Origin of the sequence: Pseudoalteromonas phenolica (assembly GCF_005876835.1) — a bacterium.
Taxonomy (GTDB): Bacteria; Pseudomonadota; Gammaproteobacteria; order Enterobacterales; family Alteromonadaceae; genus Pseudoalteromonas; species Pseudoalteromonas phenolica_B.
Genome location: NZ_PPSW01000026.1, coordinates 1 through 57,671 on the forward strand (window position 1 = coordinate 1; position 57,671 = coordinate 57,671).

At 42.5% G+C, this 57,671-nt stretch carries 49 protein-coding genes (1 of these 49 running past the window's edge); 24 read left to right on the forward strand and 25 right to left on the reverse strand.

Features of this window, described 5'->3' with window-relative positions; all coding sequences use genetic code 11:
* The first annotated feature begins 146 nt into the window (after nt 1–146).
* Nucleotides 147–710 carry a DJ-1/PfpI family protein gene (locus C1E24_RS15660; protein WP_138483051.1) on the forward strand — a complete coding sequence of 188 codons (564 nt, stop codon included), beginning with the start codon at nt 147–149 and terminating at the stop codon, nt 708–710.
* A gap of 19 nt (nt 711–729) precedes the next feature.
* Nucleotides 730–1,122, forward strand: coding sequence for a ribbon-helix-helix domain-containing protein (locus C1E24_RS15665; protein WP_138483052.1), 393 nt, complete (start codon nt 730–732; stop codon nt 1,120–1,122).
* Nucleotides 1,123–1,313: 191 nt separating this feature from the next.
* Here the strand turns inward: C1E24_RS15665 and argA are convergent, their stop codons facing one another.
* Nucleotides 1,314–2,654, reverse strand: a complete 1,341-nt coding sequence (gene argA / locus C1E24_RS15670; RefSeq protein ID WP_138483054.1) for an amino-acid N-acetyltransferase — start codon at nt 2,652–2,654, stop codon at nt 1,314–1,316.
* Nucleotides 2,655–3,133: 479 nt separating this feature from the next.
* Between argA and C1E24_RS15675 the strand changes: the two genes are divergently transcribed.
* The 4 genes from C1E24_RS15675 (at nt 3,134) to C1E24_RS15685 (ending at nt 4,689) form a co-directional block, all read left to right on the forward strand.
* A complete protein-coding gene (locus C1E24_RS15675) occupies nt 3,134–3,346 on the forward strand; it encodes a cold-shock protein (RefSeq protein ID WP_058031412.1) in 213 nt (70 codons plus the stop codon).
* A gap of 213 nt (nt 3,347–3,559) precedes the next feature.
* Nucleotides 3,560–3,763 (forward strand): hypothetical protein, encoded by a 204-nt coding sequence (locus C1E24_RS15680; protein WP_058031413.1) that lies wholly within the window; start codon nt 3,560–3,562, stop codon nt 3,761–3,763.
* A gap of 217 nt (nt 3,764–3,980) precedes the next feature.
* Nucleotides 3,981–4,148, forward strand: a complete 168-nt coding sequence (locus C1E24_RS20990) for a hypothetical protein (RefSeq protein WP_171040915.1) — start codon at nt 3,981–3,983, stop codon at nt 4,146–4,148.
* 109 nt (nt 4,149–4,257) lie between these two features.
* Entirely contained in the window at nt 4,258–4,689 is a 432-nt protein-coding gene (locus tag C1E24_RS15685; protein ID WP_138483056.1) for a hypothetical protein, read from the forward strand.
* A gap of 1,151 nt (nt 4,690–5,840) precedes the next feature.
* On the opposite strand, the gene glmS is transcribed toward C1E24_RS15685, so the two are convergent.
* The 8 genes from glmS to C1E24_RS15725 all read right to left on the reverse strand — a co-directional run bounded on the left by glmS (nt 5,841) and on the right by C1E24_RS15725 (nt 18,587).
* Nucleotides 5,841–7,661, reverse strand: a complete 1,821-nt coding sequence (glmS, locus tag C1E24_RS15690) for a glutamine--fructose-6-phosphate transaminase (isomerizing) (RefSeq protein ID WP_138483058.1) — start codon at nt 7,659–7,661, stop codon at nt 5,841–5,843.
* 186 nt (nt 7,662–7,847) lie between these two features.
* A complete protein-coding gene (locus C1E24_RS15695) occupies nt 7,848–8,615 on the reverse strand; it encodes a DeoR/GlpR family DNA-binding transcription regulator (protein ID WP_138483060.1) in 768 nt (255 codons plus the stop codon).
* A 275-nt stretch (nt 8,616–8,890) separates the two neighbouring features.
* Nucleotides 8,891–9,187 (reverse strand): DUF6482 family protein, encoded by a 297-nt coding sequence (locus C1E24_RS15700; protein WP_138483062.1) that lies wholly within the window; start codon nt 9,185–9,187, stop codon nt 8,891–8,893.
* Nucleotides 9,188–9,273: 86 nt separating this feature from the next.
* Nucleotides 9,274–11,676: an FtsX-like permease family protein gene (locus C1E24_RS15705; RefSeq protein WP_138483064.1), complete on the reverse strand. Its 2,403-nt coding sequence runs from the start codon at nt 11,674–11,676 to the stop codon at nt 9,274–9,276.
* Nucleotides 11,677–11,712: 36 nt separating this feature from the next.
* Nucleotides 11,713–14,136, reverse strand: a complete 2,424-nt coding sequence (locus tag C1E24_RS15710; protein ID WP_138483066.1) for an ABC transporter permease — start codon at nt 14,134–14,136, stop codon at nt 11,713–11,715.
* An 82-nt stretch (nt 14,137–14,218) separates the two neighbouring features.
* Nucleotides 14,219–16,615, reverse strand: a complete 2,397-nt coding sequence (locus C1E24_RS15715) for an ABC transporter permease (protein WP_138483068.1) — start codon at nt 16,613–16,615, stop codon at nt 14,219–14,221.
* Nucleotides 16,616–16,617: 2 nt separating this feature from the next.
* Nucleotides 16,618–17,325: an ABC transporter ATP-binding protein gene (locus tag C1E24_RS15720; protein WP_138483070.1), complete on the reverse strand. Its 708-nt coding sequence runs from the start codon at nt 17,323–17,325 to the stop codon at nt 16,618–16,620.
* Between the two features lie 11 nt (nt 17,326–17,336).
* The gene (locus C1E24_RS15725; protein WP_138483072.1) at nt 17,337–18,587 is read right to left on the reverse strand and encodes an efflux RND transporter periplasmic adaptor subunit; all 1,251 of its coding nucleotides are present in this window, start codon (nt 18,585–18,587) and stop codon (nt 17,337–17,339) included.
* A 278-nt stretch (nt 18,588–18,865) separates the two neighbouring features.
* Here C1E24_RS15725 and C1E24_RS15730 point away from each other — a divergent pair, with 278 nt between their 5' ends.
* Together C1E24_RS15730 and C1E24_RS15735 are read left to right on the forward strand one after the other, a co-directional pair.
* Nucleotides 18,866–20,296 carry a sigma-54-dependent transcriptional regulator gene (locus C1E24_RS15730; protein WP_138483074.1) on the forward strand — a complete coding sequence of 477 codons (1,431 nt, stop codon included), beginning with the start codon at nt 18,866–18,868 and terminating at the stop codon, nt 20,294–20,296.
* Nucleotides 20,297–20,311: 15 nt separating this feature from the next.
* Nucleotides 20,312–21,628, forward strand: a complete 1,317-nt coding sequence (locus C1E24_RS15735; RefSeq protein WP_138483075.1) for a sensor histidine kinase — start codon at nt 20,312–20,314, stop codon at nt 21,626–21,628.
* Between the two features lie 203 nt (nt 21,629–21,831).
* On the opposite strand, the gene C1E24_RS15740 is transcribed toward C1E24_RS15735, so the two are convergent.
* Together C1E24_RS15740 and C1E24_RS15745 are read right to left on the reverse strand one after the other, a co-directional pair.
* Entirely contained in the window at nt 21,832–22,470 is a 639-nt protein-coding gene (locus tag C1E24_RS15740) for a LuxR C-terminal-related transcriptional regulator (RefSeq protein ID WP_138483077.1), read from the reverse strand.
* 4 nt (nt 22,471–22,474) lie between these two features.
* A complete protein-coding gene (locus C1E24_RS15745; RefSeq protein WP_138483078.1) occupies nt 22,475–23,884 on the reverse strand; it encodes a histidine kinase in 1,410 nt (469 codons plus the stop codon).
* 161 nt (nt 23,885–24,045) lie between these two features.
* On the opposite strand from C1E24_RS15745, the gene C1E24_RS15750 reads away from it, so the two are divergent.
* Together C1E24_RS15750 and C1E24_RS15755 are read left to right on the forward strand one after the other, a co-directional pair.
* Complete coding sequence (locus tag C1E24_RS15750; RefSeq protein ID WP_138483080.1) at nt 24,046–24,969, forward strand: ABC transporter ATP-binding protein; 924 nt, start codon at nt 24,046–24,048, stop codon at nt 24,967–24,969.
* Nucleotides 24,962–25,714, forward strand: coding sequence for an ABC transporter permease (locus C1E24_RS15755; protein WP_138483082.1), 753 nt, complete (start codon nt 24,962–24,964; stop codon nt 25,712–25,714). The genes C1E24_RS15750 and C1E24_RS15755 overlap by 8 nt, the downstream gene beginning before the upstream one ends.
* Here the strand turns inward: C1E24_RS15755 and C1E24_RS15760 are convergent.
* Entirely contained in the window at nt 25,711–26,985 is a 1,275-nt protein-coding gene (locus C1E24_RS15760) for an acyltransferase family protein (RefSeq protein WP_138483084.1), read from the reverse strand. The genes C1E24_RS15755 and C1E24_RS15760 overlap by 4 nt on opposite strands.
* Before the next feature lie 500 nt (nt 26,986–27,485).
* Here C1E24_RS15760 and C1E24_RS15765 point away from each other — a divergent pair, with 500 nt between their 5' ends.
* The 7 genes from C1E24_RS15765 (at nt 27,486) to C1E24_RS15795 (ending at nt 34,677) form a co-directional block, all read left to right on the forward strand.
* The gene (locus C1E24_RS15765; RefSeq protein WP_138483086.1) at nt 27,486–28,097 is read left to right on the forward strand and encodes a hypothetical protein; all 612 of its coding nucleotides are present in this window, start codon (nt 27,486–27,488) and stop codon (nt 28,095–28,097) included.
* A 170-nt stretch (nt 28,098–28,267) separates the two neighbouring features.
* On the forward strand, nt 28,268–29,119 hold the full coding sequence (locus C1E24_RS15770) for a LytR/AlgR family response regulator transcription factor (RefSeq protein WP_138483088.1): 852 nt from the start codon (nt 28,268–28,270) through the stop codon (nt 29,117–29,119).
* A 93-nt stretch (nt 29,120–29,212) separates the two neighbouring features.
* A complete protein-coding gene (locus tag C1E24_RS15775) occupies nt 29,213–29,761 on the forward strand; it encodes a hypothetical protein (protein ID WP_138483090.1) in 549 nt (182 codons plus the stop codon).
* Nucleotides 29,762–30,075: 314 nt separating this feature from the next.
* Nucleotides 30,076–32,418, forward strand: coding sequence for a TonB-dependent receptor (locus C1E24_RS15780; RefSeq protein WP_138483092.1), 2,343 nt, complete (start codon nt 30,076–30,078; stop codon nt 32,416–32,418).
* Nucleotides 32,419–32,510: 92 nt separating this feature from the next.
* Complete coding sequence (locus tag C1E24_RS15785; protein ID WP_138483094.1) at nt 32,511–32,849, forward strand: hypothetical protein; 339 nt, start codon at nt 32,511–32,513, stop codon at nt 32,847–32,849.
* Nucleotides 32,849–33,118, forward strand: coding sequence for a hypothetical protein (locus tag C1E24_RS15790; RefSeq protein ID WP_058031429.1), 270 nt, complete (start codon nt 32,849–32,851; stop codon nt 33,116–33,118). The genes C1E24_RS15785 and C1E24_RS15790 overlap by 1 nt, the downstream gene beginning before the upstream one ends.
* Nucleotides 33,115–34,677, forward strand: coding sequence for a PepSY-associated TM helix domain-containing protein (locus tag C1E24_RS15795; RefSeq protein WP_138483096.1), 1,563 nt, complete (start codon nt 33,115–33,117; stop codon nt 34,675–34,677). Before C1E24_RS15790 ends, C1E24_RS15795 begins: the two co-directional genes overlap by 4 nt.
* Nucleotides 34,678–35,562: 885 nt before the next feature.
* Here C1E24_RS15795 and C1E24_RS15800 read toward each other — a convergent pair.
* Together C1E24_RS15800 and C1E24_RS15805 are read right to left on the reverse strand one after the other, a co-directional pair.
* Entirely contained in the window at nt 35,563–37,413 is a 1,851-nt protein-coding gene (locus C1E24_RS15800; protein ID WP_138483098.1) for a choice-of-anchor I family protein, read from the reverse strand.
* A 103-nt stretch (nt 37,414–37,516) separates the two neighbouring features.
* On the reverse strand, nt 37,517–38,404 hold the full coding sequence (locus tag C1E24_RS15805; RefSeq protein WP_138483100.1) for a LysR substrate-binding domain-containing protein: 888 nt from the start codon (nt 38,402–38,404) through the stop codon (nt 37,517–37,519).
* Nucleotides 38,405–38,604: 200 nt separating this feature from the next.
* Between C1E24_RS15805 and C1E24_RS15810 the strand changes: the two genes are divergently transcribed.
* The 5 genes from C1E24_RS15810 to C1E24_RS15830 all read left to right on the forward strand — a co-directional run bounded on the left by C1E24_RS15810 (nt 38,605) and on the right by C1E24_RS15830 (nt 43,605).
* On the forward strand, nt 38,605–39,735 hold the full coding sequence (locus C1E24_RS15810) for an S-(hydroxymethyl)glutathione dehydrogenase/class III alcohol dehydrogenase (RefSeq protein ID WP_138483102.1): 1,131 nt from the start codon (nt 38,605–38,607) through the stop codon (nt 39,733–39,735).
* Nucleotides 39,736–39,797: 62 nt separating this feature from the next.
* Nucleotides 39,798–40,640, forward strand: coding sequence for an S-formylglutathione hydrolase (fghA, locus tag C1E24_RS15815; RefSeq protein ID WP_138483104.1), 843 nt, complete (start codon nt 39,798–39,800; stop codon nt 40,638–40,640).
* 146 nt (nt 40,641–40,786) lie between these two features.
* The gene (locus C1E24_RS15820) at nt 40,787–42,067 is read left to right on the forward strand and encodes a LysM peptidoglycan-binding domain-containing protein (protein ID WP_138483106.1); all 1,281 of its coding nucleotides are present in this window, start codon (nt 40,787–40,789) and stop codon (nt 42,065–42,067) included.
* Between the two features lie 46 nt (nt 42,068–42,113).
* Entirely contained in the window at nt 42,114–42,905 is a 792-nt protein-coding gene (locus C1E24_RS15825; RefSeq protein WP_206078140.1) for a hypothetical protein, read from the forward strand.
* Between the two features lie 28 nt (nt 42,906–42,933).
* Entirely contained in the window at nt 42,934–43,605 is a 672-nt protein-coding gene (locus tag C1E24_RS15830; RefSeq protein WP_138483108.1) for a glycoside hydrolase family protein, read from the forward strand.
* 18 nt (nt 43,606–43,623) lie between these two features.
* Here C1E24_RS15830 and thpR read toward each other — a convergent pair whose 3' ends face one another.
* From thpR to C1E24_RS15880, 10 genes are all read right to left on the reverse strand, one after another.
* Nucleotides 43,624–44,169, reverse strand: a complete 546-nt coding sequence (gene thpR / locus C1E24_RS15835) for an RNA 2',3'-cyclic phosphodiesterase (RefSeq protein WP_138483110.1) — start codon at nt 44,167–44,169, stop codon at nt 43,624–43,626.
* Between the two features lie 65 nt (nt 44,170–44,234).
* Complete coding sequence (locus tag C1E24_RS15840; RefSeq protein WP_138483112.1) at nt 44,235–46,571, reverse strand: ABC transporter permease; 2,337 nt, start codon at nt 46,569–46,571, stop codon at nt 44,235–44,237.
* Nucleotides 46,558–47,241 (reverse strand): ABC transporter ATP-binding protein, encoded by a 684-nt coding sequence (locus C1E24_RS15845; protein ID WP_240722035.1) that lies wholly within the window; start codon nt 47,239–47,241, stop codon nt 46,558–46,560. Before C1E24_RS15845 ends, C1E24_RS15840 begins: the two co-directional genes overlap by 14 nt.
* A gap of 30 nt (nt 47,242–47,271) precedes the next feature.
* Nucleotides 47,272–48,507, reverse strand: a complete 1,236-nt coding sequence (locus C1E24_RS15850; protein ID WP_138483114.1) for an efflux RND transporter periplasmic adaptor subunit — start codon at nt 48,505–48,507, stop codon at nt 47,272–47,274.
* Nucleotides 48,508–48,593: 86 nt separating this feature from the next.
* Nucleotides 48,594–49,163, reverse strand: a complete 570-nt coding sequence (locus C1E24_RS15855) for a hypothetical protein (RefSeq protein ID WP_138483116.1) — start codon at nt 49,161–49,163, stop codon at nt 48,594–48,596.
* A gap of 25 nt (nt 49,164–49,188) precedes the next feature.
* The gene (locus C1E24_RS15860) at nt 49,189–49,740 is read right to left on the reverse strand and encodes a hypothetical protein (protein WP_138483119.1); all 552 of its coding nucleotides are present in this window, start codon (nt 49,738–49,740) and stop codon (nt 49,189–49,191) included.
* A gap of 61 nt (nt 49,741–49,801) precedes the next feature.
* Nucleotides 49,802–49,984 (reverse strand): hypothetical protein, encoded by a 183-nt coding sequence (locus tag C1E24_RS15865; protein ID WP_138483121.1) that lies wholly within the window; start codon nt 49,982–49,984, stop codon nt 49,802–49,804.
* A 259-nt stretch (nt 49,985–50,243) separates the two neighbouring features.
* Entirely contained in the window at nt 50,244–50,759 is a 516-nt protein-coding gene (locus tag C1E24_RS15870; protein ID WP_138483123.1) for a hypothetical protein, read from the reverse strand.
* Nucleotides 50,760–51,189: 430 nt separating this feature from the next.
* Nucleotides 51,190–54,372, reverse strand: coding sequence for a lantibiotic dehydratase (locus C1E24_RS15875; RefSeq protein ID WP_138483125.1), 3,183 nt, complete (start codon nt 54,370–54,372; stop codon nt 51,190–51,192).
* Nucleotides 54,373–54,378: 6 nt separating this feature from the next.
* Nucleotides 54,379–55,590, reverse strand: coding sequence for a lanthionine synthetase C family protein (locus tag C1E24_RS15880; RefSeq protein WP_138483128.1), 1,212 nt, complete (start codon nt 55,588–55,590; stop codon nt 54,379–54,381).
* Between the two features lie 740 nt (nt 55,591–56,330).
* On the opposite strand from C1E24_RS15880, the gene C1E24_RS15885 reads away from it, so the two are divergent.
* Nucleotides 56,331–56,552 carry a hypothetical protein gene (locus tag C1E24_RS15885; protein WP_138483129.1) on the forward strand — a complete coding sequence of 74 codons (222 nt, stop codon included), beginning with the start codon at nt 56,331–56,333 and terminating at the stop codon, nt 56,550–56,552.
* 32 nt (nt 56,553–56,584) lie between these two features.
* Nucleotides 56,585–56,803 (forward strand): hypothetical protein, encoded by a 219-nt coding sequence (locus C1E24_RS15890; RefSeq protein WP_138483131.1) that lies wholly within the window; start codon nt 56,585–56,587, stop codon nt 56,801–56,803.
* Nucleotides 56,804–57,166: 363 nt separating this feature from the next.
* Here C1E24_RS15890 and C1E24_RS15895 read toward each other — a convergent pair whose 3' ends face one another.
* Nucleotides 57,167–57,671, reverse strand: partial view of a peptidase domain-containing ABC transporter gene (locus C1E24_RS15895; protein ID WP_138483133.1) — the 3' portion only. It continues 1,640 nt past the right edge of the window; the window shows 505 of its 2,145 coding nt (coding positions 1,641–2,145); its start codon lies off the right edge, out of view; it ends in the stop codon at nt 57,167–57,169.

A 57,671-nucleotide genomic window follows, 5' to 3' on the forward strand; every position in this document is an offset into this window, starting at 1 on the left:
TGTTTAATTAAAGCAGTTCAACTTTTACTTCTGGTTAGTCATGTAGTAATTGGCTGTTACCTGCCGCTTTTCATTCTTTGCTTAAATAAGTTGAGCTTTTGAAAATAAGTATCCAATACTCAACAACAGGCAGAAGGCGAAGAACAATGAAAATCTTAATGATCACCGGTGACTTTGTAGAAGACTATGAGAACATGGTGCCGTTTCAAGCACTACAAGCTATGGGCTATCAGGTTGATGCCGTTTGCCCGAATAAGAAAGCAGGCGATGTGATTGCCACGGCTATTCATGATTTTGAAGGACATCAAACTTATACTGAGAAGCCAGGTCATAATTTTACGTTAAACGCTGATTTTGCAGCAGTGCGTGCCGACGATTACGATGGGCTTTACTTACCCGGAGGTCGCGCGCCTGAGTATTTGCGTTTAGATGAAAATGTGATCGGTCTTATCAAAGCATTCGCTGACAATAACAAGCCAATTGCATCTATCTGCCATGGCCCGCAATTGTTGTCGGCTGCTAATATCATTACTGGCAAACGTATTTCTGCTTACCCGGCTTGCAAGCCAGAGATTATACTTGCAGGCTCTGAATATGTGTCAGTTGAGATGGATCAGGCCATCACAGACGGTAACTTAGTCACAGCCCCAGCGTGGCCTGCACATCCTGAATTTTTAAAACAGTTTATCGCTCTATTAAACAAAGCATAATCAACGAGGAGCCATCACTATGTGCCAACTTTTTATTGGAGCCAATCAAGATTGTTGGAAGAACATCACACGTTCACTGCGTATTGATGGCGTCACCACTTCAATTCGTCTTGAGCATTTTTTCTGGCGCGTGTTAGAAGAAATCGCCTTTAGAGACGACTTAAGTGTTGGGCAGCTTATTACTCGTTTGTATCACGAATCACTCGACGCCGACCATGACATTGGCAACTTCACGTCATTTTTGCGAGTGTGTTGTGGCCGTTATTTATCACTGGCGGCAGATGGTGAAATAACCCGAGATGCGCTCAACCCACTGGCCGAGGTAAACGCAGAAAAGTTACTTGAACGCGAAAAAACAGCGGCAGATGAACGCAAAGCCCGCTTTGCTAAAAGTGATTCCAACCCGCATTAAAAAACATTGTTTACGTGCAAATATAAGACAGGCGCGACATAAAGTCGCGCCTACATTTAGCTATTGCCACATTGCAGCTATCAACTGAAATAAATACTGTAGGCGTGGGTTTACCCCACGCAATTTAGTTAAAGGTAAAAACAAGCACGGCATAAAGCCGCGCCTTCAAAGACTTCAAGAATCTAAGCCGATTACCTATTTTTCGGCAATCTTGTTAAATCTAATTTCAACACCCTAGAGCGTCTTTGGTAATTATAAAGCGAACGCTTTTTATCAGGTAAGTCTTCAACCCCAACACAATCAAAGCCTTGCTCTAAAAACCAATGAATACTGCGTGTTGTCAACGCAAACAAACTCTTATAGCCGATGCGTTTGGCCTTATTGATGACCGATCGAAGTAGAATACTACCTCGATCTGCATCGCGATACTGCGGATGAACGGCAAGGCTGGCAAATTCGCCCATATTCTCTTCGTCAAATGGGTAAAGTGCGGCACAGGCGATGATCACGCCATCGCGGTCTATCACGGTAAACTGCTCAATCTCTATTTCTAATTGTTCGCGAGAACGGCGAACCAAGTAACCTTGCTCTTCGAGTGGACGAATTAAATTGATAATGCCATTAATGTCGCCAATTGTTGCGCTACGTAATTGTTCAGAACTTTGCGGCGCGATTTGCGTACCAATGCCATCGAGAGAGAATAGTTCTTGGAGCAAAGCACCATCTTCTTCATAACTCATAAGGTGACAACGGTGCACGCCGCCACGACATGCATCAATAGCCGCTTGCAAAAATACCGAGGCACTCATACAGGCAGAACTTTGTTCACGATGACGCGCAAGTACTTGCTCCGCCTCATTTGGCATCAATTCAGCTAAAGCTTCGCCATTTTCGTCTAAGATCCCCGCCTCTTTACAGAACCCCAGCATCTTATCTGCATTAAGTTTAAGCGCGACTTGAGTGGCAATTTCTTCTGCTGTTAGATTAAAACTCTCACCAGTGACTGATGCGGTGATCGGACCAAGTAATACAATGCTGTTGTTGTTCAATTGATGGCGAATACCGTCGACGTCGATACGACGAACTTTGCCTGAGTGATGATAGTCGACACCATTATCAATACCCAAAGGCTGAGAGATCACAAAGTTACCACTGACAACGTTGAGATTAGAACCCGACATAGGGGTGCTGCTTAACGATTTAGACAAACGCGCGGTGATGTCGAGTTGCATGGCACCTGCAACTTGCTTGATGACTTTAAGCGACTCATTGTCGGTCACCCTTACACCATTATGAAACTGGGTAATTATGCCAGCATCACAAAGTGCATCATTAATTTGAGGTCGAGCACCAAATACCAACACAATCTTGATACCGAGACTCGTTAGTAACGCAATGTCATTAATAATACTGCGACAGCCAGGCTGATCAATCGCCTCACCACCGAGCATAATTACAAATGTTTTACCTCTATGCGCATTTACATAAGGCGTTGATTGACGAAAACCGTCTACGAGTTCAGTTGTACGCACTTGCTGCTTACCTTTGTTCAACCATAAATGGGGATTGGTTACAACTTTAAAGAATTATTATGCACAAATAAAGAATTAATATTCTTTATTTGTGCGTTTTTTAGATCTTGAGGGTACACAACTTTATTGAAATAAATATTAAGGAGGAAAAGAAATGAACCTGGCAACAGAGCAAAAATAAGGTTAAACAAATCCATCTATCAATGAACACGTCATACTCGCAATCAGCCTGTTAGAGATATAACTTTTAGTTATTGTTTTTAATGAACATATTAAAATAAAAAATAAATAGCTATCTATTAGTTTCTTTTACTGTATAGTTACTTTAGCTCAAACAGCGAGCTATTAATGAAATATATTTAGTTCAAATTCTTCTCAGTTTCTTTTCGACTCAGTTCGTCATATATACCCTGCGATTTTTTTCCTACATTACAGAATTAGTAGCTTTTCAAAGTATTCACTCGTAGATAGAGGCATATATGTCAAATAAGACAACTGGTAAAGTAAAATGGTTTAATGAATTAAAAGGTTTTGGTTTTATCGCACCTGATAATGGTAGCCAAGATGTTTTTGTTCATTTCAAATCAATCGAAATTGAAGGTTTTAAAACTCTGACTGAAGGTCAAAGTGTTGCTTTCAACATCGAAAAGGGCGCTAAAGGCCCTCAAGCAAATAGCGTTACACTCGCGTAAGCTTTATTTGCAGAGGTGCTTTTATAAAGGCACCTCACATTTTAAGTACTTAGCTTTAAAGCACTTCTAAATCACCCCTTGCAACGAACTGACTGCGATTACTTTTAAATCAAGCCATTGATATAAAAAGAATAAAATCATTTTCAGCAATACGATTAAAGACATCAAAACTAAGTAGTAAGTAAATAATCAGAACCACGGGTTACATGTACCATGCGTAAGACAAACCGAAGTAATAGTAAAAAAACGAAAAGAGTGAGTTTCGAAGATAAGCTGGCTCAGTTAGTTGGCGAATACCGCCAAGAGCAAGAGATACTTGAAGCACTTGAAGAAGGCTCAACTGAATATAACGCTCAGAAAAGTAAATGCGATAAGCTTAGCGCTAATGTTAAACGCTTTGTGGAAAGACAGAAGTAACGCCTCGTTTTCGCCTTTATTTTTATATTCCATTTTGATTTATATAATTAAATATAAACATGGGAAATTAAATTAAAGCGCATCATAAATACCCTGAAAAACCAGCTAGCTATATAACCTAGCATGCCTGTTAAGTAATAGTACTTTTAAATTAGTTAAATAAAGACTCAATACTATCTACTTTCAAAGAAAACCATTAATACCATTTAAGAAAAATATGACACATAGATTTAATGGCTCAAATATTGAAGCCACACCACCGATTTCATCGATCTCTGTAAACAAACAAAATGTTGTTTATAAAGATCATTCAAATTTCAGAAAAGTAAGCCTTAGCAATACATTAGAAACTAAGCAGTTTGTCACTTGGTTACTGGCAATGTAATTCGAATGAGAGAGCAATAACATGCTTGATCCGCTAAATAGCCTTAGTTGAATATATTCTCAAAATAAGCACACTAGTTCTGAGGATTGATCACTAGGTGTTGAAAATAATGGATTTTGCAGACATTAAGCGCACGCTTGAAGATGCAGACAAAGATACTATTTCAAAGATTTGCGCCCAGATTATCGAGTTAGACTATAAAGCTCTAAACGAGCTTGCGCAACATTTTGATGAGCTGCGACTCATGGTCGCAAAGCTCCCTATCGAAAAGCCTTACGGGCAAGACTACCGCTACAACGCCCATCTAGCCATGAACCTGCTTGCCAATATCGCCAATAATCGGTGTAAATGTTTAAGTTACAATGCTGGCAATCGCTTTAACCCAGAAACAGCCCAAGCAAGTGGCCTAGTTACCATACTAGAAGATAAGCTAGATAAAGCTAATTACACGCATTGGTATAAATATCAGTGCGTAAAATGTAACAGAGTGAAGTCAGTGACCATTCATTACGGCAGCCACGTACCTTCTTATACATATTAGCGAAAAAAGCACTGAATACGCCTTTAGCGTCTTGATTTCGAGGGTGTGTTTGTGTCGGGAAATAATAAAGTATCGTACCGACAGTCGCATAGGTGTCAAAAAAGGACGCTGATTGGATTTAAAAACCTAAATAACGTCACTGACCCCATTGATTCCGAAAGATTTAGGCAAAAAGCCTTTGGCATTGGGTTAAATTTCTGCGCCGCTTTAATTGTACATGGTCACAAAAATAATGGGGGTCGAGTCTTGCATTGTGCAAACCTAAACACAAAACCCACAGACAACTCCCCTCCCCCTTCTATCACGCCTGAAAATAAGTAATTGATGAGTAATGCGCTCGCATGGATGCGAGCCAAGCCATGATTTCGCCAAGGATGGCGAATACATGGCGTTTACGTTCACATCAATAGCGCTTTGAAGATTAAGCGTGATGGAGGGGCGCCGTGGGAGTCCAGAGGGCGGTCGGCGGCAGCCGCCCTTTGGTTGCCGTCGCCAACGCGACAAAGAGTTAAATTGAAGACAGCTGGTGAGCAAAACACAGATTCTGAAACAAGTTCAGAATGACGAAAAAGTTATAAGTCGCGATATAAAATCGCTGCTACCTAGGTGTTTTATACCCTTGTAGGTCGCCGTTTACGGCGACTATATGAATAGCCATAGTGCCAAAACACATAGATTCTGAAACAAGTTCAGAATGACGAACAAGGTTAAAAGTCGCGATATAAAATCGCTGCTACCGAGGTGTTTTATTCTCTTGTAGGTCGTGGCTTACCGCGACAATATGTATAGCCACAGTGTCAAAAAACACAGATTCTGAAACAAGTTCAGAATGACGAACAAGGTTAAAAGTCGCGATATAAATCGCGAAAATCAATGGGGTCTAAAAATCAATGGGGTCAGTGTCTTTGATTTTATAGGTATCATTTAACGACTGCTTCAGGCACAGAACCGACCGTTGTCTCTGACTCATTTTTGACCAAAAACAAGTTTACCCCACTCATAGCTAACCGTCTGATCTCTTATGAACTAATTCACTTAAATAAAAAAGCCTTACCATTTAATGACAAGGCTTTTTTATCAGTTGATTCAACTTAATTTAGTCGTTGCCAACTTTAGTTAGAATCTACATCACCCACACAATGAGTAAAAAATTACTCAACCGTTACCGATTTTGCAAGGTTACGAGGTTGGTCAACATCAGTACCCTTGATAACCGCTACGTAGTAAGAAAGTAACTGTAGTGGAATTGTGTATACCACTGGTGCAATCACGTCTTCTACGTGGTTTACGTTCATTACACGCATTGTGTCATCAGACTCAAACGCGGTGTCTTTATCTGCGAATACGTAGATGATACCGCCACGTGCGCGTACTTCTTCAACGTTCGACTTAAGCTTTTCAAGTAGTTCGTTGTTTGGTGCAACAACTATGATTGGCATGTCTGCGTCGATAAGTGCCAGAGGACCGTGTTTAAGCTCACCTGCTGCATAGGCTTCAGCGTGAATGTATGAAATTTCTTTTAGTTTTAACGCACCTTCCATCGCGATCGGGTATTGTGAACCACGACCTAAGAATAGTGAGTGATGCTTGTCTGCAAATTCTTCAGCTAAGTCTTCGATTCCTTCAGCCATGCTTAATGCTTCTTCAAGCTTGTTAGGTAGCGTCTTAATCGCGTTAACAATCACGCTCTGATCACGACCTTTCTCTTGCGCGATAGACGCAGTTAGCATTAATAAACCAACTAACTGAGTGGTGAAAGCTTTAGTTGAAGCTACACCAATTTCTGCGCCTGCTTTAGTCATGAATGCTAAGTCTGATTCACGTACTAGTGAAGAACCCGGCACGTTACAAATAGTCATTGAAGCCATGTAGCCTTGCTCTTTAGCAAGACGAAGTGCTGCTAATGTGTCAGCCGTTTCACCTGATTGCGAAATCGTCACAAGTAGGCTGTTTTCGTGTACAAAAGACTCGCGATAACGGAACTCAGAGGCAATCTCAACGTTACAACTAACACCAGCGAACTGCTCTAGCCAGTAGCGGGCAACCATGCCTGAGTGGTAAGACGTACCACATGCGATGATCTGAACATGTTTAACATCTTTGAAGATTTGCTGTGCGCTGTCGCCGAATGCATCGATTGCAACTCTGTCATTTTCTAAACGGCCTTCAAGCGTATTACGAACTGCCATTGGCTGCTCGTAAATTTCTTTTAGCATGTAGTGACGGTATTCACCTTTACCTGATGCGTCTTGGGTAATGTTTGATTCAACCACTTCACGCTCAACTGGGTTGCCATCTTTATCAAAGATCTCAACCGTTTCACGAGTGATACGCGCTACGTCGCCTTCTTCTAAGAAGATAAAGCTACGTGTTACAGGAAGAAGCGCTAGTTGGTCAGAAGCAATGAAGTTTTCGCCAAGGCCTAAACCAATTACCAGTGGGCTACCAGAGCGCGCAACAATGATTTCGTTGTCGTTTGCTTTGTCGAATACCACTGTACCGTATGCACCTTCAAGCAGTTTTACTGCTGCTTTTACAGAGTCTAATAGCGTTGAATGCTGCTGACGAAGTTGGTGAATAAGGTGCACCATCACTTCTGTGTCGGTTTCAGATAAAAACTCGTAACCGTCACCTTTAAGTGCGTCACGAAGCTGTGAATGGTTTTCGATAATGCCGTTGTGTACTAGCGCAATTTCATCATTTGAAATGTGTGGGTGCGCGTTTGCTTCAGTTACGCCACCGTGTGTTGCCCAGCGCGTGTGTGCAATACCCGTAGTGCCTTTAACACCCGCATCAGTTAATGCTGCATCTAAATTAGCAACTTTACCGACTGCTTTAACTGTATTTAATTCGCCATTTAAGCTCAGTGCTACACCCGCTGAGTCGTAGCCACGGTACTCAAGACGCTTTAAGCCTTCGATTAGGATTTTATTTACTGGACGTTCTGCTACCGCCCCAACAATGCCACACATAGATGCTCCATTTTTGCATGTTGTTTGCCCGTTTACCCTTGCTACCTGCATAGGTAGGTTGTGTATAAATTTAGTTGATGAACATAATTCGGCCACTGTTAAGTAGTTGAATTATTTTGCACGTCACCAACTAATCGGGCTGTTGTCATAATGATTTATAAATTCAGGTGTTGTGGTCTGAATTTATTAAGCCTCTGCACAGATCAGCTGTATGCCTTTTGCCTCAATCGCCTTGCGCGTGTCATCGGCAAGGAGGTTGTCGGTGATCAAGGTGGTTACTTGCTGCCATGGCAGTTCTAAATTTGGGATCTTGCGACCAATTTTGTCTGACTCCACCAGCACAATCACTTCTCGTGCCGATTCGGCCATCACTTGGCTCAAGCCCACTAATTCGTTGAAAGTAGTTGTACCTCTTTCAACATCGATGCCATCAGCACCGATGAATAACTGGTCAAAATCGTACGAACGTAAAACTTGTTCTGCCACCTGCCCTTGAAATGACTCAGAATGTGGGTCCCAGGTTCCTCCGGTCATCAAAAGTGTTGGCTCATTTTCTAAAGATAACAAACGATTAGCGATATTCATCGCATTAGTCATCACTACTAAACCGCGTTTTTTAGACAGCTCAGAGATCATCGCTGCTGTCGTGCGACCACTGTCGATAATGATGCGGTTATGATCCTTTATCAAAGCTGAAGCGGCTTTGGCGATTGCCATTTTGCGAAGCGTATCGCGTTTTTCGTCGCCTTTTGCCACGATTTCTTTGGGCAATGCAATCGCACCACCGTAACGACGCAACAATAAACCGCTCTTTTCAAGGGCGGTTAAATCCTTTCGGATCGTAACTTCTGAAGTTTCAAATTCTAAAGCAAGTGCTTCGACACTGACTTCACCGTGCTGATTCACACGAGCAAGAATGGTATGGCGACGTTGTTGAGTATTACGCTTAGTCATAATCCGTTATCTTTGCAGGTTGATAAGTTTCGTTTCGTAACTTTTTCGAAAGTTTAAACGAAACCTTTACTATTAGGCAAGTTTTAATTGAACGATTTTTATTCTAGTAATAAAAAATTCAATATGAAGTAAAAAGTGACGTGTTTAAGGAAGAAAAATGGCTTACTTGGGCATAAAACCAGCAAGCCATCGAGTAGGAAATAGGTACAAAAATATTATACTGTTAAGTTCCGTTATCGGATCCCAATTAATAGGCTCCAGTTAATGAGTTCCAGTTAATGGGCCAAATGCACCATCATCTTACAACGCTCATTTTTAGAATTACCTATCATCTCGTCATAGGCAGTTTCCATTTCAAAAATCGCACTTTCAGCACCAAGTTCTGCCAAAGTGACTTCGGCTTCGCGCATTGAGTTAAAAGTTTCAGTGCCACCCTTTCTGTCCTCTAGTAAGTAATAATTACCTTGCGTATCAACGCCACCCGCAAGGTAATGATTAGAGTCGGCATAGCTTAAGATAACAGCGACTAGGTTTTGCTCTTCAAACTGCATTTTCAATTCGGTTGCTTGCATAACTCACCTCTGACCAACAAGTGTTATTTAAGTGTAGTAATTAAACGAAGCAAACACCGACTTTGTTCACTTTTTATCCAGCCATGTTATTCATACCTTAAGATCTGAGCAGGTCGAATACTCGCAGCTTTAAATGTAAGGCCCGCCACAGTTAACCAAGTGATTAAACTAATAAGCAAAGAAGCAACCATATAAACCCAAATACTGTGCGTAACTCTTTGCTCAAAACTCGCTAGCCAATCACTCAATATCAAGAAGCAAATAGGCCAAGCGATCGCACATCCTAGCAGTACAAGCAATATAAACTCTTTGGCAAGCCCATTAATGATCACCAAACGGCTTGCCCCCAGTACCTTGCGTACAGCCACCTCTTTTTGACGCTGCTTAACAATAAACCCAGTTAAGCCAAACACGCCCATCAAAATAAGAACTAGTGAAATAACACCGCCGATAGCTACCACCTCAGATAGTTTTTGTTGCTCGCGATAAAGCGCTTGATAGTCATCTTCAAGTAAGGTGATGTCGACAGGTGCAATGTTCAAGCGCGCTTTAACGAAGTTTTGTAAATCGAGTTTTAGTTGGGCATCGTTCGGGTTTTCAACTTTAACCAGTAACGAATACGTGCCGCCTACACCCAAACCATTCACAAACACCACAGGGGCGCCTTGATGATTAACCGGCCCAACTTTTATGTCTTTAACCACACCCACTATGGTGCCTGTTGCATTCGAAAATGGTCCGGCAAAAAATGAAATTGGTTTGGCTATTGCTTCTTCCGGGCTGCTGAATCCTAGCGTATTGAGCACAGATTCAGGCACGATAATACTGCCTTGCTCTGTGTCTCGGTTGAACCTGCCTGATGCAAACTCGTCAGAAAAATCGCGACCAGCCAACAAGGTTAACCCCAAAGTTTCAACCACTTTACCATGTACCCCTGCAAGCGATAACGAAAGCGGTGTGTCTGGTGTTTGAGGGAGCTTAACGAAGAGACCAGCGTTGGTAGACTGTGTGATTGAGAAGTCCAAGGCCACACCGGCTGTCACACCTGGAATAGACTCAATGCTTGCCAATAGTGATGCGCTTTGCTCTCCATATAATGCTTTTTGCGGCATATTATTCATCACTAGTTGCTGCGACTTTTGATAATTCACAGGTAGAGAGTGTAAAAAATGCAGTTGCTTACTCAACATCATAGCGCTTATTAGTAAACCCACCGACAAGCCCATTTGCAGCAATAATAAAGCCTTTCTGATCCATACACCTTGTCGACCTTGTTTTAGCTCACCATTCAGAATGGCTTTAGTGTTAAATCCGGCCATGTACACGCTCGGGTATAACCCCGACAACACACCAATCCCTGTTGCCAGCGCAAATACCTGTCCCAACCAAATCGGCCACTCCAGTGCTGGCAATGGTCGGCCAATCAGCTGCATAAAGCTAGGCATAAATAGCTCAACCAACACACAGGCCACTAACATAGCGAACCATGCCAGTAAGATAGACTCACTCATAAATTGGGTAATCAGCTGAGTACGCGTCGCGCCCATGGCTTTGCGTACACCAATCTCTTTGGCACGATTAGAGGACTGCGCGACACTGAAGTTGACATAATTCACACATGAGATGATTAATAAAACCAACGCCATAACTGCACAGATCGTCACAGATGTGGCGTCTCCGCCTATTTTCATATCTTGGGCAAAATTAGGTCCTAAATGAATGTCTTTGATAGGTTGCAACCAATAATGAATGTTTTGCCATTGCCAAATTTGCGCATAGATTTCTGTTGCCGACTGCGCAACCAATTCCATATTGGTATTAGGTAATAGCGCAACATAGGTGTGCATTACATTACCGCGAATGCCCATATAGGGTTCAATGCTGGTTAATGAATGAAAATAGAAATGACTATTCACAGGAAGATCGGCAAACACCGCACTGACCGTAAGCAGTCGATTGTTCCTTTGTAGTTTTAAGGTACGGCCGATTATCTTATCTGGCGTAGCAAAAGCCCCAAACAAGCGCGTAGCTTCAGACCTTGATAACGCTATTTTTTCGGGTGTATTCAGGGTTGTTGTAAGATCGCCTGCCAGCACATCAATATTGACTAACTTGGCTAGATTTGGGGTGGCAGCGTAGTTTGCAGCGAGCTGAAATGCATTATTGCCAATCGCTACTTTATCGTCGCTGACCATTTGCGTTTTCAATAAATAAAAAACCGACTCTACCCCTGGAATATCGAGCAACTGCTGATGTGCCCTTGGGGTGGTAAGAATATATTCGTTGCCATTCTCTTGGGCATGCATCACCAGTCGATAGTGATTTTGCTGATCCGGCTGGCCTTGTTCAAAAGACAATTCATGCTGAATAAAAAGCCCAATCAACATTAGCATGGCCATACCTAGACTTAGCCCAACCAAACTCAACAAGGCGTGTTGTTTATGCTGTGCAAAACTTCTTAAAGCGGTCGAAACATATGACGCTAACATACTGTGCTCCTTTTTGACTGCTGTATATCTGAGTTGTTATTCATAACGTAAAATTTCTGATGGGCGCGCACTGGCAGCTTTAAATGCTAACGCTGCAACGGTGAGCCAAGTGAATACAGCCACAATGAGGCTTGCCAAGCCATACACCCAAATGGTTTGCTCAATGCGGTCGTTAAAGCCTTGCAGCCAGTTATCCATGAACCAATAAGCAAATGGTAAGGCGATTACTGCTGCTGCAAACACTATGATTAGAAACTCGCGAGCGAGTAGATTCACTAAACTGAAGCGTGTTGCCCCGAGCACTTTTCTTATTGCTAATTGTTTTTGCTGACGTTTTGCTGCAAATGCTGCGAGTCCAAATAAGCCTAGGCAACTCAAAAGTATGGCTAGCACAGAGAAGTTTCGGATCAGCACAAACAAGTCTTGCTCGATGCGATAAACTTTAGCCAAGTCTTGCTGCATCAAGCTAAATTGCGGATCGACGGTTAAGTTAAACTGTTTTAAAAGTTGGCGTAACTGATTAAGTAACTGTGGAAGGTTTGCTTGCTCGGTGCTTATCACCAATCGAACCGTGGATTGCGAACTGTATCCCGCTGAAAATGACACTGGCAGCCAATCATCTTTAGCCGACCCCACTTTGATGTCTTTTACTACACCGACAATGGTTGCACTGACGTTGCGATAAAGCCCCTGAACTTGCAGCCCCACTACTTCACTCACATTGTCATAGCCTGCGCGTTTGGCCATTTGTTCGGTCACCAAAATAGCCATTGCCTGAGGCGCTTCTTCATCTGACTGATCACCTGACGCTTTATTTACTTTATTTAAATAGTGCAGCCAATCACTCTGAAATTCTGGTAAAAAGTCTCGGCCAGCGAGTAGTGTTAGACCTAGAGTTTCGACGGCATGAAAACCAGTGCCGATAGTCGGTGGCAATTCGCTTTCTTCATAGCCGTTTGGCCAACGGAAATAAAAGCTTTCTAAAATGCTGTCGGTTAAGTCAGTATCGGTTGTTGTAACTTGAGTAACGCCTGGCAGCGCACGGATCTCATTGAGTATTGCATGTTCTGTTTCCATGAGTTGCTTGCTGCTTAAATCGTGTATCACGATGCGATCAGTCGCGTCATAGCCTACCGACAAGCTTTGTAAGAACGACAACTGCTGCAAACTCACTAGCGTACAAACAATCAAGGCCATTGCCATCGCAGACTGAAAGACCAATAAACCTTTTCGAACCAGCTGGCCTGCTTTTAATTGCCCGGCAAGCAATGAGTTTAACGGCGCGCGTGCGACACAATACGCAGGGTAAGCACCTGAAATAAATGCTAATAAAACGGTTATAGCTATGATCACTGCAAACTCTGAAGCTCCCCACACTAAGTCGAGCGGTCGATTTGCAAAGTTACTAAAGCTTGGCAAAAGCAGTTCAACCCAACACACCGCAAGTAAAGTGGCATACATCACCATCAATAAGGCTTCTAACAAGAATTGGGTTATGAGCTGTCGTTTGCTCGCCCCCAAAGTCTTACGCATGGCGATCTCTTTGCTGCGATACAACAATTGCGACACCGCTATATTAATGTAATTGGCTGCGGCAATGGCGAGTAATAAAACACTCAGCGATACACTCAAAGTGACTAAAAAAGCAGAACCACCCGCTTTTAATTCAAATGGCGAATGGGCTTTAAAGTAAACTTCTCGCATTGGCACTAAACGGTATTCAAGCTGACTGTTTTTGAGTTGGTATTTTTCAATGAGCCGATCAGCTAGCTGCTTTTCTATCGCTTTTAAATCAGCGTTGTGTAGAGTTTTGAGATAAATATAGCTAGAAATGTCGCTATGTTCTGTGAAATCGATGGGTACTAAAGCGTGAAACAAAAAGTGACTATTATCAGGTAAGTCTTCAAAAATGGCTTTAACGGTACAGCGTTTTGCCTCGATCAGAATCGTTTGCCCGAGTGCACCTTCTGCACTGCCAAATAGTCGCTCTGCTTCACTGCGACTCAAAGCAATCTGCTGAGGTGCCGAAAGAGCCGCTTCAAGGTCGCCTAAAATCACAGAGATATTTACAAAATCACGAATATTCTTGGCTGTACCGTACAGGTTGTTTAGCTTAAATGCCTGATCAGCAATTTTTATATGCTCAGATAACAAGTCACTATCAACCACATCGGCGAGTATAAAAAGATCGGCGACATCACTTCGTGTTGTTAAAGTTTGCGCGATGTTCACCATAGTCAGTGGAATTTCTTCTAACCCTGGTACATTCACATCAAGATGCAAACGATATACTTGCTGATGATCGGGCTGCATTTCATCAAACGACAACTCATATTCAGCAAATAATGCCACCAGTAGTGCGGCTGCCAAACCAATGCTTAACCCAAAGACATTCAATAACGAGTAAAACTTATGTTGCTTGAATACTCGAAATGCTGTTGTTACATGTGATATCAACATATCTCACCCATAGACCTTACTCTCACCCAAAAATGGCCTATCAGTTACACCGATAGACCATGCTTTTGGCTAGTAAACTTTATTATTCATATCGTAGAATTAACGAAGGACGCGTACTGGCGGCTTTGAAAGCGAGGCTCGCCACAGTAACCCAAGTGATACCTGCAACGACTATCGCTGCAATACCATATACCCAAACTGTTTGGTCGATGCGGTCGTTAAAGTTGGCTAACCAGTCGCCAACCAGTAAATAAGTTACTGGGTAGGCAATGGCGATACTCACACCCACTAAAACTAAGAACTCTTTCGCTAGAATATTCACAATACTGATACGTGATGCGCCTAATACTTTGCGAACCGCAACTTCTTTTTGACGACGGGCTGCTGCGAATGACGCCAAACCAAACGTACCTAAACAAGTTAAGAACACCGCAAGGGCTGTAAAAATAAGCACCACTTGAGAGATGCGCTCATCACCTCTTAATACCGCTTTGTAGCTGTCAGACAGTAATTCGATTTTAGGTTCGAACACATTGGCATGTTGAGCTAAAACTTCAGCAGCTTGCTGTCTAATACTCAATGCATTTTGTGGATTTACCGTTAACACCACTTCTGAGGTAGGATTTAAGTAATTGAAGCCAAGCAGGAACATGATGTCTGTATTGGCATTTTGTGCATTACCTATTTTTACATCAGCAACGACTCCAATCACGCGCATATCAACATTACGACCTACATCTTTGATTGATTTACCTAAAATATCGGCAACATTGGTAAAGCCAGCTTGCTTTGCCACCGTTTCAGTTACAATCGTGCCAACATATGTGATGCCATCAACTCTGTTCGCCCAATCACCAGCAAATTCACGACTAAAGTCACGCCCAGCAAGTAATTCTAGCCCTAGGCTTTTAACAACTTCAAAGCTAGTACCAACCACTGGTGTTATACCGCCAGACTCTTCGCCGTTTGGCCATGTTGGCCTAAGCGTATTATTGATTGAGCGGGTCAATTGCGTGTCGATAACGCCCAGATGTTGCACTCCTTCAATCGCAAGTAACTTATTGACGACCGCACTAGGCTGCTGAGTAAACACCTCTCCAACAGGCACTTCAGAAATAACTAGACGCTGTGCAGTTTGGTAGCCTAGTGGCAAGCTTTGTAAATGCGATAATTGCTGTAGTAATGTAGCAGAGCCAATAATCAACCCTATGGCTAAAGAGGCTTGAAAGGTAAGTAAGCTTTTACGAACCCAAATCGCAGTACTACCACGCTGTAAATCACCACTTAATACACGTTTGGCACTGAATGATGAAATGAAGAACGCAGGGTATAGGCCTGCCAACACGCCAACAGCAATCGCAACAATCACAATGCCCACACCAAAACTTGATGCATAGTTAAGTACCAATTCGCGATCAACTAAGTTGTTAAAGCTAGGTATAACTAACTCAACTAACACACAAGCCAACATCATAGACAGCACTGCAACCAACACAGACTCAGACAAGAACTGGCCCACTAGCTGAGTTTTGCTCGCACCCAATGCTTTACGAACACCTACTTCTTTTGCACGCTTCGTCGATTGCGCTACGGTCATATTGATAAAGTTAAAACTCGCGATCAAAACAAGTAAAATACTTAAGCCAACACAGATGGTTACCACTTGTTTAGTGCCACCTGTTTTCATCTCAAACGGTGATTTAGCAGTTAAATGCAGGTCGAGTATTGAGTGAAGCTCTATAAATATCCTACCTTTGAAATCACCGGTAAATGCCTGCTCAGTCAATTGCTTTTCTAGTGCTGGAATATCAGTGCCTGGCGTCAATTTTAAATAAACATAATGAGACGTTTGAAATAGGTTTTCAGAAATATGCTCTGCATACACTAAAGCTTGAAAACCAAAATGAGTATTATCTGGCAAGTCCGCAAAAACCGCTCTGACTGTATAACTGCCGTTTGCATGATTTAAAGTCTCACCAACGACATTCACAGTGCCGAAAATGCGAAGCGCTTCAGATTCGCTCAACGCTAAGCTGTTAGGGGTGCTCATAGCTTCTTTAATGTTTCCTGCAAGCACATCCATGGCAATAAAGTCTTCAATATTTGCGGTTGCAGCGTAGAGATTATTAAGCTTGAACCCCTCATTATTGTGCTTCACATCTACTTCAGCTTCACGAGTAAACTCGACCATTTTTAACGCAAATACATCTTCTACTTGGCTAAAATCTAATGCCTGTGTACCCCGTGTATAACTATAAATAGGGATAGTACCCAAACCCAGTTTTGAATAATCTTGGGCTACACGATAAACACGATCTGCATCAGGTTGCTGTTTATCAAAAGACAATTCATTTTTCGCAAACAATGCCACTAAAATTGCCGCTGCCAGGCCCACACTCAAGCCAATTACATTTAATAAAAAGTGTTGTTTTTGTTGCTTAAAGGCACGAAGTGCCGTGATTAGGTAATTAAATATCATAACTATGCAACCTCGCTTTCTAGTCCATGAGGAACATTATTGGCTTTATCTAACATGATTTGGCCATCCAACAGGCGCACTAAACGGTCAGCATACGCGCCTTCTTTTTCTGAGTGAGTTACCATGATCACCGTTGTGCCTTCGCGGTTTAGTTCGCGCAGCATGGCCATCACTTCTTCGCCGTTTTTAGAATCTAGGTTACCGGTAGGTTCATCGGCTAATACCAGTTTAGGATTGATCACTAAAGCACGGGCAACTGCCACACGTTGCTGCTGACCGCCTGATAGTTGCTGTGGTAGATGATCGGCACGGTGGTCGATAGCAACACGTTTTAAGATGGCTTCAACACGCTGTTTTCGCTCACTTTTAGAGATATTTTGGTATTGCAGTGGCAGTTCGACGTTTTCGAATACTGTAAGTTCGTCAATCAGGTTAAAGCTCTGAAATACAAAGCCAATTGAAGCTTTGCGTAATTGTGATAACTGCTTTTCGCTATAGCCCGCGATGTCGGTACCATCAAAATCAAAACTGCCTGAACTCGGTGAATCCAACATGCCTAAAATAGACAGTAAAGTTGATTTACCACAGCCAGAAGGGCCCATGATAGCGACAAATTCACCTTGTTCTACGTTTAGATTAATGTCGTTTAAAGCGGTTGTTTCAACGTCTTGAGTACGGAATACGCGATTTAATTTAGTTAATTTGATCATGGGTCTGGTCCTTAAAATTTTAATGTCTGTGCTTTATCAAAGTTGCTGTAGCCTGAGGTGATCACTCGCTCACCCACATTTAAGCCATCGAGCACTTCGTAATAATTTTGATTTTTCTTGCCTAAACGAATGGTACGACGCTCTGCTGTTGTGCCATCGCTTGATAGTACGTACACCCAATTACCGCCTGAACTGGTAAAGAACGCGCCGCGTTTTAGTAATAATGCGTTGTCTTTGTTGCCGCCTAGCATCAGCTCAACGTCGATACTTTGGCCGCGTTTAATATCTTGTTGGCCACTTGGTAGTGCTACTTCAACCTGAAACTGCGACTGGGTCACCCGGCTGTCTATTTTGCTCACTTTTGCCATCACGCTGCCGCTATCTAAGTGCACGTTAACGTCCATGCCCTTTTGAACTTGGTTTAAGTAGAATTCATCTAAGCGCACAACTAATTTGTATTCATTTGGAATATCGATTTGACCAAGGCGAGCGCCGCGATTTTTTGATGCACCCATTTCTACATCAAGCTCACTCAAGTAACCCGACACAGGCGCTTTTATTAATAAGTTATCTAAATTTGCGCGGGCAAACTGTAAGTTTTTCTGTAGCATTTCGGCGCTATCTTCTAGCTGCTCGACTTGCACCTTACGAATTGAGTTTTCTTGCTTTTGACGCTCTAAGGTCAGCTCTTTTCTCGCTTTGTAGTAAGCTAAATCTTCTGAAATTTCAGAAAGTCTATCTTGAGCTAATACCCCGCGCTCAACCAGTGGCTTAGATTGCTTATAACGACGTTCTAAATGGGTAAGTTGTAAATCGATTTCTAATAAATCACGACGCAAATTCAAACGACTGGTTTCCATGTTCATTTGTGTATTGCGTAAGAAGTTAAGCTGCTCAGTCACCTGCGCTTCGCGGCTCATTACGTCTAGCTGTAAGCTGGTGTTACTCAAACGCACCAAAGGCTGACCTTTAGTCACATAAGTACCCTGTTCAACTAAACGCTCTTCAACCTGTCCGCCCGCAATCGTGTCTAAGTAGATGGTAGTTTTTGGCACAACCTGACCTCGAAGGCTTAACGCATCGACAAACGCGCCCTGCTCAACCGCATTAATGGTGACACTGCTTAGAGATAAGTTTTGACTGCGACCCGATGACGAGTCTGTAAATGCAAACGCTGCAGCAGCAATGCTCAGCAGTGCACCCGCAGCAACCGCTTTCTTAAGATGTTTTTGTAATCCTGAACGTTCAATTTTCTTATCCATAGCACACCTCTAAATCGTTGAGAGTTTGGTCGATGTTCGTTTCGACAACTAAGTCCGAATATGGCAGAGATAAATCAAACACTATGCCAACTTTTAAACACTTAAAAATCAATCACTTAAAAAATTTGTGTTTTCATAAATAATTAGAGTGTCCGGAAACAGAACACATCGAAAACCGCAATGTGTCCATTTATGAACACATTAATAGACGCACTGTCACTAAATGAGGTAGGCTAAAAAGAATAAAAAGAAGCCAAAAATAGGCAAAGGCAAGGACCATGACGCAAACAGTCAAACAAGCTGGACACATTTTAATTGTCGACGACAATACTGATATTTTAATCGCGGCTAAACTGTTGCTAAAAAAGCACTATCAAAAAGTACACACCACAGATAACCCCTTTGATATTGAAGAGATCGTAAAAACGCAGCCTATTGATGTGATCTTACTCGATATGAACTTCAGTCAAGACGCAATAAGCGGTAAAGAAGGGTTTTACTGGTTAAAGAAAGTCGTTGAGCAAGATCCCAGCATTGCAGTGCTGCTGATGACTGCATATGGCGATATTCAATTAGCCGTTGATGCCATTAAAGCCGGCGCTGCTGATTTTGTTGCCAAACCTTGGCAAAACGACCAACTCTTAGGAGCAGTCGCAGCCGCCTATGCACACGCCCAGGACAAACAGAAAGTTGGGCAACTGACTCGCCAAACACAAGGGTTAAACCAAGCGCTTAACCAAGGTGCTAGTGGTAAAAACTTCGACTTTTTAGGTCAAAGTGCGGCCATGCAGCAAGTATTTAGCACCATAGAAAAAGCCGCGTTGACCGATGCCAATATTTTAATCACCGGCGAAAGTGGTACAGGTAAAGAGCTCGCCGCACATGCCATTCATCAAGCCAGCTTGCGTCGCGAAAATGCACTCATCAGCTTAGATATGGGGGCAATTGCTGACAACTTATTTGAAAGTGAGCTATTCGGCCATAAAAAAGGCGCGTTCACCGATGCCAAAGCAGACAAGGTAGGCCGCTTTGAGCTCGCCAACGAAGGCAGCCTATTTTTAGATGAGCTTGGCAACTTGCCACTGAGCCAGCAAACCACCTTATTAGCCGCGCTACAAAACCGCCAAGTCACCCCCGTTGGCGGCAATAAAGCCATAGATGTGAACATTCGCCTCATTTGTGCCACCAACGATAATTTACAACAAGCCGTCGACGAAGGGCGTTTTAGACAAGATTTACTTTACCGTATCAACACCATTGAGATCCGTTTACCACCGTTGCGTGAGCGCAGTGAAGACATTCCGTTGTTAGTGAATTATTACCTCGAGCACTTCTGCCACAAATACAAACGCACATTAAGTGTCAGTGACACCGATTTGCAAACCTTGAGTGCCTACGCTTGGCCGGGTAACGTGCGAGAGCTGGCGCATGCTATTGAGCGTGCTGTGATCTTAAGTGAGGGTGAGCTACTGGATATCAGCACTGTGGTTGGCCAAGTAACTACCAGCGCACAACCAAGCCAAGCTGAAAGTGCGCAAAGCGAGTGCGAGCAATTAATTAATGCAGACACCTTTAACCTTGAAGAACTTGAACACCGCACCGTTCGCGCGGCATTAAAGCACTATCAGGGTAATGTCTCGCAGGCAGCTAAAGCGCTAGGATTAACTCGTGGCGCAATGTATCGCCGCCTCGAAAAATACGACTTATAACCGGAGCTGAGTATTTTGAGTTACTTCACGAAGCACCCTACAACGGTATTTTTTGCCACCATCTTGTTACTTTGCGTGCTGATCACCACCACTACAAGCTTGTATATACAAGATGGATTTTCAGCAACTTTACTACTTTTAAGCTTATTTTCGTGTGCGACATTGTTTTCGCTAATCTCTCAATTTAATAAACAAAACAAGCACATGAACTTTGTTTTAAAGTCTTTAGCGAATGGCGATAGTTCTTTGGGGTTAAGTAAGCACCACCCTATGCATAGCCACCTTGAAGAGATCAAAGAAAACATTCAAAGTGCGCGCTTTAATGCCGAGCAACAGGCACACTTTTTACAGGCCTTATTAGTGCATATTGATTTGGCCGTCGTGGTGTGTGATGACACGGGCGACGTGATTGAATCAAACCCAGCTGTTGCCAAATTACTCGGTAAAGCAGTTCGCCACTGTGATGATTTGGCGCATATCGCACCTTTAGTCGAAAATTGTGACCGCAGCCTCAAAACCATTGCCAATTGGCAATATGGTGAGCAGCAAGACACCTTGTCTATACAAGTAAGTATCGCTCATATTCAAGGTAAGATCCGCAAAATTATTACCTTGCACTCGATTCGTGATGCCTTACAAAACAAAGAGCAACAAGCCTATAAGCGACTTACCAAAGTGCTCACTCACGAAGTTGCCAACTCCATCACGCCGCTCGCTTCTATTGCTCAAAGTTGTGAAAGCCTGTTACCCGAGACACTTACTTTTGATGATGAAGAAGACAAAGACGATTTGGCCATGGCGCTAAAAACACTGGCAAAACGCACCGAATATTTAGGTGACTTTATCGGTCGCTTTAGAGAAGTCAGTAATTTACCTGCTCCCACGCTTAATCCTGAGCAACTTGCTCCATTAGTTGAAGGCGTATTTCAGCTGCATCAACAAACTTGTATCGCAGCTAATATCGATTTACAGCTCGACGTATCGCACTCTCAACTGACTATGCTAGATAGCGCACAGGTTGAGCAAGTACTTATTAACTTAACCAAGAATGCCATTGAAGCGGTGCAGCAAAACAGCGGCGACACTTCAGCAAGCGTGCAATTAAAAACAGGCTGTAATGAAGCAAGCCAGCACTATGTTGAAGTCAGCGATAACGGCCCGGGCGTGGCAGAGCATGTGGTCGACATGATGTTCGTGCCGTTTTTTACCACCAAGCAAAAAGGCTCAGGCATAGGGTTAAGCCTTTCAAGGCAGATTATGTTGAACCATGGCGGAGATTTAATTTACATCCAACGCGAACAAGGTGCTTGTTTTAGATGCGTATTTGGATGATGTTCGTGTCTATACTTGAGGCTTCATAACCAAGCAAAAGGGTTCAGGGATTGGTTTGAGCTTGTCTCGGCAAATAATGTGCTCATACCTTAAGAAACATGGCGGCGACCTCATTTACATCCAACGGGAGCGAGACGCCTGTTTTAGGTGCGTATTTGGATGATGTTTGATTTATACCCTTGAATTTTATCTCTAAACCAAAATCAAATTATCAATCCATTTTGCCAAGCATGTACCGCGGCCTGAGTTCGGTCTCTGACGTTTAACTTTGACAAGATATTGCTGACATGTGTGCGCACTGTTTTGACTGAGATAAACAATTGTTCGGATATTTCGGCATTAGACAGACCTTGCGCAATAGCGCGTAATACCTCTGACTCGCGGTCGCTTAATTGCATTTCTTTATTTCGTTCAGCAGAAAGAATTCTTGTAGCAACCATAGGAGATAAAGTGCTAACGCCCTGTGAAGCTTTGCGTATCGCATCGACTAACGCGTCTGGTTGTATGTCTTTAAGTAGATAAGCGATAACTCCAGCATCTAATGCAGGAAATATTAATGTATCTTGGTGAAATGAGGTTAGGATCACCACCTGAATATGTGGATATTGTTGTTTAATCTGCTTCGCAGCTTGAACTCCCTCAACTTCTCCATCCAAAATCAGATCGAGTAATACAACATCTGGTTCATTGTCAGCAATAACCGCCATACCATCAGGTATAGTGCCAGCTTCTGCCACAACCGACATATCAGGCTGCATTTGTAAAAACTGGACGATACCACTACGTACTATTGCATGGTCGTCTATGGTAACGATTTTAATTTTCTTTTCTTTATCTTTCATATGATTACTCCTTGCTTGCTGAAGGTAGATATCCAGTAAGACAGGTTACCTTACGTTTGCTATCATCTTCACGCTGCTCTAAAGATAAACGCCCACCCAGAGAATGTAGCTTTTGTTTTATGATCTCTAAGCCTTGACCAAAGCAGGGGTTAAACTGCGCCGTGCCATTATCGAATAAACTAAAGCGGCTTTCACCGTCATTGAGCTCAAGACATAAGCGAATAGTGTCTGCGTCACTATGCTTAGAGATATTTTGTAGCCCCTCTTTAATACTCGCAAACAAGTAACTTGATATTTGTCCTCTTTGAGGCTTTTTTACCTCCAAGTTACGGCCAGTTTGTTGCTTCCAACACGCCAAATAAGTAGTTAATTCTGACATCTCAACGTATGCTTGCGCCGATGATTCGTGCTCAGTTTGTACCTGTAAAATCCGATTAACTTGTTCAAATGCTTGCTGATTATTACTCTGGGCTTGTTTTAAAAGTAGACTCAATTGTGTTTCTGAGTGTGCCAATGTTTGACAACTAGATAGGTTTAAGTTGTTTGCGAACAACAGTTGCTTAACGGTATCGTGCAGCTCTCCGGCAAATTCTATACGCTGCTTTTGTAATCTTGTTTCTTGCTCTTGCTTAATATGTACATCAAGCTGTTCAACAAGTCGGTTTAACTTATCAAAACTCTGCTCTAGCTCGTCAGCCCCATCTATTGTTAGGCGCTCAGTCAATCGCCCTTGCCCCCATTGTAATGTCACATGATTAAAGTGCTTTAAGCGCTTTTGAATACGGCTGCCTACGATCCACATAACAATGGCGCCACAGCATAAAATAAATCCTGCAACTATAAGTGCGAAAGGTAAAAAGCTAACCCATTGTGACAACAACGAAGAAGGGGTTGAGCCGACTGCAGACCAGTTATCGATCCACATTACCACAGCGCCTAGTTGCTTACCTTGATGGTCGGTTAAGGCACGGGTGAAAATGACAACATCATCAGCCATCATCTCAACGCCACTGTTATGATGCACTAACAAGGCATCCGTAAGGTCGTCTCTCACTTGCAGGGGCAATTGCGCGCCAATATCACCAACAAAAAGTGGGCCATGCTCAGTTTGCGCAATGACTTTAGCTTCTAAATCTACCACCACAACTTTACGAATATTAAGGGCACTTAAATAAGGTGAATCGTCAAAATGCAGCTCACTCAGCCCACCTGTTTGTTTCATTTCTAGAATAATTTTCGGAGCAATCTCTTGCTCATACAAAGCATAGATTTCAGATATTTTAGGCACATTAAAAATCAGTAACTGCACGGTCACTAAACTAAAACAGGCAAAAAAGCTGACCAACAATAGGCCTATTATTACTTTTGTTCTGATTGAGTAAGCCGTAAGGCACTGTTTTAAGTAATCAATCACTCGATACTATCCTTGTGAATAGATAAATTCGCCCAGCAAGTGTACAGATTTATTTATCAAAAGGGATCGGTCTAGAGACCTATTTAATTTCGGGCGCACCGCTGATGTATATGCCTGATGATATTGCTCTAATAGAGCCAAAGATGATGTTGGAGTAAACGATGGAACAGGCCGCAGTAAAAATAGTGAATGCACACAAAGCATTTTCTAACACACAAGTATTAAAAGCGCTCAATATGACCGTCCCAACAGGGAGTGTATATGCCTTGTTAGGAAACAATGGTGCCGGAAAATCCACCTTACTCAGTATGTTACTCGGTGCGCTTCAACCTGAACAAGGTGATATTCGTTTATTGGGTGAGCCTGTCAGCACGCGCTTAAAGTCGCGTTTAGGTTGCCTCATTGATGCGCCTGCTTTTTATCAAAACCTAACGATTAAAGAGTTCCTAAGTTATTGCGCAAAGATGAAAGGCTTACCAAAACAGTGCATTGATGAAGCACTGACTATTGTAAACTTACAAGCCAAACAACATACGCGCTTAAAACGCTGCTCTCTAGGCATGAAACAAAGAGCAGCACTTGCCAATGCCATTTTAGGTCAACCCGAACTGCTGATATTAGATGAACCAACCAACGGCCTCGACCCAAGCGGTATTGAAGAAATTAGAACCTTGATCCGCACACTACCTGAGCGCTTTAACACGACCGTGTTATTCTCTAGCCATGTGCTTGAAGAGGTTGAAAAAGTGGCAACACATGTTGGCATTCTTGCACAAGGTAACCTAGTGATCGAAGGAAGCTTACCTGACTTACTAGACGACCCTCTGGGCACATTAGAAGTGTCGATATCAGCTGAGCATACCGATAAAGCTCAAACACTTTTAAGTAGAGTCTTTAAAGTATCAACACCAGAAGCCGGCAAGATCACCATTCATCAAATAGACAAGTCGCTTTGTCCACAGGTGTATAAATCTCTACTGGCACAAAATATCGACTTTTACCAATTCCGTTACCACACGCAAAGCTTGTCAAAGCTATTTAATAACATACATCTATCAATGCATAAGGAGGCTGAATATGCTTAAACAAACGCTGAGTGTTTTGCTGTGTGAGTGTACTAAACTAAAAAGGCAGTGGCTGATACCTCTACTTTTTGCCTGCCCTTTGGCCGTGATAAGTTTGCAATTCTTAGTGACTTTTGAGCGTGGACTCGATGTTTTTGCTGAGTTTGGGTGGTTTGGATATATATCAGCTAATTCGACATTGTGGCTTGGATTGATGCTGCCTATGTTAATTGCTTTAGTCACCACTATTATTCATCAAATAGAACACAAAGATAATGGCTGGTTATTGATGAGCAGCTTTGCTATCTCACCTATTCAGCTATTCATTGCTAAATTTACCATTACCTCTTTGCTGATCGTTTTGGCTAACCTGCTGATGGTGTGCTTTATTTTTATCAGTGCGTGGTTGCTTATGCAGCTCGGTTTTCCGAAGTTTGAAAGCACCGACATAAGTTTTTTACAGTTTTTCATTAACGCGTCGATTACTAGTCTACCCCTTATTTTGATAGGTTTGATTATTTCAAAATTAATCAATAACTTTGCCGCTCCAATTGGCGCAGCCTTTATCATGGTTATTTTTGCTATGAGCCTTTCAAGATCTGAAAGTCATTGGTTGTATAGCCCTTGGACCTACCCTATGGTCAGCGTTCACGTAGCAGACCAAGCTGCTACAAACCTTGCGCTTACATTGAGCTTAGGAATAAGCGTTGCGCTCTTTACAATTGCTTGTACTTTATATTGTTGGCGACCTAAGCAACATGCCTAAAGAATTTGTATTGCGATAGGTATTACCACAATGATACCTATCCATTTTCTAAATTTGGCATGAAATAACAAAGGTTCTTTGTGTTTTAAAGTAGACTCTACCTTGCCTATTTTCATGCCAAATAGCGGTCTAAGCAAAGCAACATAACTCAACCCCCAACAAGCCAGCGCACATAGTCCAAACGTCATTACAATAATGAGTGTCGGCTCTAACCAAGGGCCTAACTGTAATGGACTAAAGTAATAAGCTAAACCAATGATCACACTTTGATGAAAAATATAAAATGGAAACACCCAACCATTGAGCTTATTTAAAATGGGGTGAGTGCGAGTTAAAAAACGCATAGCCAATGCCAGCATGGTCATCACGCCTAATAACCTTTGTGCGGTATAGAACATATCCATACTGGTGATCTGCCATTGCAAGTTTTGACTATCTAGCCAAATACTCTGATACCCCCAAACTACGCCAAGATAACCCAGAACAAATAACCCGAGTAAAATGTGCCAGTGCTGAGCCAACGATGCAAAAAACGCTCTGTGATGAACCAATAAAAAGCCATAGAGTAAAAAAATAAATCCCATAGGGTAGCGAAACGTGTCACTCGGCCATGAGAGTTTCAAAACGCAAAGCGGCACCAGTAATCCTAAATATACCCAAAACACAGGGAGATTTAAGAAACGTGCTATGCCCTTATGTAACCATCGGCTTTGTAGTACAGGTATCATCAATACCAGCAACAAGGTAAATTGCCATAACGAGCGCAAGTACCAAAGGTGATTCACATCGACATGAGGCCAAATCCCCGCTTGATATTGTGCAAATAGCGGGTGAGATAGGTCAAAAAACGCGATGTAAAACTCAATATAGCTAAGCGATAAACCGACCTCTTGCTGCATTTGCGCATACAATTGAATAGGTACGACAAACCACACCCCCACCAGCAGGGGCAATAAGATTTTCACGGTTCGACTCATTAAAAACTGAGGCAATGGCGACTTCTGTAATAGGCAACTCAATGCGGCACCTGAAATAAACCAAATCAGTCCCATACGCCAAGGTGAGAGAAGCAACATCAGATTTTCTATTTCTGTACTTAAGTAGGCACTTTTAAAATGAAAGCCCCAGTTTTGCGTATACAACATACCTGTGTGATAGAACACCAACAGACCAAACGCAAGTATTCTCAGCCAGTCTAACTCAACAAAACGTCCTGTCGGGCGGCTTACAAAATCAGCGGGTTGCCACCATTTAGCGATAGATTTGCACATACCTTTTCCGTCAATTTCTGAAACTTAGTTGCCTTATATACCCAAACCACCTCAAGATACGAGGTTCAGCGAGAATTGATTGGCTGTCAGACAAGGCATCGATTTGAAGATCTAGTGGTTCTAAATCGAAAATTGATAACGCAGTATGAAAGCCAATCAAACTCGCCCAAGGGAGCGTGCTTTCAGTCCTATTTCATCGTCAAAGAACTTGGAAAGGACGCGTCATTACGCTGCGTCCTTTTCCTTGAACTAGAACAGAAGGCAGCGCTCTGAATCATGCATCTTGAGGTAGTTTGGGTATAATTTCTGAGTAATTATCAAAATAAAATTAATATGTGCTTAAAAAACAGCGACTAGGGATAAGCGGTGGGATTGTGGGATAAACCTCTTGGGACTGGTTTAGTGAAGTAGCTCACATCTGTTTCTGACAGCTTTTATTTATAAGTTAGAGCTTGTCTTACAGACAGCTACGAGCTCAACCAAGCTTCGATAAATAGCGAATGATGACAGTTGATAACCCCCTCACCAGCATGCAAAATGCAAGACATGACCCAGTATATTCCTACTGTGAATTATGGCGTCATTTAATAGAAGTCGATGTGCGTTTTAAAAATACTATTTTGGCAAAATTAGGCAGCTTTATGCTTATTTTAAGGAATAAGCTATATAGGGAATTTATAAAAATGAATAAAACAATCTGGTTTTCATTAATAACACTCGTGTTTTCAATAATAGTAACGTTTGCCACTTTTATATATGGTAATACAAGTTATTTAGAGTCACTTAGCCTTTCACTCTCGTTATCAGCGCCATTAGTTTTCATATTTTTTTGTGTGTTTATAGTTTTCAGAAATACTATGAAAGACCAAAACTCGCTGATGAAAGCAATTACCATTCGTGCGTACTTTTTTACGGCTTTATTGCATATCATATGGAACAGCTTGATGTTCATGGATGTTTTAAGCAGAGGGAGTTTAGGGCCTGCTCAAGGCTATTCTGGATTAATACTTTGGCTTGGTAGTTTAAAGGCTGCTTCATTTGGAGTTTTTGTTGGAATTATTTTTCATTTCCTACCAAAGTTGATAAACAAGAATAAGAACTTAAACCGGTAATATCAAACCTGAGAACCACAGTGGTTATTCACAAGAGGCGAAATTTAGCACATACGCCACTATCAGATTTAATTGAACCCTGTTAATCGGACCTGAAAATGCAAGTTAAGGCTTATTCAGGTTAAGTTAATTGTTAAACTGGATTTACTTTTAAGGTTAGAGAATTAAATATGGCGCGCTCACCTCACTTTCTGCACTATTCAAATCAATATGGTGCGCTGTTATTAATGGCTTATATTTTTATCAATAACACCATTAATGCCACCTCTGACATTATGGAAGCGAAACGTGATGGCGTATTGCCTTTTCAGTTGTGGGAGCCATTTGTCTGGGAATATAGCAGCGCCTTAAGCACGCTAATGTTAATACCTGGTGTAATTTTTCTTCTTAAATACCAACCTTTTAATTTTCAAGCCATAACACGCTCTCTCGGCTTGTATTTTTTTGCTTCAGTCGTGTTTAGTGTGTTACATGTCGCCATTATGGTAGCACTTCGCAAACTCGTTTATTGGAGCCAAGCAGCTAGCTATGACTTTGGCTTGCTCTGGTATGAGTTTTTGTATGAATACCGCAAAGATGTATGGGGGTTTGTGTTTTTAATTGTGGTGATCAAAAGTTATCACTATCTTATCGGTCAATTAAAGGGCGAGGCCCATTTACTGCAAAAAACAGAAGAATCTGTACAACCGCAGTTTGAACGCCTTTTGGTTAGAAAGCTCGGCAAAGAATTTATTATCAAAGTCAGTGATATTGAGTGGTTAGAATCTGCGGGTAACTATGTCAATTTACACATTGATGGGCGTATTTACCCACTTCGAGCAACACTCACAAAGCTCAGTGAACAACTTGAACATCAGGGATTTTGTCGCATTCACCGTAGTCACGCGGTACGACTTGATGCCATTAGTTCCATCACCCCTATTCAAAGTGGCGACAGCGAAGTGACCCTCATTAGTGGTAAAAAGCTCAACCTTTCTAGACGCTACAAGGAACAGTTTAAAGGTCAATTAAGGCCTAATTAGCCGAAGACACTTACAAAGTATGAACACTTTCTTACAGTTAGCGCCCTTTACTCACCTTACAATTTCATCAGTTTTACTTGCAAGGACCCCCGCATGACGCGCTACATTGCTTCTCTTTTCTTACTCGGTTTAACCTCTTTACCCTGTTCTGCCAATGATGATTTCGATTTTTCGGTATTTGCCAAATCAGAATTCAATGCACTTGACGATCACATCATTTCAACTGGGTTTGAAGTGCTTGGCTATTTTAACCATACCCCTTTTGGTATTGGCTTTACCAGTGCGTTAGGCAATGCCAGCGTGACTACCGAGCAAGGCTATCGCGAGGACTTTCTCACATTAGATACTGGACTTAAATTTGGTTATTTCTCTACGGTTTATGCGTATGGTGAGTTGGGCTTTGATGCATTTGAGCTGATGTTTCACGACCAACGTGATACTGACCGTTATAGCAACCATTCAAGTATCACAGTTTACAACGCGCCAAATAATGAGATTGATGCATACTTAGGCGCGGGGATTGGTGTGCATATTGAACACTTTAAACTTGAAGCCTACACCCGATACCGACAAATTGATGGTAATGGCTGGGAAGCTGAAGATAACCATTTCACGGGTGTACAACTCTCCTTTAGCTTCTAAATAACTGTTTTAAGTGATTTAATTAATGCATATATCGGTATAGTTATGAATATATGCATTCTTTTTAGCGAAACCTATAATGACATTTAATCTAAGCAACCTCCAATACAAAGCAGCCAAAATGATTTTTTAAATAAACAAATCATAAACTTAAAAACAACTCTGCGCTGTTTTCTCCCAAATCCTGTCTCAATGCAACATAAAATATAGATTAAAATACCCACAACAAACACTGTAATGATAATGATTTGCAATTTTGATCATGTTAGTATTTGCAACCTATTTTTTGAGCAAATACTTTATACGGACGAATAATGAAACTCTCTGCGCTCTCATTTGCACTACGTGCGTCTCTTGCAATTCCTATGGCACTGTCTAGCCAACTTGTTTTTGCCGATGATCAAGGTGATGAAAAAGAAATCGAAACCATCATGGTCACAGGTCAAAAAATTGCACGTAGCCTGCAAGAAACTACCACGAGTGTTGCTGTACTGACTCCTGAGATGATCGAGCAACAACAGATCAACACTTTCACAGATGTGATGGTGAATACCGCCAATACCCATGGTGATAGCTATGGTTTCAGCATTCGAGGTATTGATGGCTTTAATGTATCAGGCGGTGGTAATAGCTACCTAGCAAGTGTGTATATTGATGGCGCGCCGCTACCACAGGGATTAGTTCGAAATGGTGGCTTCTCAACATGGGATGCACAGCAAGTTGAAATATTGCGTGGCCCACAGTCTACATTGCAAGGGCGCAACGCACTTGCTGGTGCAGTTATTTTAAATACTCAAATGCCAAGCCATGAAAACGAAGGTAAATACAAATTACTGATCGGTCAAAACGGCCAGCAAGAAGCCGGTATTGCCATTGGTGGTGGCCTGGTTGAAGATGAGTTGTCATTTAGATTCAGCGGTGAAGAAAAGCGCTACGATGGTAACGTCACGAACTTACATGACAATTCTGACTCAGATTTTAATGAAGAACATACCTACCGATTAAAATTTTTATACGAGCCGGCAGGGTTTGAAGACTTTTCGGCAATGCTTAGCTACATGAATGCAGAGCGCGTATACGGTGATGCAAACTTAGCCACCAATGCCGGTGAAGTTGACTTTGATAACCGTACAACAATTTATAACGACACTCGAGAGCGTAAAGCCGAAACTGAACTTGTTTCTTTAACTTTAAATTATGACATTAATAGCGAACTATCGTTCTCATCTTATACAACTTACTCAGATGTGCTTGAAGCGTTTGACTGGGACTCGGACTACCCACAAGGTCTAGGTAACACACCAATCCTCGACACAGGCAGTAGCACACTCTACGACAATACTGAAACAACACTAACTCAAGAGTTCAGGCTTACATTTGATTATGAAAACTTTAGCGGCGTAGCAGGTGCTTACTACTTTGATGGCGACCGCAAGGAGCTAAGCACAGGTTTAAATAACTACAACTTATCTCGTCTTGGCTTATCGAGTAGCGTGTTACAAGCAAGATATAAACTAAGCCCACAAATTGCCGACTTGGTCATTGCACAATATGCAGATTTTGACCCTGCCAGAACGCAAATTTACTCTCTTACTGAAACAGAAGTGACCAGTTATGCACTCTTCGCTGATGGTGTTTGGCATCTCAATGATCAGTGGGATATTTTAGCGGGCGTGCGTTTCGACCGTGAAGAGCAAAAGAATGGCAATGATGCGAAATACACCATTTTAAACCAAGATAAAATGCCAAACCCAGCTAATTATGTGAGTACGCCTTATGAAGGTATTGTGCCGCTTATCACAGGTATTAACGGTTTATTACTTGGTCTTGCAGCTGACGCTTCTAAGCCTGCTGCTCTATCAGATACCAGCTTCAATACTTTCTTACCAAAGATTGGCGTGAGTTATCATCTGAATGACGACATCACCTCAACCTTTACTTTCCAGAAAGGTTATCGTTCAGGCGGTGTAGGTATCAACCAAGCGAAATCTGTGACATTCGAGTATGAACCTGAATATACAGACAACTATGAATTAGCCGTTCGCTCTACGTGGTTAGAGGGCGCATTAACTGCAAATGCTAACTTCTTCTATACAGATTGGACTGATCAACAAGTTTCTGTACAACTCTCTTCAAACAATTTTGACCTTGAAACAGTCAATGCGGGTACCTCTGAAGTGAAAGGCTTCGAGTTTGAAGTGAATTACAACGTAACAGATTACCTAAAAGCCTATGCAGCGATTGGTTATGCGGGCACTGAGTTCACTGACTTTAAGATCACAACACCAGAAACCGAGTATGACTTAACTGGCCGCCAGTTCTCTGCACCAGAGCGTACACAAAGCGCAGGCTTAACTTATCAAGGACCTGAAGGCTTATTCGCGAACATCAATATTAACTATGCAAGCGATGCTCCGAATAGACCAAACCCATACCGTGATGGTTTGCAGCCTGGCGATGCATTCTTTGACTTACACAATGATGCGCGCACGTTAGTTAACGTTCAACTTGGTTACGAATGGGATAACTACGGCATTTACTTCATTGGTAAAAACATCACTGATGAAGAATATTACGTCGCACACCGTGCCCGTAATGCTCGCTTAGGTGCGCCAGCGGAATATGCAATTTCGTTCCGTGGCGTATTCGACTGGTAAGACAGTCAACATTTAACCCCTATAAAAAGATGTCGTAGCAATGCGACATCTTTTCGCGGTTTTAGGAAATATAACTCAGTAGCAAGGATTTAATGATGAGTTTTTTTTACCTCCTTCCTGCCTATTGGTTAAGTGGCATGTTGCTTTATGCCTCTAGCCCTCGGCAGCAATTTTTAAAGACACACCAATTTAAACCCCCTCGCTGGTTGGCATTAGTCATCATTGCCCTAATCAGTGTGATTACTCTGTCATTGTTGATTGGTGCGCATTTCAGCCCTGTGGTCGCCGGTATTTTTGCGCTGCTTGGTTTAATGCTGTTTATTCCCGCCCCCGTATTCTTACTTAACCATAAGCCTCAGTGGGCCATCGCTAGCATTATTGCTATCTGTTTGCTTAGTGCTGGATTGCAGCTGATTTCGGGAGGCCAATAATGTGGCATAAAACCTTTGCTGGGTTCTTATCTGGCGTCGTCGTGATGATTTTAGTGCCCAGTATTTTAAGCCTGTGGTTAGTCGCTCACATTAATGTGATCTTAGCCACTTCACTGGTACTGGCATTAGCAGCTTGGGCAGGGGTCATGACTTGGTGCTATGGCGCTGAAAGTGGCAAACAAGCTTGGCAACGAGCCGGCATGCTAGCTATTCCCACCATCATAATTTTTGTGATCACCTTCTTTACTGCAGCAGGACCAACAGGATGAAACAGTCTACGTTAAAGAATTTTACCCATGCACATGCATGGCTTGGTTTGATCATCTCAGGGGTTTTGATGATCGTCTTTGTCTGTGGCTCAATGTCGTTTTTCAGAGAAAACATTGTATTGTGGGATATGCAATATGATGCACCGAAAACAGACTTAGCCAGTCAAAAACAACACGTACCGGTGTCGACGATTGCCAAACAGATCAGCGACCAAGGGCATACCATGCCGGCAGATCATGGTGTGTTTATCGAACTGCCTACCCAAGCTCAGCCTTTTTATGTCAGTTATTTTGAGATCGAGACACCTGAAGGCGAACATGTTGATGTCAATCAGAGCTTTGACCCAGAAACAGGTCAACGTTACGAGTTAGATCAAGAAGACTTTTATCTTGGTAACATGCTGTATCGTATGCACATTAATTTGATGCTGCCCGGTGGTACCGAGTTGGTGGGTATTGTCTCGTTGATCTTCTTTGTCATGGTGTTTACCGGCACGCTGATCTTACTGAAGAAAATCATCAGTCATTATTACCAATACCGAATAGACCGCCGCAAAGACACCTACCTTGATGGCCACAGCATCATAGGTATTAGCACCTTACCTTATACGTTTTTATTTGCACTCACGGGGGTGATGTTCAACTTGAGTATTTTACTGCAAGCTGGGTTTGGCTTTGCGGTATTTAAGGGCAATATTCCCGCTTTAATGGCAACCGCAGACTTTTACGCGCCACCAAGAATTACAGAGCTCTCGGGTCAGCCAGCAGACTTAACTTTGCTAGATGATATGGTGGAAGATGCACAGCGCCGCTACCCAGAACAAAGCGTGTATTTTTTGAATATATTTGCGCCTAACGATCAAGCAGGCCAAGTTGAAGTCGCAATGACAGCGCACCATACTCTCGACCAACTCACGCGTCTGACATACTCGTTAGCAGATGGCCGTTTAATCAAAGAATATACGCCAAGCCAATCAGCCACCGCAGGCACATATAGTGTACTCAGTTCTCTGCACTTCGGTGAATATGGCGGCAATACGCTGAAGTTTATCTATTTTTTACTGGGTTTAGCATGCTGTTATATGATTTTAACAGGTAATCTAATCTGGCTAGAAAAGCGCGAAAGTAACCGTAAACAAAGTAAACGCGGCCTGCAATTTGTAAAAGCCATGACCTTAGCGCTATCAAGCGGTACCTTGATCGCCGTTGCTAGCACCTTCATTGCGGCACGCTTTGCACCAGAGTCATGGTCACAAGTCAGTCTTCTCCCACCTTTGTTTGGCGTGATGATCTTAGTCTGTTTAGTACATGGCTGGTTTAGTAAAAACGTTAGAGGCGGCATGATCCAGCAGCTTTATATTGCTGCGCTATTGGCGCTAATTTGCCCACTGTACGACTTGATCCAGATGCTGCTTGGCCACACGCCACCGAGTTATCTCATTGTGGATGTTTGGCTGGTGACCATAGCTCAAATGTTAGTCTCTGGATTTTGTTTATTGTTGGTGAAACATCACAGGCCAAGAGCAAAAGCGTTAAACCTAGCGCCTGCGGTCAGTTAATTAGCGAAAAGATTGTCGCGCTAAAGCACGACCTACAGGAGTTTAACCTGCACTTGTAGGTCGTCGTTTACGGCGACAAGCATCTTTGCTTACTCTTTGTCGCGCTAAAGCTCGACCTACAGGAGTTTAACCTGCACTTGTAGGTCGTCGTTTGCGGCGACAAGCATCTTTAATTACTCTTTGTCGCGCTAAAGCACGACCTACAGGAGTAAAACCTTCACCTGTGAGGCGTCGTTTACGACCATAAATATCTTTAATTATTCTATACCGCGCTAAAGCACGACCTATAGGAGCTAACTTGCACTTGTAGGTCGTCGTTTACGGCGACAAATATCTTTAATTACTCTATACCGCGCTGGAGCACGCCCTACAAGAGTTAAACTTTTACATGTAGGTCGTCGTTTGCGGCGACAAAATCTGCTACGCAGGTGTATTTTGCACTGAAAAAAAAGCGCACTTCTCACAAATGCGCTTTTTGGTATGGGTAAGTTGTGCAACTTTTCTAAATTGTCGCGCTAAAGCACGACCTACAAGAGCCAAACCTAGCCTGTAGGTCGTCGTTTACGGCGACAAATTTGGTTTCGTAAATACCTCAGTTTAAATCCATCTAAACTAGCTGATTAACATTCTTGCGAAGTATTACTTCCTTGTAGCTTGGTTTCATCGCGAATCTATCATCTTGGCTGTTGTCAAACTGATTCAATTCACCTTGCGTAAAGGGAATGTACTTACTTCGTTCGCAGTCATTAACCCTTTACACTAATACTGCGATGCTTTGCATCGGTTGTTCGTCACCCTTGCGCAAAATTACTCAATTTAAGCCCATCTAAACTTGCTCATTTCACCTTGCGCAAAAGTAACCTGCTCCGCAGGTGTATTTTGCACCTAGTCTTTTAATGCAACTTGCCAAACGGCGATTGAGCCTGAGATTTCATTACCAATAATAAGCAGAGGCTTGCCTGTAGCGCTTTGCTCAGCAGGTACAAATGACATGCCTTCTGGCGCTAGGTCACCGGTAATATCTGCGCCTTCAACCACACCGCGGTTAAAGAAGTAGTCAGCAAACTTGACGTCATAAGGGTTAGTGATGTCGTACACCATGATACCGCCCATACGCTCTAGGCCGATAAACGCAAACATACGCTCGCCAATTTGGCCCAGCGCCAATGCTTCTGGTTCAGCGCCTTTTGCATCAGAACGCGTGTCGCCTTCATTTTCATCTTCATCATTGTTAAACGCAGCGCCATGAACAGATGCTGTGATACGAGCAATTTCATCACCTGAATCAAAGACAACTAAACCATTGCTGTCCCAAATCGTGAAAGAACGTGCACCGTAAGTGTAAAGTGATTCGTATTGACCATCGTTATCAGTGTCACCTTTTGCTGTTGTCACTTTTAGGCGACCAATATCGTCATCATCGTTGTTTAAATAAGAGAAGTTACTGGCAAGCGTTAGATCTTCTACTCGAGATTCATCGATATACGCTAAACAACCATCTTTATCGTCAAAGTCTAAACCGCCTTTAGCGGTACAGTCAGCAGCATCTGTGGCATCAAAGAAGTATTCACGACCATCTCCTTCATTGGCAGACACGACAAAGTTTGCACCTTTCCAGCTAAAGCTTGCGATGGTATCTGGCTGGTACATACCGTACAGACCCGGGTACTTCTTAAAATTGATCTTGCCGTCTTTATCAGACGCATCCATAACTAAGTTTGACCAATTTTTAAAGCCTAAACCCATTAACTTGACGCTGTTGTCGCTTAAATCAACCACAGCTAAACCATTGTTTTCTTGAATAGATACATAAGCATAGCGGTTGTCTTTTGAAATGCTGACATACTCAGGTTCAAGGTCCATCGCCACCGTAGTATTAATTAGCTTGCCGTTGATTGTGCGACCCGTTGGGTTTGCGAACACCATCCCCATGGCTTCTAATTCAGCCTGTTTGCCGTTGTAATCTGTGAAGGTAATCTGTGTTGCGGCATCTGCCACTGTACCGTTGGTAACCGCAATCACACTGATGCTGCCCTCAGGATCAACACTGTAATCACCCTCAGGCTCACCTTCGTTAGCCACAACGACTTTGCTGCCATCTGGGCTGAACGTCACCATGTCTGGTAATGCACCCACTGTGACATTTTTGATAAATACCGGCGCATCACCTGAAATATCATAAAACGCGATTTGACCATTCTCGCCAGTGGTTTTTGCTGCCATCGCAACTGCTAACAATTGATTGTTTTCGTCGATTGTTATGCTATTCGCATCACCCGGAGTGTTGTCGTTTAACGTTAACGTGATCGCACTGCTCAGGTTCGTCGTCGTGATCACACCTTCGTTATTTTTCACCAAACCAGCGGCATCAAAGCTGTCTGCAGCAATGATATTGACCACAGCGCTATCACCTGAGCTGTTGATTGCGTAGATCCATTTTTTAGATGCTTGGTAAGCCACGATTTCGGCTGCACCCTCTGGACTTTGTGCGTTTAACACTGCACGACCAACCATTTGAATATCTAACAGACGGTTGGCATCTTTACCATCAACCCCATTGGTACCGTCTGTGCCATTTGAACCATCACTACCATTTGTGCCGTTTGAACCATTCGTACCAGCAACACCAGCTGGGCCCTGTTCACCTTGAGGACCTTGTTGACCATCGTCGCCGTCAAGGGCACAACCTGTGAGAGCAGTTAATAAAGAGAGCGCGATCAGAGAGCGTTTAAGCATGACTAAACCTATTATTGTTTATTGTGTAATATTTAATAGCGAACAATTAAACAGCAGGTTTATGACGTTTAAGTTTCTGCGATCTTAAGGATTGATTGCAGTTTTATTGCGCATTATTGTCGGAATCTAAATGTGCATTCAGATAATCCACCAGCAATCTGACTTTAGGTGATAAATGACGATTATGCGGATACAGCGCCCAAATTCCCTCTTCAGCTTCTAAATATTGCGGCAACACCTCAACCAAATTGCCTAGCTTTAGATCATCTGCAATGTAGTAGTCGGGTAACTTGATTATCCCCAAACCTTTAAGTGCCGCATCTCTAAGTGCAAAGCCACTATTACAATTGAGGCGACTTTTCATTTTTAATGTGCGCTCTTTACCCTCAACGAGAAAACGCCAGTACTCGCTGTTCCCTGTTAAACACTGGTGTTGTTTCAACTCGTCTAATGTATGAGGTGCGCCAAATTGACGTAAATAACCGGGAGAAGCGCAAACATATTGAATTCGGCTGGTTAAACGCTTTGCCATCATGGTTGAGTCATTCAGTTTGCCAAGACGGATGGCTAGATCAAACCCTTCTGCCACCAAGTCAAAGGTTTGGTTGCTTAAAAACATTTGCACTTCGACTTCCGGGTATTGGCGCATAAAGTCATGTACTAGCGGCATGATAAACTGCTCGCCATAGGCAACTGGGGCAGTCATTTTAATTAAACCCTGCGGCGTGTCTCGCAAATTACTGATTGCGCGCTCTGCCTCTTCAAGCCCCGTTAGCGCATGTTGGCAATGATGAAAAAACACTTGGCCCTCTTCGGTCAGGGCGACCTTGCGCGTTGAACGATAAAATAGCTTAGTACTGTGCTTTTCTTCTAAAGCGGTGACTTGGCGGCTGATGTGCGCAGTCGATACGCCTAATCGCTTCGCTGCTTGAGTAAAACTGCCCGATTGCGCCACCGCAACAAATTCATTAATGCCCTGCCAACTATTCATACCGCCCCATTATTACCACTGAGTAAAAGTAATTTACAAAAATAAGGGATTATCGAACAGGAGTAAACAAACTACACTTTCTCTCGTCAAAAATAATATGGCAAATACGCGTAAGGCACGTCGCTAAAACGGCTTTGAGTGCCTACGCTCTTATTTGCACAAAACACTTAAAACAATTCACTTAAAAAGCTGAGGACAACATGGCAGATCAATTTATTAAATCTAAGGCGGCCGTCGCATGGGGCCCAAATGAGCCACTCAAAATCGAAGAAGTCGATGTAATGCTGCCGCGTAAAGGCGAAGTATTGGTGCGCATCGTTGCGACGGGTGTATGTCATACCGATGCATTTACGTTATCAGGTGATGATCCAGAAGGTATTTTTCCGTCAATTTTAGGCCACGAAGGCGGTGGTATCGTTGAGCAAGTAGGTGAAGGTGTAACTGGCCTAGAAGTAGGTGACCATGTGATTCCACTTTACACCGCAGAATGTGGTGAGTGTAAGTTCTGTACATCTGGTAAAACCAATCTGTGCCAAGCGGTACGTGAAACGCAAGGTAAAGGCCTAATGCCAGATGGCACAACGCGCTTCTACAAAGACGGTCAGCCAATCTATCACTACATGGGTTGCTCAACGTTCTCTGAGTACACAGTATTACCTGAAATTTCTTTAGCCAAAGTAAACAAAGAAGCACCACTTGAAGAAGTGTGTTTATTAGGCTGTGGCGTGACAACCGGTATGGGTGCGGTACTGAATACAGCAAAAGTACAAAAAGGCGACACGGTAGCGATTTTTGGTCTTGGTGGCATTGGCCTTTCAGCGATCATTGGTGCAACCATGGCAGGTGCAAGTCGCATAATTGGTATTGATATCAATGAAAGTAAATTTGATTTAGCGAAAAAGTTAGGTGCAACCGACTGTATCAACCCGAAACATTTCGATAAGCCAATTCAAGAAGTGATCGTTGAAATGACTGACGGCGGCGTCGACTTCTCATTTGAGTGTATTGGTAATGTTGACGTGATGCGTTCAGCCCTAGAGTGTTGTCACAAGGGCTGGGGTGAGTCTGTGATCATCGGTGTAGCAGGCGCAGGCCAAGAGATCTCAACGCGTCCATTCCAACTGGTTACCGGCCGTGTATGGCGTGGTAGCGCATTTGGTGGCGTAAAAGGCCGTTCAGAGTTACCTGAAATCGTTGAGCGTTACATGGCGGGTGAGTTTGGCTTACAAGACTTTATTACTCATACAATGGGTCTTGAAGACATCAATGAAGCCTTTGATTTAATGCATGAAGGTAAGAGCATTCGCTCGGTGATCCATTACAACAAGTAAACAGTTCAACACCCCAAAAGAGCTTGTATAAACAAGCTCTTTATTCTTTATGGATATCAAAAATGAACTTAGAGAATATCAGTAATAACAAAAGCTTTGGTGGTTGGCATAAGCAATACACTCATCAATCTGAGGTGCTTAACTGCGCCATGCGCTTTGCCATTTATCTACCGCCGCAGGTGAACGAAGGCCATAACGTGCCTGTGCTTTACTGGCTTTCTGGCCTAACCTGCACAGACGAAAACTTTATGCAAAAAGCCGGTGCTCAACGTGTTGCCGCAGAATTGGGTATAGCGATAGTGGCACCTGATACCAGCCCACGTGGCGAAGGTGTTGCTAACGATGAGGGGTATGATTTAGGTCAAGGTGCAGGGTTTTACGTGAATGCAACGCAAGCCCCTTGGGCAGCGCATTTTCAAATGTACGATTATATTGTTGATGAGCTGCCAAACTTAATTGAAGCGAACTTTCCGGTTACCTCACAGCGAGCAATCAGCGGTCACTCTATGGGTGGACACGGTGCATTGATGATCGGCCTTAAAAACCAATCTCGTTTCAGTTCAATTTCAGCGTTTAGCCCTATCACTAACCCAACGCAGTGCCCGTGGGGTGAAAAAGCCTTTACTGCGTACTTAGGCGACAACAAGCAAGCTTGGGCTGAATACGACAGTGTTGAGCTTTTACAAGCAGGTAAACCGAGTTTACCAATCTTAGTTGACCAAGGTAGCGAAGATGGCTTTTTAGCGGAGCAATTAAAGCCTGAAAACTTAATTGCCGCAGCTAAGTCAGTCGATGCAGAGTGTGAGCTGAGAATGCAAGCAGGCTACGACCACAGCTATTACTTTATTGCCAGTTTCATAGAAGACCACCTGCGCTTTCACCACCAGCATTTAAACGCCAAGTAACTAAACGGCTTTTACAGAGTGCGCGACGTAAAGTCGCGCCTACCATGTCGCACCCTTCCCCGTAAAAATTTTCACTTAACCCCTGTAACTAACTTCTATACAATTGTTGTGATATTCAAAAATAACTCTAACTAAAAAGAATCTTCATGCGCATTGTATTTATCTCACTTTTTCTGCTTTTATCTGGCTGTGCCAGCCTAACTAACTCACCCACTGAAGTTGAAGAAACCATTGTTCATACACCTCCAGTAGAAGACAGCGCACTCGCAGACCCAAGTGAACCGGTGGCACCGGTATTCGTTGAAAATATTTTACCGAGAGAAGCTGAAGATGTTTGGCATCGTATTAGAATTCAATTGCAATTTGCGCCATCTAATCACGAACGTGTACAAAACCGTGTTGATTGGTATTTAAAACACCCGAACTACATGGAAACTATTACAAAGCGCGCCGAGCCATTTTTATACTACATCGTCAATGAAGTTGAGCGCAGAGGTCTACCTATTGAGTTGGCTTTGATGCCATTAATCGAAAGCGACTTTGATACCAGCGCTTATTCTCACAAACATGCTTCTGGCCTTTGGCAACTGACGCCGCTTATCGCCAAGCATTATGGTATAAAAATTGGCCCTTGGTATGACGGTCGCCAAGACGTGATTGATGCCACTAATGCCGCACTCGACTTTTTAACCTATTTGCACAAACGCTTCGATGGTAACTGGTACCATGCTATTGCCGCTTACAACACAGGTGAAGGCCGTGTTGCTCGTGCCATTCGCAATAATAAGAAGCAAGGCAAATCGACCGACTTCTTCCATTTAAAGCTCCCTAGGCAAACGCGTCACTATGTACCTAAGCTTTTAGCTGCCGCACAACTACTTCGTGAAGAGCAAATGGCTTTTCCAAAAATCGCCAACCAGCCAACCATAGATGTGATTGATATGCGTCATGGGGTAATTTTAGATGACAAAAAGAAGTGGGCTCAGCTTGAAGTATTAAACCCGGGTTATACCCGTTTCCCAGCGTTATTAGACGGCCCTAAACACTTAGTTTTAAGAAAAGGCGAAAGTAAGAACTGGCAAGATTATGTCGCGAACTTACCCGAAATGCCAAGTGAACAATGGCAAAAGTACACCATTCGCCGCGGTGACAGTTTAAGTGTTATCGCCCAGCGTCACTCTATTACGGTTTCGCAATTAAAAAGCTTTAATCAATTAAAATCGAGCCGTATTCGCGCAGGCGACACCTTAATGCTGCCAATTTTGGCAGATAAGCAAATAGAGTATAAAGTTAAGTCAGGTGACAGCCTATGGCGTATCGCCAGACACTTTGATGTTACGGTCAGTAAAATTAAGCAGTGGAATAGCTTATCGAAAGACGTTTTACGGATTGGCGATAAGTTAACGATTTTCTTAGCCGCACCTTAAATACGATTTAAATAAAACAATAAAAATAACACGTTAAGGCAAGGACATGAGCGAACAACCAAAACAAGAACAAACGCAGCAGGCCTCAGACTCAAATAAAGAGACACTCCATGCGCTCTCTGAGCAAGCCGTGCTAGATCATCACGATGATAAAAAGCATAAGCTCAGAGCAAAGCGCCCACCGAGAAAAGGCCTTACCCGCTCAAAGATAAACTCTATGCTCGCAGTGTGTGCCATTGTGATTTCTGCAGCCTCGTTTTATGCAACGTATCTACAAGCAAAAGCCTCGCAAGAGCAAGTCGCCGCAGCCAAACGTCAGCTTAAAGCCGAAACCCTACCTTGGCTTAAAATGGGCTACTCTAATTTCGATATTAACCAAGAAAAACAATATATTAATATCAATATTTCTAACTCTGGCACCGGCCCTGCCATGGTCCATTACATCGAGTACATTTATGACGATGAGAACCATTTTCACATTGAAGAGTTACTCGACACTTGCTGTTCGTTAAACGCATATAAAGAAGCCCTTGCTGAGATAGAGCAAGACCAGAGAGACATTAATTACCGCAACGCCTTCGGCTGGTTTGCGTCAAGCGATACCACCAATTTTTTACTTGCCGACGGTGAAGAGTTTAATGTTTTTATGATGCAAAAAACCAACTTTAACTCAGGTCTTTGGCAGCAAATTGATCAAAGCATATTTGATGTAAAAGTAAACGCTTGCTACTGCTCTATCTTAAAGCATTGCTATATTGTTGATGAAAAGTCTAATATTGAAGAGGTACAAAGTTGTGACCTTCCTGAGCAGGAAGAAACACAAGAATTGACCGAATAATCCGTATTTTTCGACAGTATGAGTAGTTATGCCGAGTAACGACACCCAGTTTATCCAGCAACTAAAACGCTTTGAGGGCGAAATCGCCCATCTCTATTTAGATAGCCGAGGCAATCCCACCATAGGGGTTGGATTCTTAATGGCTAACGCACAACAGTTTTGTGCGCTTAATTTAGTCCATAAACAATCAGGAAAGCCCGCCAATAATAGCGAAAAACAAGCCGAATATAAAAAGATAAGCAAACAAAAGCCAGGTTATAAGGCCTGTTGGTATGCGCAGTTTTGTGAACTGATGCTACCCAGCCATGAAACCGATAAACTCCTTCACAAACACCTCGCTCAGTTTAAACAAGAATTGAACAAGGTCTTTAGCAAACAAAGCGGTTTTAACTGCCAATTTGAACAAATGCCACTGAGTGCCCAATATGCTTTGCTCGATATGGCTTTTAATTTAGGCACTCCGCATTTAGCGAAAAACTGGCCAAAACTACACCAAGCCATCAAGCAACAAGACTGGCAGTGTGCCGCCCAAGAATGTAGCCGCAGACATATTCAAAGTGAACGTAATGCAGCAACAGAACAGCTTTTTAAACAGGCTAATAGTGATCTATCAAATACGCGTCACAATAATAAAAGTACAATCCAGCAAGCTTCATTAATTACAGGGCTATTTAAGAAAGTTAAAAAGAAGCTGTTTTAGTATTAATAGAGATTTCTACTATGACTCGCCTTCCCCATTAAGTAAAAACGTTTCAATAGGCTCATATACAAGACCGTACTCTTTACATTGGTAGGAATGGTAAAGATGAAACTGTTTCACAGTAAGCGAAAAAGGGGGAATAGTTTGCGCAACCTCAGGACAAGGTTTGTGACTGCGAAATAGCGTGATATGCGGGGCAAAACTAAATGGGTTGTGATAAATATCAAGCTCACTCCCTTTGTCTCTTAACGGCTCTGCCAGCATAGACAACGGCTTAGGTATTGAGTCGGGCTGCAAATAAAAGATGCCGTTATGCGGCCAATAGCCAGTTTCGCTAAACTTTAACGAGAATGGCGCAACCTGCAAACTGCGCGCAAACGCGACGAGTTGGTTTTGTTGATCGGGTTGCACATTGGGCAAAAACGCCAAAGTGAGATGCCAGTTTTGCACTTTGGTATGTGGCTTTTTACCTACAACTGAACTATCAAGCCAAGCCTTGATATGCTCTTTCGCCACATCATCTAGACCAATGCCAAAAAATAACCGCTTGCTCTCATTCAACATAAAAACTCTGCATTACATATTGAAGTGGCCTGAAGTTGCATAACTCAGGCCACAATTAGATTACCTTATAACTCCCGTAAAGATTGCTGGATTGGTTGGTTTAACAACTTTCTCAACGGTAATACCACTGCTACTGCAGATAATGCAAACGTCACTAACACCGCGCTTAAAGCGGCAAGTATGTCTAGTTGCAGGGTATTGAACGAGGATGAATTGAATAGTACAAACACAGTTAAGCTCGTGAATATGGCTACAGCTAATGCCAATAGGCTGTACTTCAATCGCGTCAGCAGCACAAACTGCTCAGAGGCACCGATTGCAAGCAACACACTAATAGTTTGCTTTTCAACGCGTAATTGCGCCTGTATTTGATACCACAAACCACTGAATACACCGCCCACAATCACAGCAGCAACCAATAACGCAAACCACAGTACATCTTGCGATTGCTGATCGAACACTTGGATCACCAGTTCAAGCGTCTGGGCGTCAGATACTTTCGCATTTGGCACTTGTGACTTCACCCATGCCGCTAACTGCGCATGCTGTTTTGACTGCGGTGACTGTAGCACAGTAAATACTGCCATCGTGTCTGAGTTAAGCTGCTCTAAAGGTAAATACAAAGTCGGTTGCACACTCTGAGATCGCCCCCAATGTGGTATGTCTTCAACAATGCCTGTAATGGTATAGGTTTGCTCTTGCAGGCCATATTGAATCTGAGTTCCGAGTAAAGACATCAGATCATCATGTTGGTTCAAGCGCTCAGCAAATGTGTGATTGATCACAACACCACTTTGCCACTGCTTAGACTCTAGCCCAGTTACTTTAGCATCGAGCACATTAAAAAATTCAGAGCTGGCATGCATAATCGCAATATTAATCTCTTGCCCGCTTTGTGGAGCTTTAAACTCATAACGATGAAGTTGAGCAAAAGAAGAGCTCAAAATCGCTTTTGCTTCAGCGCCCTTGTCTTGTGCCAATAATTGTCGCCAAGATATAGGGAAATTGCCCGTATCAACTTGAGTTTGAGTTGCAGACAAGCCAATACTGGTTTGCTGATACTGTTGCCACTGCTCTTTCACCACAAAAGTCAGTGTATAAATCGCCACTAAGGCTGCGCTTAGTTGCAACACTAAAATGCCCTGACTCAATAACTTCTGCCATAAAGAAGCACTGTGGTTGGTTTGTCGCGTAAACAAATCTTTCTTCAATAGGTTCAGCAATGGAATACCGGCACAGGCCAATAAGCTCAGTATCATCATCAAAATTGCACTCAGTAACACGGCGCCATTGAGCACCATGTCTTGCTGACTAAAATATTGTTGGTAACCGGCGGTGCTTTGCACCATGGCTTTTAAGAAAGCTAAACAAGGATAAATTAAAGCACAGACCACACAGGCCATGACGAACGCAAAGCGCATCGCAGAGCGAAAAAAGTCTCGGTTTTGAGCGCCTAACAACCTCAATGTTCGCAATTCATCTGCTATTAAAATCGCCCGACTGCTTGAAAGCGAGAATAGTGTAAAGATTAAAATGAGCCACAACGACACCACTAAACCAAGCAATAGCTGCCAAGTAAACACTAGGCGCTGGTAACCTTTAGGATCAAACTGAACACCAGATAAAATGGCCAGAGGCAGTGTTGATTTACCGAATGACATACCTTTCACAGACAAGTCTAGCTCTGCCAATTGTGCAGTCGCTTGTTTAGGTTCAAACTCCCCCGATGCCGATACCAAACCATAATACATTGGCGCCGCGAGTAAAAAGCGATCGAGCATCATGCCACCTGTGAATGGAGTTGAATACTGCAACATGTCTTCTGGCAACCAAGCATCGAGTAATTCAGCGCCAACTTGGTCGTATTTTTGGTCAAGTACTCCCAACACTGGCAGCCCTTGTGGTAAGCGCTTAAAGCTAAACACCTTACCAACCACTTCAGGGTCACTATTTAGGTTTTCTTGCCAAAATCGGTGTGTTAACCAAATACCCAAGACACTACTTTGCGCCATATCTAGCCTTATATTCTCTGCTGAATTTGCAGAGAACACCGCACTATTGACCGCATTAAAGGTTTGGTTATTAAGCGAAAAGCTATATTTTTTTATCACCAGCCAAGAGACATCCTCAACCATAGGAAATGATTTTAGTTTCTCTAGGGCCTGCCGACTCACCGGGCTTAAACTGCTATTCTCATGTAACCTTCCAACCGTATAAAGCGGTTTGTCGGTGTTTGTCCACTGTGGATTTTCGTAAAACAGCATGCCACCTAAACGCAGCGCAATGGCCAGCAAAGCTGCAGAGAAAGCAAAGCCAAATAAAATGAGTGCAAGCTTAAAATACTGACCGCGCCAACGTCGCCACTCACATAGCAACTCAAAGAGTGTATTATTCGCCGTCATAAGTCACTTGCCCATCTAGAATTCGGATCTTGCGCTGACAACGCAAGGCAACATTTTCATCATGGGTAACGATGACCAAGGTTGTCCCTTGTGCCGACAGTGACAGTAATAAGTTCATGACTTCTTCACCGGTTTTTTGATCTAGGTTACCCGTAGGTTCATCGGCAAGAATTAAAGCAGGCTCATTAATGAGTGCTCGCGCAATGGCAACGCGCTGCTGCTGACCTCCAGAGAGTTTGTCAGGCGTGCTATTGCTTTTATCAGCTAATCCTACCTGCGCTAATACACTTTGTGCTCGAGCGATATATTCAGCAGGTTTAATGTCAGCGTTAAACCGCATCGGTTGTATGACATTCTCGAGCACTGTCATGCTAGCGATCAGGTTAAAGTTTTGAAAGATCCAACCTATATGACGATTTCGCAGCTGGCTTTTTTGTTTTTTGGTTAATGACGTGACGTTCTCTGTACGCAGTAAATATTCACCTTTGCATGGCTCATCCAGTAACCCGATGATTGAAAGTAAGGTGGATTTACCACTGCCTGACGGGCCCAAAATCGCAATCGATTCACCATCGTCAATGGTCAAGTCGATGTCTTTTAAAACCGCGTCATTATTTGCTGCTTGAGCAAACGATTTGTTAACCCTGTTTAGAGCAATAAGAGTATTCACGCTTTAATCCTTAGCTTTATTGTCTGATTATTATAATTTTATTGCTGAACGAGACTGAGGTAATGCCTTTAACACCTGCTCGCCTATTTCAACGCCCGCCAGTACTTCAATAAACTCACTACCTTGCATGCCAATTTTGACCTGCTTTTCTTGCACTTCGTCACCATCAAAGACATATAAGACTTGGCGCTCTGCGCCCGCCTTTAAATACAGAGGTTTGGCAACGCGAAGTGTATTGTCTTTACTGGCTAACATGACCTCGGCTGAGACCGACAAGTTATTTACCGCAGAAGAGGGAATGTGTTCTGTAAAGGTAGCTTCAAACTTAATTTGGTTGGCTTCAACATTAGGGTGCACACGCACCACTTGTGCGGCATACGTTTTGCCCTTGATGCCAATATTCACTGCCATTCCCGCCGATAAGATATCAATGGCACTTGCTGGTGCTAATAACTGAGCGAACAAGCTATTTTGACTCGATAATTTAGCCAATACTGTGCCCTTAGAGACCGCCTGACCTATTTCTATGTCTGCTAATAGCTCAGTTAAAATGCCCGACTGCGTTGTTGTTACTTGCAAATTGTTAACGTCATCTTGGGTCATCGCCAGTTGCTGCTTTTCGCTTTCAAGCTCAAGCGCCAAGGCTTGTTTTTCGTACTCTAAGGTGTTTTGAAAGGCCGCTTCACTGCGCTTGGTTAAGTCGAGCTGCAATCGCAATTGCTCTAACCGCGTTTTTGCACGTAAGAAGTCCAGCTCACTCAATAGTTTGGTTTTATGCAGCTTCCTTAAGGTCTCTATCTCTTGTTCTGCAAACTTTAATTCGCTGGCAGCCATCGCGACGTCGTTTTGCAATTGCGTGGCTTCTCGCTGCAATTTCGCCAGCGCTGAGACATGCTTTGCTTGCGCCTTTTGCCAGTTAAGCTTCGCGATTTGTAGCTGTCGTAATAATTGTGGGTTTGAAAGAGTAATAATAGCCGTATTGGCATTAACCTCTGCGCCTGGTAATACATTCAGTTCACTGACATGTCCATCAACTTGAGCCACTAAACTATTTGATGCTCTTGGCGTAAGACGGCCAAATACCGCTAAGGTCTGTATTACTGAGCCGCGTTCAACAGCTGCAAGCTGCAGCTCACTGGGTTGCTCTGCAAATAATTGTCGAGCAATAAACCACACAACCAAGGCAGTCAGAGCAACACCACTCATAACAAATATAAGCCGCTGTAAATGTCGACTGTTTGAGTCTTTTTCAGGGATTGTCAGCATCTAATATCCTTATGCTAGTTCAATTACCACAACCTATTAAACACTATATCATTATGATGAATATAATTTTTTAGCAGCATACCCTACTAAAATTGCTGGTTTTTAAAGCCGATTAAAGGAATTTCTATACGATACCAAGGTACCGTCTTGAGCCCTTTTAATATTGTCGCAGCCTTTTGCCTGTGCGCCTGTGCTTTTTCTAAATGCTTTCTAAAGCTAGGGTTATCAGAGAATTCATAATTTCCATTCTTTTTAACAGGAATATCGAAGTAGATAAAAACATATTTATGCTTCTTTTTATCGGGAAGCGCGATATTAAAAGTACCTTCAATTTCCGAATGGCTGGCAGGAAATTGACTATTTTTATCTATTAAAACTGGCTCAATCTCTTCGTAAATTGAAATCGCATTATCATGACTTAAAACTTCTTCAGACTCTAGATCGTACAAATATCCACATCTGTAATATGCTTTCTGACCTTTTTTTAAAAAATATTGCTCGAATGTGTCCCATCGTTTAGTCGTGCCCAATCGCCATTGCTCAATTTTATTTTGTTCATCAGTAAATCTGACCAGATCTTGAGGATGAACATGGTTTGCGAATGCAGAAAATGCCGATGCTAGGAGCAATAAGCAGCTCCATAGAGGAGTTTTCATATGATTTCCTTATTAAAATACACGACTAAAATGTTTGAGGCTTGTAGCCAATGAGCGGTATTTGAATTAAGTAACCCGTCACATCATGCTGTTGCTTTACAAGCTTTGCGGCGAGCTTACGCATTTCAATACTTTTCTTTAATTGCTTTGCAAACACCTCGTTACCAGCAAACAGGTATTCGTTGTTATTACCTGTATCTATAGGCGTATCAAAGAAAAATAAGGCATATCGCTTAGCATCTCTGATATCAACATTGGTAAAACTAACAACCTCAGCCAAAGTCAATTTAACATCCATATACTGTACATTCAGAATGGGTTGCAAAGCGGGCTTTAGTGACTTCGCGTCTTCATAAGACAGCCATTGCTGCTTTTCAAGATCGTATAAATAAGCTGTTCGGAAGTAAGCATCTGAGCCATACTTAAGAAAGAAATTTTGAAATGTATCAAATCGTTTTGTGGTACCGAGTTGCCACTGTTCAGTTTTATTATCTTCGTCGGTGAAAGTGCTGGCATATGAATAGAAATTGCCAAACATCAAAAAAACAATCAATAGCAATGCTTTAACTTTTAACATACTTTTAAATACTCCTTTAAAATAGCCAGCATTCGCTGGCTAGGTAATCCTGTTATATGATTTAACAAGATATGGTGCAGCGATTATCCTCATCACAGATTTTGATGCCTGATGGTGTTTCAACTGCACAAGTCCACTTACCATTGTTATCACCGCAAACACTATCACCACAAGCTGCATATACACCGTAGCTTGCACCACTTAAGACTAATGCCACTAACGTGGCCTTTATTGTTTTTGTCATTTTTAAATCTCCGTATAAATTAACAATTTTCCCTATATAGGGAAAGGTCAAAATAACAGCAGCGCAAAAAAGACAACCAAAAATAAACATTAAATTTACAAAACAACGTTTAAACTTTGTCTGTAAGTTTCGATGAGCAAGGGGTGAAACTATATGAGGTAGCAACGTGTTAAATTGCACTTAATCAGGTATTACCGGAGAGGTTAATGTGGCTAACAATATAGTGAACCACATAGAAAGAAAGGTGTTCTAGAGTGTGCTATTTGAACTTTACTTGTTTATTACTGCGCTGATAGCTACGTGACTCTGGCGCAGTCCATTCACCATTTTTTAAATATTGTGTCGAGACTTTAAACTCTCCATCAACAAACTGACTGGTGGATTTCACTTTGGTAATGTCATCTTTGTTTCCTGTGACGTCTTCATAGGCCACAAAGGCACCATTGGGTAATACCTCCATAGTACCTTGAGTATAAAAGCCTGCGGTTGTAAAATAGTAAAATACGAGGCTTTGTTTGGTTTTATCCCAAAATATCAATGACTCACCACCATACATACCGTCATTGATTGAATGCAGGGTGCGAATAGCCGTGCCATTCAGTGCGCGTTCCCACTTACTGACATCTTGCATGGCAGGTTGACCTTTTGGCACAGCAAAGTCTGCCTGCCAAGTGCCTAGGTAAGGTTCAAATACCTGTAATTCTTTTGCCAGTGAGCCTGCAACCGTGGGGAAGCTGAGTAACAGAGAAATGATTAATATAAATGCTTTTTTCATGTTGTTATGTCTTTCTAAGCAGTTTGGAATAGTAATGTTAGTCAGCATTTGATGAATAGACAATAAGCAAGAAATGGAAGCTGTTCGGTTAAGGTGGAGATAAAGACAGACCCGACATAAAGTCAGTGCTACCGATGTTTAGAATAACTCAAAAAGCTAGGCTAAGACTAAGTGAGAAAGTTGAATAAACCCGACTTAAAATCGGTGCTACCGAGGTTTAGAATAACTCAAAAAGCTAGGCTAAGACTAAGTGAGAAAGTTGAATAAACCCGACTTAAAGTCGGTAATACCGAGATTTATAAACTCACTTAATAGCGAGACTAAAACTGAGTGAAATAGTTTGAGAAAACCCGACCTAAAGTCGGTGCTACCAAAGCCAAAAAAGCACTGTAGAAACAGTGCTTTTTTAACGTTGAATTGCGATAGCCTGTTAGTGGCTTTGGCCTTTGTCTGCCGAGAAGTATTTACGGCGCATCAAGTCATGGATCACCAACTCTTGCTCACGACCATAGGCTTTAAACATACGGTTGTTATGCATGTGTAGCAAAGAGCTCAGTAATGAGTCTCGACTACAGTTGAGCTTGTCTTCTTCTAGCATCTCATTGAGCTGCGCAACCACAGGGTGTGCTTGCTGTTGCCATAAGTTAAGCAGTTGAGCAATCGCGTTTTGGGCTTCATCGTCAGGTAACTGAGTTAAATCAGCCAGCTTCTCGAAGTCGCCTTCTAACTGAGTTTGATAATCGCGGTAACGATTACCTAGCTGCTTACGCAAATGACTGGTTTCGTTAAATTCATTACCAAAACCGGCTCTCAAACCACTGATTAAGTTAAACTTGCCTTCATCATTGTAATTGAACAAGTTAAGCAGTTTATCGGTGCACTGCAGCGCCACACGCCAGCGAATGTCTTCACCATACTCGTCAATTAAGCCACAAGTACGAGCAATTAATTCACTGTCTAGCATGAATAATGACTCTATCAGTGCCATAGATTCTGGACCACCGTAGCGCTCTACTTCGCGCTCGTAAGTCATTAGCTCGACCTTGTGTAGCTCGCCCGACTCAACCATAGGGTCGAGTAGCTGATTAAGCTTAGGTAGCAACTGACCACATAACTTGCTTGGCTCGCCATAGAAACGCAGACGTAAATGCCAGTCGGGATCGCCATAGCGAATAAAGAACCATTTTTCAAAATCGCCTTGCTGCTCAGCAATAAATGGCAATAACTTTTCAGTTAATAGCTGCTCGACGATTGAATTACCTGAGTAAATCTTCAAGCTTAACCATTCTGAGCCTGCACTAAAGCGACGTTTAATCGGCTTGGCTGTAATATTTGCAAGTGGATCGTCTGAGAAATGATGGTGTATTGGGGCATTACCATTGAATAGTGGGATCACCATTTCGTTGTTATAGTGCTGACCTTGAGTGTCGACAACACGCGAAGCATATTGCGCTGTTAGCACTTCTTTTAACTCAACGCGAGGCTGTCCCTTGGTTTCTGATAATAATACCGCCAGCATGTCTGGATGACGCAGTTCTAGCTGAAGTACGTTATCGGCCATGGCATAACACACTTGTGGATCAAGCTGGTACTTGGTTAACAATGCCTCAAGCTTTTCAGATGAAAATTTGCCATTTTTGCTGATGGCTTCGAGCTCTTTACGTTCAATACGCCACGTTTTTTCATTTAAGATCAAGTTATCAAGCATCACTCTTGGCACAAAAGCGTCATTGGCGGTGCTACTTGGCATGCCGAAATTCGGTGCGTGACCTTCTTGGTGTTGCAGCATGCATAAAAACTTATAAGCACTTAAACTGCGTGCTGAATAGTTATGTGCACATGATAAACGAGGGATGATTTGTTTATTTAAACGCTTGCTCCACAGTTTAACCTTTTGCCCTTCAACCCAGACAAATAAGTCACTGAGTGGAATTTGATACTCACTGTCTAAGCTACTGTCGGCCATAAAGACGATTTCGTACTCACGTAGATGTGGGCGAGCAATCACGTTGCCTGGACGACCTTCTGGCATATGCGCAATTTCGGCAAAAATCACATTGTCTGAGTGCGCTTGCTCTTTTTGCAACTCATCAATCACAGACTGCTTGAGACCATCGTTTAGGTGACAAAAGCGGCCCAATAAATTGGCTGATGATGGGCCAGCACACCCGCCCAGCTTGAACACAGGATTTGATCTGTCGTCTTGATACGCACTGAGCATCACAGAAAAAGAGGCAGGAAAATTTTTGCTAATGGGTTCTTTGCTGTTTACTTTGCTTCTTAGCTCTTTGCTCTTTAGAACTATGGTGTCTTTGCTGCGATTCGCCGGTAAGCTCAGGGCTTCTTCAATGATCTGATTCAGCAAAGTCGGTCTTGGGGCTTCACCCGCGCCTTGATTACCCTTAACTAGGTTTAAACCTGCCACCAGCGGGGCTTCATATCCAGTTTCATTTGAAACGCCAATACCTGACTCGTCATCTAAGATCACATCAAGCGGTACAAACTGCCCTTCAAAACGCGCATTAAACTTAGTGATAAAGTTACTCAATGGGTTAGATTTATCGGTATCACCTAATTCAGCCAATAACTCGAGTTGCTTTTGCACCCGTTGCACTTCTTGAGCGCTTAATTGACACTGTTCAAAGGCGCGATAAACGTCGGTTTGAAAAAGCTTATTTTCTTGCGCTTTAACTGGCATGTTCTGAAAGTGTTCAAGCAATTGCTTATAAGGTTTAATTTCACCACTTTTCTCGTTATCGAGCTTTTCAATCATGGCCAGAGCGGTTGCAAGTTGATCTGCGGTTGCCAGCTCTTCCATATTTTGTAATGACTTTAAAAGAGCATAATCAGGTGAGTCGCCCGTCAGCGGCAGTGGGATATCGGCCTGTAGTATCTTTTCGTCAATCAGATCTTGAATGTATGCTTCAACGTCTTCTTTTTCGGCTTCGCCATACTGTGCGCAAAAAGCATCGACCAGACCATTAAAGCTTAAACCGCCTTTGGCTAGTTTAAGTACACACTGAAAATATTCATCACTGTCTACCGCGCTTAAACGATATTGCATGCTGTCTTCAGAGAGATAATTCTCAATATAACGACATTGATCAGCAACAAAGTAATGAGAAGGGTTTGGGCGGTACATCAAGTTGTCGGCACGTTGTGCTTCTTTCACGAAATGCTCTTTTAATGCCGACAAATAAAACATATCAAGGCGTGTTTTACGGCTATCTTGAGTATGTGATGCACTCATAAACTCAGTAGTATCACTCACTTCACCCTTATAGATCCCTGAGAATAAACCAAAAGGCGTCGGCCTTGCGCACATACGCAACATATATTTAAGTAGTGCTTGCGCAACCTTTTTACCTTGTTTTGATTCTGGCTTTGTTCGCCATTGCTCAATACGTTCAAGTAAAGAAGGGCTAGCAAGATAAATGGCTTCTTCAACCCCCTCAATTGCTAACCACTTTTCTAAGATAGCATTAGTGTCGGCTGACTCTGAGCTAAATTCTGCTAAGTGCTCTAGTGATAAACGCGGCGTACGCATTACAAAAAATGGTGCATGCTTAATCGGTTGATTTACTTGTTTTTGATTATTGTTGTTCGACATCATCACTCCTTATGCCATCAACAAGCATTCAGCCCAGTCTAGGTCATCGTTTAAAACTGAGATAAAGCCAACGCCAACCCCTGCATAGCCCATTAAAAAACCAAAATTCTCATAGTGCTGAGTGGTTTCACCGTTGTAGGCGTAAAATGCTTCAAGGCCCTTTTCTTGGTATTGTTCAAGGCTGTAGTTGAGCCAGTATTTTGCGGCTTGCTCAAGCTCAGGGTGGGGCATAAGTTGATTTAAAAGTTGATAAATACTGACAAGACCAACGAAACCATGACATAAGCCAGCATCGTTTATAAAGCCACTTTCGGCATCACGCTTTGCCGCTTTTAATGCCATTCGACGCGCTTCATCGACATAACTCGGTCTATCTAGTGCGTGACCTGCACGGGCAAGGGTTAATGCGATTGTTAAATCGCCATAACACCAGCCGAGTCTCGATTTGTGCTCGCCACCAGAACATGAACCATAGCAGTGTTCTTCTTCATGATTTGGGTTTTGCTGGGTAAGCAACCAGTCACAAGACTGCGTGACTAACTGAGCGGTCTTATCTTTAATGGCATCTATATTTAATGCAGGAATAAGCGCTGCGATGATCCCTGGCACACCATGGGCTAGTCCTAAATTGAATTCAGGCTTCTTACGATCATCTTTTTCGAAGCGGTAAACCGAATACTCAGGTTGAGACCAGCTTATTAGTTTGTCATCAACTTGTTGTGCCACACTGGCAAAGTTATCGACTATTACACCATATAATGCGGCTTGTTCTGATTGCTTGCTACGCCTTGCGGTATAAGGGGCATAACCCGCTAGGCCAAGTACAGACTCTATCTCACCTGGCCATGGTTGAAAGTTCAGTGCGTCATAAAAGATTTGATCCATATCGCTGAGCAACTCGGAATCGTAATCTTCCATGTCAGCTTGGTTTAAATACTCTAATACCCAAGCTTGACCAGCAAGGCCATTACTGAGCTCAAACCCTTGCTGCTCTAGCTCTTCTTGTAACTTTTCTAGTTTTTCTGAGAATAGCGTTTCATCAACAAAACTTGGGTCGATACGATAAGCATTATATAAAAATAATAAATGGCCAGCTAAACCACTTAACAAACCATTGGTTTCTACATTGTGAAGATCTTGGCTCACTTTTTCGGCCAAGCTTTGAATTATTTCGCGCACCTGAGCTGCTTGCTCTGCTGACGCAATCGCTTGTGTTGGCATATCTATCCTTAGGTGAAGACACCATTTTAATTATTATTCCTGCAACAACTGACCGATACCTTACTGAAGCGTCACCAAAACCTCAACAACTTTAGAATTGTTAATAAAAGTTAAACAACTTGATCGTTTAATTTATATGAACTATTTTAATTTTGCACTTACCGAAAGTGCTAATTTTTATAAGGAAAATAAGAAGAAAATTAAATCACTATCTTCAGATAAGAAAAGCACTCCAGCAGCAATGACACCAGAGATCGCTGGTGGCTTTGATTATCAATTTTCTGATATTGATTGTGGTCGACTGACGCTTATCCCACGCTATACGTGTGGTATTGGCTATACGTGTCCACACGTATTCTAATAAAGAGCTTTATAATTTATAAAAAACTTTCAATTAGTTATATAAATAAAAGGCGAACAAGGGCCATGTTTTTCTTTAAATATCGCCCTTCATTTACCTCTAAAGTTTTAATAATGAATTTTTAAGTCTATAAAAGAAACGTACTCCCCTACCTTATGCTTATCCATATACTTGTAACTTTTTTCATAATAAGCATTTATTCAGACATTCTATTAATTACACTTTTTGCAATAAGGCAAATAACAAAAAGAATACCAAAATCAAACTAGCAGCAAAGTGATTTTGTTAAATTAAGTTTAATAGCTTGAAAACTTATTTAATATGAATTAATTTGAATTTGCACCTTTTCTAGGTGCTAATTTTAAACAAGGATTTGATTATGAAATTAAAGTTAAACAAAAAGAAAATAAAAACCTTGTCTGCTGATAACAGCAACATCCCTGCAGACATGACACCTCAGGTTGCGGGCGGTACGCAAATTAACAGTAGTTATGTTACTTATCGCGATTGTCCTCCTCCACGCACTATCTCAGGCGGTGCAGTATCTTTATGCCAAGCACACACATGTGGCATGGGCTACACTTGCCAAGATGTTTACTAAGCAAACACAACTAATCTAGAAGGAAACTAACAATGAAACTTAAGCTAAACAAAAAGAAAATGAAGACGTTATCTGCAGATAGCAGCAATATTCCTGCAGAAATGACTCCACAAGTTGCTGGTGGTACGCAAATTAACAGTAGTTATGTTACTTACCGCTGCCCACCAATTGATGGCCCAAGTGCTGATGGCATGACACATTGTGTGGCTAACACATGCGGTCGTGGCCACACGTGTGGTGAGATTTATTAATCTAAGTTTAGATTAATACGCATAAACGCCTCTTTTGAGGCGTTTTTTGGTTTTAGAGCTAGCATTTGTAGCTATCGTTCTCATCACTATCGGCTAATACCAATCTGCAATAACATTTAATCATTTCGAGGGGTTAAACCTAATGATAGCTGCGTTAAAGGTTTCTCACTTAAAATAACTAAGTAACGAAATATTTGCCTTGCCAACATAGATGTAGGCACCTCAACGATAACAGGACGCATGAGCGGTACTATCAACAAGGTTTTATTGCCTTAAACTTAAAATAGATCAATTAGTTAAGTGGATGGTATAAAAAACGCCAAACAAAACGAGTTGCTTGGCGTTATATGAAGTTACCTAAAGTTATTCAGATCCAGAAGTCGATGCCGAATGCATATCTTCAAGCTGACGTGGTTTTTGCAGCTTAATTTCTCTATCAGCAGAAGCAATGGTTTCTTTTCGGTGGGCGATGATCACTCGAGTGATATCTAAACGGGAAACCGCCTCATTAATATCGGCTTCTAAATTGGTATCTAAGTGGCTGGTGGCTTCATCCATAAACAAGATCTTCGGTTGTTTATATAAAGCCCGGGCCAGAATAATACGCTGCTTTTGACCCCCTGATAAGCTTGAGCCCATATCGCCAATTAAACTGTCATAACCCATTGGCATTTGCGCAATGTCGTCGTGAATGGCAGCCAGTTGAGCACAGTAAACTACGCGCTCCATATCAACGGGAGAATCAAAGAAAGCGATATTGTCTGAGACTGAACCCGATAAAAGCTCGTCGTCCTGCATGACCGCCGCGATTTGCTGTCGATATTGTCGCGCACCTATTTGCTCAAGCGGAACGCCATCAATCAGCACT

Excerpts from the sequence above, each read along its gene's own strand:
- C1E24_RS15740 (WP_138483077.1), bottom strand. The coding sequence starts at position 22,470 with ATGAAAGATAAAGAAAAGAAAATTAAAATCGTTACCATAGACGACCAT.
- C1E24_RS15710 (WP_138483066.1), bottom strand. The coding sequence starts at position 14,136 with ATGTTGATATCACATGTAACAACAGCATTTCGAGTATTCAAGCAACAT.
- C1E24_RS15755 (WP_138483082.1), top strand. The coding sequence starts at position 24,962 with ATGCTTAAACAAACGCTGAGTGTTTTGCTGTGTGAGTGTACTAAACTA.
- C1E24_RS15685 (WP_138483056.1), top strand. The coding sequence starts at position 4,258 with ATGGATTTTGCAGACATTAAGCGCACGCTTGAAGATGCAGACAAAGAT.
- C1E24_RS15765 (WP_138483086.1), top strand. The coding sequence starts at position 27,486 with ATGATGACAGTTGATAACCCCCTCACCAGCATGCAAAATGCAAGACAT.
- C1E24_RS15825 (WP_206078140.1), top strand. The coding sequence starts at position 42,114 with ATGAGCGAACAACCAAAACAAGAACAAACGCAGCAGGCCTCAGACTCA.
- C1E24_RS15860 (WP_138483119.1), bottom strand. The coding sequence starts at position 49,740 with ATGTTAAAAGTTAAAGCATTGCTATTGATTGTTTTTTTGATGTTTGGC.
- C1E24_RS15865 (WP_138483121.1), bottom strand. The coding sequence starts at position 49,984 with ATGACAAAAACAATAAAGGCCACGTTAGTGGCATTAGTCTTAAGTGGT.
- C1E24_RS15660 (WP_138483051.1), top strand. The coding sequence starts at position 147 with ATGAAAATCTTAATGATCACCGGTGACTTTGTAGAAGACTATGAGAAC.
- C1E24_RS15875 (WP_138483125.1), bottom strand. The coding sequence starts at position 54,372 with ATGATGTCGAACAACAATAATCAAAAACAAGTAAATCAACCGATTAAG.
- C1E24_RS15830 (WP_138483108.1), top strand. The coding sequence starts at position 42,934 with ATGCCGAGTAACGACACCCAGTTTATCCAGCAACTAAAACGCTTTGAG.
- C1E24_RS15840 (WP_138483112.1), bottom strand. The coding sequence starts at position 46,571 with ATGACGGCGAATAATACACTCTTTGAGTTGCTATGTGAGTGGCGACGT.
- C1E24_RS15810 (WP_138483102.1), top strand. The coding sequence starts at position 38,605 with ATGGCAGATCAATTTATTAAATCTAAGGCGGCCGTCGCATGGGGCCCA.
- C1E24_RS15675 (WP_058031412.1), top strand. The coding sequence starts at position 3,134 with ATGTCAAATAAGACAACTGGTAAAGTAAAATGGTTTAATGAATTAAAA.
- C1E24_RS15870 (WP_138483123.1), bottom strand. The coding sequence starts at position 50,759 with ATGAAAAAAGCATTTATATTAATCATTTCTCTGTTACTCAGCTTCCCC.
- C1E24_RS15800 (WP_138483098.1), bottom strand. The coding sequence starts at position 37,413 with ATGCTTAAACGCTCTCTGATCGCGCTCTCTTTATTAACTGCTCTCACA.
- C1E24_RS15885 (WP_138483129.1), top strand. The coding sequence starts at position 56,331 with ATGAAATTAAAGTTAAACAAAAAGAAAATAAAAACCTTGTCTGCTGAT.
- C1E24_RS15805 (WP_138483100.1), bottom strand. The coding sequence starts at position 38,404 with ATGAATAGTTGGCAGGGCATTAATGAATTTGTTGCGGTGGCGCAATCG.
- C1E24_RS15730 (WP_138483074.1), top strand. The coding sequence starts at position 18,866 with ATGACGCAAACAGTCAAACAAGCTGGACACATTTTAATTGTCGACGAC.
- C1E24_RS15720 (WP_138483070.1), bottom strand. The coding sequence starts at position 17,325 with ATGATCAAATTAACTAAATTAAATCGCGTATTCCGTACTCAAGACGTT.
- C1E24_RS15665 (WP_138483052.1), top strand. The coding sequence starts at position 730 with ATGTGCCAACTTTTTATTGGAGCCAATCAAGATTGTTGGAAGAACATC.
- C1E24_RS15855 (WP_138483116.1), bottom strand. The coding sequence starts at position 49,163 with ATGAAAACTCCTCTATGGAGCTGCTTATTGCTCCTAGCATCGGCATTT.
- C1E24_RS15715 (WP_138483068.1), bottom strand. The coding sequence starts at position 16,615 with ATGATATTTAATTACCTAATCACGGCACTTCGTGCCTTTAAGCAACAA.
- thpR (WP_138483110.1), bottom strand. The coding sequence starts at position 44,169 with ATGTTGAATGAGAGCAAGCGGTTATTTTTTGGCATTGGTCTAGATGAT.
- fghA (WP_138483104.1), top strand. The coding sequence starts at position 39,798 with ATGAACTTAGAGAATATCAGTAATAACAAAAGCTTTGGTGGTTGGCAT.
- C1E24_RS15680 (WP_058031413.1), top strand. The coding sequence starts at position 3,560 with ATGCGTAAGACAAACCGAAGTAATAGTAAAAAAACGAAAAGAGTGAGT.
- C1E24_RS20990 (WP_171040915.1), top strand. The coding sequence starts at position 3,981 with ATGACACATAGATTTAATGGCTCAAATATTGAAGCCACACCACCGATT.
- C1E24_RS15890 (WP_138483131.1), top strand. The coding sequence starts at position 56,585 with ATGAAACTTAAGCTAAACAAAAAGAAAATGAAGACGTTATCTGCAGAT.
- C1E24_RS15705 (WP_138483064.1), bottom strand. The coding sequence starts at position 11,676 with ATGTTAGCGTCATATGTTTCGACCGCTTTAAGAAGTTTTGCACAGCAT.
- C1E24_RS15750 (WP_138483080.1), top strand. The coding sequence starts at position 24,046 with ATGGAACAGGCCGCAGTAAAAATAGTGAATGCACACAAAGCATTTTCT.
- C1E24_RS15820 (WP_138483106.1), top strand. The coding sequence starts at position 40,787 with ATGCGCATTGTATTTATCTCACTTTTTCTGCTTTTATCTGGCTGTGCC.
- C1E24_RS15700 (WP_138483062.1), bottom strand. The coding sequence starts at position 9,187 with ATGCAAGCAACCGAATTGAAAATGCAGTTTGAAGAGCAAAACCTAGTC.
- C1E24_RS15695 (WP_138483060.1), bottom strand. The coding sequence starts at position 8,615 with ATGACTAAGCGTAATACTCAACAACGTCGCCATACCATTCTTGCTCGT.
- C1E24_RS15880 (WP_138483128.1), bottom strand. The coding sequence starts at position 55,590 with ATGCCAACACAAGCGATTGCGTCAGCAGAGCAAGCAGCTCAGGTGCGC.
- C1E24_RS15725 (WP_138483072.1), bottom strand. The coding sequence starts at position 18,587 with ATGGATAAGAAAATTGAACGTTCAGGATTACAAAAACATCTTAAGAAA.
- glmS (WP_138483058.1), bottom strand. The coding sequence starts at position 7,661 with ATGTGTGGCATTGTTGGGGCGGTAGCAGAACGTCCAGTAAATAAAATC.
- C1E24_RS15850 (WP_138483114.1), bottom strand. The coding sequence starts at position 48,507 with ATGCTGACAATCCCTGAAAAAGACTCAAACAGTCGACATTTACAGCGG.
- C1E24_RS15785 (WP_138483094.1), top strand. The coding sequence starts at position 32,511 with ATGATGAGTTTTTTTTACCTCCTTCCTGCCTATTGGTTAAGTGGCATG.
- C1E24_RS15770 (WP_138483088.1), top strand. The coding sequence starts at position 28,268 with ATGGCGCGCTCACCTCACTTTCTGCACTATTCAAATCAATATGGTGCG.
- C1E24_RS15780 (WP_138483092.1), top strand. The coding sequence starts at position 30,076 with ATGAAACTCTCTGCGCTCTCATTTGCACTACGTGCGTCTCTTGCAATT.
- C1E24_RS15760 (WP_138483084.1), bottom strand. The coding sequence starts at position 26,985 with ATGTGCAAATCTATCGCTAAATGGTGGCAACCCGCTGATTTTGTAAGC.
- C1E24_RS15790 (WP_058031429.1), top strand. The coding sequence starts at position 32,849 with ATGTGGCATAAAACCTTTGCTGGGTTCTTATCTGGCGTCGTCGTGATG.
- C1E24_RS15775 (WP_138483090.1), top strand. The coding sequence starts at position 29,213 with ATGACGCGCTACATTGCTTCTCTTTTCTTACTCGGTTTAACCTCTTTA.
- C1E24_RS15795 (WP_138483096.1), top strand. The coding sequence starts at position 33,115 with ATGAAACAGTCTACGTTAAAGAATTTTACCCATGCACATGCATGGCTT.